The sequence below is a fragment of the Hydrogenophaga sp. NFH-34 genome (assembly GCF_021401345.1).
Classification (GTDB): Bacteria; Pseudomonadota; Gammaproteobacteria; order Burkholderiales; family Burkholderiaceae_C; genus Hydrogenophaga; species Hydrogenophaga electricum.
Genome location: NZ_JACBGE010000006.1, coordinates 57,672 through 114,491, shown reverse-complemented (window position 1 = coordinate 114,491; position 56,820 = coordinate 57,672). Strand labels below are relative to the sequence as shown.

49 protein-coding genes and 1 pseudogene (3 of these 50 only partly in view) are annotated in these 56,820 nt (G+C 64.6%); 10 read left to right on the top strand and 40 right to left on the bottom strand.

Annotation, left to right across the window (positions count from 1 at the left end):
* Positions 1-38, top strand: the 3' end of a protein-coding gene (locus L0977_RS07415) for a class I SAM-dependent methyltransferase (protein ID WP_234264220.1). 760 nt of this gene lie to the left of the window's left edge; the window shows 38 of its 798 coding nt (coding positions 761-798); the start codon falls outside the window, past its left edge; it ends in the stop codon at positions 36-38.
* Here the strand turns inward: L0977_RS07415 and L0977_RS07410 are convergent.
* The 13 genes from L0977_RS07410 to moaC all read right to left on the bottom strand — a co-directional run.
* Positions 1-1,090, bottom strand: the 5' portion of a protein-coding gene (locus L0977_RS07410; RefSeq protein ID WP_234264219.1) for a glycosyltransferase family 4 protein. 20 nt of this gene lie to the left of the window's left edge; the window shows 1,090 of its 1,110 coding nt (coding positions 1-1,090); its start codon is at positions 1,088-1,090; its stop codon lies off the left edge, out of view. The genes L0977_RS07415 and L0977_RS07410 overlap by 58 nt on opposite strands.
* 8 nt (positions 1,091-1,098) lie before the next feature.
* Entirely contained in the window at positions 1,099-2,469 is a 1,371-nt protein-coding gene (locus L0977_RS07405) for a Fic family protein (RefSeq protein WP_234264218.1), read from the bottom strand.
* Between the two features lie 148 nt (positions 2,470-2,617).
* Positions 2,618-3,712 (bottom strand): UDP-galactopyranose mutase, encoded by a 1,095-nt coding sequence (gene glf / locus L0977_RS07400; RefSeq protein WP_234264217.1) that lies wholly within the window; start codon positions 3,710-3,712, stop codon positions 2,618-2,620.
* Between the two features lie 48 nt (positions 3,713-3,760).
* Positions 3,761-4,795 (bottom strand): glycosyltransferase family 2 protein, encoded by a 1,035-nt coding sequence (locus L0977_RS07395; RefSeq protein ID WP_234264216.1) that lies wholly within the window; start codon positions 4,793-4,795, stop codon positions 3,761-3,763.
* 8 nt (positions 4,796-4,803) lie between these two features.
* Positions 4,804-5,586: a glycosyltransferase family 2 protein gene (locus L0977_RS07390; RefSeq protein WP_234264215.1), complete on the bottom strand. Its 783-nt coding sequence runs from the start codon at positions 5,584-5,586 to the stop codon at positions 4,804-4,806.
* Between the two features lie 87 nt (positions 5,587-5,673).
* Positions 5,674-6,810, bottom strand: coding sequence for a glycosyltransferase family 4 protein (locus tag L0977_RS07385; protein ID WP_234264214.1), 1,137 nt, complete (start codon positions 6,808-6,810; stop codon positions 5,674-5,676).
* A 46-nt stretch (positions 6,811-6,856) separates the two neighbouring features.
* Positions 6,857-7,447, bottom strand: a complete 591-nt coding sequence (locus tag L0977_RS07380; RefSeq protein WP_234264213.1) for a class I SAM-dependent methyltransferase — start codon at positions 7,445-7,447, stop codon at positions 6,857-6,859.
* 54 nt (positions 7,448-7,501) lie between these two features.
* Positions 7,502-9,226 carry an ABC transporter ATP-binding protein gene (locus tag L0977_RS07375; RefSeq protein ID WP_234264212.1) on the bottom strand — a complete coding sequence of 575 codons (1,725 nt, stop codon included), beginning with the start codon at positions 9,224-9,226 and terminating at the stop codon, positions 7,502-7,504.
* Positions 9,226-10,704 (bottom strand): AlbA family DNA-binding domain-containing protein, encoded by a 1,479-nt coding sequence (locus L0977_RS07370; protein ID WP_234264211.1) that lies wholly within the window; start codon positions 10,702-10,704, stop codon positions 9,226-9,228. Before L0977_RS07370 ends, L0977_RS07375 begins: the two co-directional genes overlap by 1 nt.
* Positions 10,701-11,006: an AlbA family DNA-binding domain-containing protein gene (locus L0977_RS07365; RefSeq protein WP_234264210.1), complete on the bottom strand. Its 306-nt coding sequence runs from the start codon at positions 11,004-11,006 to the stop codon at positions 10,701-10,703. The genes L0977_RS07370 and L0977_RS07365 overlap by 4 nt, the downstream gene beginning before the upstream one ends.
* Positions 11,007-11,028: 22 nt before the next feature.
* Positions 11,029-12,339 carry a nucleotide sugar dehydrogenase gene (locus L0977_RS07360; protein WP_234264209.1) on the bottom strand — a complete coding sequence of 437 codons (1,311 nt, stop codon included), beginning with the start codon at positions 12,337-12,339 and terminating at the stop codon, positions 11,029-11,031.
* Between the two features lie 218 nt (positions 12,340-12,557).
* Positions 12,558-13,643 (bottom strand): zinc-binding metallopeptidase family protein, encoded by a 1,086-nt coding sequence (locus L0977_RS07355; RefSeq protein WP_234264208.1) that lies wholly within the window; start codon positions 13,641-13,643, stop codon positions 12,558-12,560.
* Positions 13,644-13,670: 27 nt separating this feature from the next.
* Positions 13,671-14,204: a cyclic pyranopterin monophosphate synthase MoaC gene (moaC, locus tag L0977_RS07350; RefSeq protein ID WP_370465284.1), complete on the bottom strand. Its 534-nt coding sequence runs from the start codon at positions 14,202-14,204 to the stop codon at positions 13,671-13,673.
* Positions 14,205-14,247: 43 nt separating this feature from the next.
* On the opposite strand from moaC, the gene L0977_RS07345 reads away from it, so the two are divergent.
* Positions 14,248-15,843, top strand: a complete 1,596-nt coding sequence (locus tag L0977_RS07345) for a M48 family metalloprotease (protein WP_234264207.1) — start codon at positions 14,248-14,250, stop codon at positions 15,841-15,843.
* Here L0977_RS07345 and L0977_RS07340 read toward each other — a convergent pair.
* Positions 15,826-16,176, bottom strand: a complete 351-nt coding sequence (locus tag L0977_RS07340; protein WP_234264206.1) for a phage holin family protein — start codon at positions 16,174-16,176, stop codon at positions 15,826-15,828. The genes L0977_RS07345 and L0977_RS07340 overlap by 18 nt on opposite strands.
* Positions 16,177-16,258: 82 nt before the next feature.
* A complete protein-coding gene (locus tag L0977_RS07335; RefSeq protein WP_234264205.1) occupies positions 16,259-16,657 on the bottom strand; it encodes a DUF3717 domain-containing protein in 399 nt (132 codons plus the stop codon).
* 416 nt (positions 16,658-17,073) lie between these two features.
* On the opposite strand from L0977_RS07335, the gene L0977_RS07330 reads away from it, so the two are divergent.
* The gene (locus L0977_RS07330; RefSeq protein ID WP_234264204.1) at positions 17,074-17,838 is read left to right on the top strand and encodes a TerC family protein; all 765 of its coding nucleotides are present in this window, start codon (positions 17,074-17,076) and stop codon (positions 17,836-17,838) included.
* 105 nt (positions 17,839-17,943) lie between these two features.
* On the opposite strand, the gene L0977_RS07325 is transcribed toward L0977_RS07330, so the two are convergent.
* Positions 17,944-18,711, bottom strand: a complete 768-nt coding sequence (locus L0977_RS07325; RefSeq protein ID WP_234264203.1) for an MBL fold metallo-hydrolase — start codon at positions 18,709-18,711, stop codon at positions 17,944-17,946.
* A 39-nt stretch (positions 18,712-18,750) separates the two neighbouring features.
* Positions 18,751-20,163: an adenylosuccinate lyase gene (gene purB / locus L0977_RS07320; protein WP_234264202.1), complete on the bottom strand. Its 1,413-nt coding sequence runs from the start codon at positions 20,161-20,163 to the stop codon at positions 18,751-18,753.
* 122 nt (positions 20,164-20,285) lie between these two features.
* Between purB and L0977_RS07315 the strand changes: the two genes are divergently transcribed.
* Both L0977_RS07315 and L0977_RS07310 read left to right on the top strand, forming a co-directional pair.
* Entirely contained in the window at positions 20,286-20,903 is a 618-nt protein-coding gene (locus L0977_RS07315; protein ID WP_234264201.1) for a glutathione S-transferase N-terminal domain-containing protein, read from the top strand.
* 81 nt (positions 20,904-20,984) lie between these two features.
* Positions 20,985-21,725: a response regulator transcription factor gene (locus L0977_RS07310; RefSeq protein ID WP_234264200.1), complete on the top strand. Its 741-nt coding sequence runs from the start codon at positions 20,985-20,987 to the stop codon at positions 21,723-21,725.
* Between the two features lie 262 nt (positions 21,726-21,987).
* Here L0977_RS07310 and L0977_RS07305 read toward each other — a convergent pair whose 3' ends face one another.
* The 3 genes from L0977_RS07305 to glnE all read right to left on the bottom strand — a co-directional run bounded on the left by L0977_RS07305 (position 21,988) and on the right by glnE (position 26,184).
* Positions 21,988-22,635, bottom strand: coding sequence for a glutathione peroxidase (locus L0977_RS07305; protein WP_442786617.1), 648 nt, complete (start codon positions 22,633-22,635; stop codon positions 21,988-21,990).
* Positions 22,636-22,744: 109 nt separating this feature from the next.
* The gene (locus L0977_RS07300; protein WP_234264199.1) at positions 22,745-23,350 is read right to left on the bottom strand and encodes a rhomboid family intramembrane serine protease; all 606 of its coding nucleotides are present in this window, start codon (positions 23,348-23,350) and stop codon (positions 22,745-22,747) included.
* Positions 23,347-26,184 carry a bifunctional [glutamate--ammonia ligase]-adenylyl-L-tyrosine phosphorylase/[glutamate--ammonia-ligase] adenylyltransferase gene (glnE, locus tag L0977_RS07295; protein WP_234264198.1) on the bottom strand — a complete coding sequence of 946 codons (2,838 nt, stop codon included), beginning with the start codon at positions 26,182-26,184 and terminating at the stop codon, positions 23,347-23,349. Before glnE ends, L0977_RS07300 begins: the two co-directional genes overlap by 4 nt.
* Positions 26,185-26,198: 14 nt before the next feature.
* On the opposite strand from glnE, the gene L0977_RS07290 reads away from it, so the two are divergent.
* Genes L0977_RS07290 through L0977_RS07280 form a run of 3 tightly spaced genes read left to right on the top strand, consistent with a single transcriptional unit; the run spans position 26,199 to position 33,319 of the window.
* Positions 26,199-30,425, top strand: coding sequence for a YhdP family protein (locus tag L0977_RS07290; RefSeq protein WP_234264197.1), 4,227 nt, complete (start codon positions 26,199-26,201; stop codon positions 30,423-30,425).
* A 34-nt stretch (positions 30,426-30,459) separates the two neighbouring features.
* The gene (locus L0977_RS07285; RefSeq protein WP_234264196.1) at positions 30,460-31,266 is read left to right on the top strand and encodes a carbon-nitrogen hydrolase family protein; all 807 of its coding nucleotides are present in this window, start codon (positions 30,460-30,462) and stop codon (positions 31,264-31,266) included.
* 31 nt (positions 31,267-31,297) lie between these two features.
* Positions 31,298-33,319: a two-component system sensor histidine kinase NtrB gene (locus L0977_RS07280; protein WP_234264195.1), complete on the top strand. Its 2,022-nt coding sequence runs from the start codon at positions 31,298-31,300 to the stop codon at positions 33,317-33,319.
* Here the strand turns inward: L0977_RS07280 and L0977_RS07275 are convergent.
* On the bottom strand, positions 33,316-34,356 hold the full coding sequence (locus L0977_RS07275; RefSeq protein ID WP_234264194.1) for a hypothetical protein: 1,041 nt from the start codon (positions 34,354-34,356) through the stop codon (positions 33,316-33,318). The two genes, L0977_RS07280 and L0977_RS07275, sit on opposite strands and share 4 nt — an antisense overlap.
* A 59-nt stretch (positions 34,357-34,415) precedes the next feature.
* On the opposite strand from L0977_RS07275, the gene L0977_RS07270 reads away from it, so the two are divergent.
* Complete coding sequence (locus L0977_RS07270) at positions 34,416-35,045, top strand: response regulator transcription factor (protein ID WP_234264193.1); 630 nt, start codon at positions 34,416-34,418, stop codon at positions 35,043-35,045.
* A 16-nt stretch (positions 35,046-35,061) separates the two neighbouring features.
* Here L0977_RS07270 and L0977_RS07265 read toward each other — a convergent pair whose 3' ends face one another.
* Positions 35,062-35,235, bottom strand: coding sequence for a hypothetical protein (locus tag L0977_RS07265; protein ID WP_234264192.1), 174 nt, complete (start codon positions 35,233-35,235; stop codon positions 35,062-35,064).
* Here L0977_RS07265 and mltA point away from each other — a divergent pair.
* On the top strand, positions 35,168-36,448 hold the full coding sequence (gene mltA / locus L0977_RS07260) for a murein transglycosylase A (protein ID WP_234264191.1): 1,281 nt from the start codon (positions 35,168-35,170) through the stop codon (positions 36,446-36,448). The two genes, L0977_RS07265 and mltA, sit on opposite strands and share 68 nt — an antisense overlap.
* Before the next feature lie 100 nt (positions 36,449-36,548).
* Here mltA and L0977_RS07255 read toward each other — a convergent pair whose 3' ends face one another.
* The 18 genes and pseudogenes from L0977_RS07255 to L0977_RS07180 all read right to left on the bottom strand — a co-directional run.
* Complete coding sequence (locus tag L0977_RS07255; RefSeq protein ID WP_234264190.1) at positions 36,549-36,998, bottom strand: hypothetical protein; 450 nt, start codon at positions 36,996-36,998, stop codon at positions 36,549-36,551.
* A 97-nt stretch (positions 36,999-37,095) separates the two neighbouring features.
* Positions 37,096-37,896, bottom strand: a complete 801-nt coding sequence (locus L0977_RS07250; protein ID WP_234264189.1) for a tyrosine-protein phosphatase — start codon at positions 37,894-37,896, stop codon at positions 37,096-37,098.
* Complete coding sequence (locus L0977_RS07245; protein WP_234264188.1) at positions 37,893-39,128, bottom strand: hypothetical protein; 1,236 nt, start codon at positions 39,126-39,128, stop codon at positions 37,893-37,895. Before L0977_RS07245 ends, L0977_RS07250 begins: the two co-directional genes overlap by 4 nt.
* Positions 39,125-40,699: a J domain-containing protein gene (locus L0977_RS07240; protein WP_234264187.1), complete on the bottom strand. Its 1,575-nt coding sequence runs from the start codon at positions 40,697-40,699 to the stop codon at positions 39,125-39,127. Before L0977_RS07240 ends, L0977_RS07245 begins: the two co-directional genes overlap by 4 nt.
* A gap of 18 nt (positions 40,700-40,717) precedes the next feature.
* Positions 40,718-43,129 (bottom strand): GumC family protein, encoded by a 2,412-nt coding sequence (locus L0977_RS07235; protein WP_234264186.1) that lies wholly within the window; start codon positions 43,127-43,129, stop codon positions 40,718-40,720.
* A gap of 113 nt (positions 43,130-43,242) precedes the next feature.
* Positions 43,243-44,070 (bottom strand): polysaccharide biosynthesis/export family protein, encoded by an 828-nt coding sequence (locus tag L0977_RS07230; RefSeq protein ID WP_234264185.1) that lies wholly within the window; start codon positions 44,068-44,070, stop codon positions 43,243-43,245.
* Between the two features lie 150 nt (positions 44,071-44,220).
* Positions 44,221-45,546, bottom strand: a complete 1,326-nt coding sequence (locus tag L0977_RS07225) for an O-antigen ligase family protein (protein WP_234264184.1) — start codon at positions 45,544-45,546, stop codon at positions 44,221-44,223.
* Between the two features lie 339 nt (positions 45,547-45,885).
* Positions 45,886-46,050: pseudogene (locus tag L0977_RS25680) on the bottom strand (VanZ family protein); the annotation flags it as partial.
* A 122-nt stretch (positions 46,051-46,172) separates the two neighbouring features.
* Positions 46,173-47,420 (bottom strand): glycosyltransferase WbuB, encoded by a 1,248-nt coding sequence (locus L0977_RS07220; RefSeq protein WP_234264183.1) that lies wholly within the window; start codon positions 47,418-47,420, stop codon positions 46,173-46,175.
* 393 nt (positions 47,421-47,813) lie between these two features.
* Complete coding sequence (locus L0977_RS07215) at positions 47,814-48,317, bottom strand: glycosyltransferase (RefSeq protein WP_234264182.1); 504 nt, start codon at positions 48,315-48,317, stop codon at positions 47,814-47,816.
* Positions 48,301-49,500 (bottom strand): hypothetical protein, encoded by a 1,200-nt coding sequence (locus L0977_RS07210; RefSeq protein WP_234264181.1) that lies wholly within the window; start codon positions 49,498-49,500, stop codon positions 48,301-48,303. Before L0977_RS07210 ends, L0977_RS07215 begins: the two co-directional genes overlap by 17 nt.
* The gene (locus tag L0977_RS25675; protein ID WP_442786616.1) at positions 49,497-50,168 is read right to left on the bottom strand and encodes a CDP-alcohol phosphatidyltransferase family protein; all 672 of its coding nucleotides are present in this window, start codon (positions 50,166-50,168) and stop codon (positions 49,497-49,499) included. The genes L0977_RS07210 and L0977_RS25675 overlap by 4 nt, the downstream gene beginning before the upstream one ends.
* Positions 50,153-51,382 (bottom strand): oligosaccharide flippase family protein, encoded by a 1,230-nt coding sequence (locus L0977_RS07205; RefSeq protein WP_234264180.1) that lies wholly within the window; start codon positions 51,380-51,382, stop codon positions 50,153-50,155. The genes L0977_RS25675 and L0977_RS07205 overlap by 16 nt, the downstream gene beginning before the upstream one ends.
* 3 nt (positions 51,383-51,385) lie before the next feature.
* Positions 51,386-51,883, bottom strand: a complete 498-nt coding sequence (locus L0977_RS07200) for an adenylyltransferase/cytidyltransferase family protein (RefSeq protein ID WP_234264179.1) — start codon at positions 51,881-51,883, stop codon at positions 51,386-51,388.
* Between the two features lie 32 nt (positions 51,884-51,915).
* Complete coding sequence (gmd, locus tag L0977_RS07195) at positions 51,916-53,076, bottom strand: GDP-mannose 4,6-dehydratase (RefSeq protein ID WP_234264178.1); 1,161 nt, start codon at positions 53,074-53,076, stop codon at positions 51,916-51,918.
* 134 nt (positions 53,077-53,210) lie between these two features.
* Complete coding sequence (gene fcl / locus L0977_RS07190) at positions 53,211-54,197, bottom strand: GDP-L-fucose synthase (RefSeq protein ID WP_234264177.1); 987 nt, start codon at positions 54,195-54,197, stop codon at positions 53,211-53,213.
* Between the two features lie 175 nt (positions 54,198-54,372).
* Positions 54,373-55,971, bottom strand: coding sequence for an undecaprenyl-phosphate galactose phosphotransferase WbaP (gene wbaP, locus L0977_RS07185; RefSeq protein ID WP_234264176.1), 1,599 nt, complete (start codon positions 55,969-55,971; stop codon positions 54,373-54,375).
* A 554-nt stretch (positions 55,972-56,525) separates the two neighbouring features.
* Positions 56,526-56,820, bottom strand: the 3' portion of a protein-coding gene (locus L0977_RS07180) for an Lrp/AsnC family transcriptional regulator (protein WP_234264175.1). It continues 194 nt past the right edge of the window; only the last 295 of its 489 coding nucleotides appear in the window; its start codon lies off the right edge, out of view — the gene reads right to left on this strand; the stop codon is at positions 56,526-56,528.

The following is a 56,820-nucleotide window of genomic DNA, read 5'->3' as shown; positions in this document are numbered from 1 at the left end:
CCGGTTCGATTTCCGCGATCAGCCCGGACCAGTCTTGAACCGGCACGTCCGGCATGGTCGGGCGGGTTATCTGCGCCAGTGCCGTTCGGGCAAGCGCGTCAGCGTCGCCAGATGGGAACAGCACAGACGGCGTCTTCGAGAACAGGTCGGCCATCTGCCCGATGCTGGCGGCCACCACCGGCAACCCGCACGCCAGCATCTCATAGGCCTTCTGTGGAAAGCAGTAGCGGCCGAAGGGGGTGTCCAGGATCGAGATGACGCCCACGTCCAGTGCGCGGAACAGATCGGCCACCTGGGCGTGGTTCAGGTGGCCCAGGTAGTGGACCCGTTCACCTTGTGGCGGTGGCAGTTCTTCCCGGTAGGGGCCGGCCAACACGAGGTGCAGGCCGGGGTGGCGGGCCACCAACCGGTGCCAGGCCTCGTACAGGGGCTCGATGCCCTTGTCCCGGTACAGGCCGCCCGCCGTGCCGATGAGGGGCACGCCCAGCGGCAGGCCCAGCCGTTGACGTGCCGCCGCCTTGTCACCAGGGGCGAACACCTGCAGATCGACGCTGCTGGGCATGGAGATGACCGTTCCCCGGGCCTGGTAGTCGTTCAGCACCAGTTGGCGCAGCGGTTCGCTGGTGGTCGTGACCAATACGGCATCGCGGGTGGCGCGGCGCAGGGCTGGCACGAAACCGGGAATGCGCGCCTGGCCGAAGCCTTCGAAGTTGTCGTACAGGTCGACGGCGTAGGGGGTGCCGAGGCGCCGTGCCAGCCAGGCGGTGAGGGCGACATGCGGGATGTCCGACGCGCCGATCAGCACTTGCGGCCGGAATGCGCGCAGGCGGCGCAGCATGTGCCCCGGATAGGCCGCCAGGCGAGGCAATTTCAGCGTGCCGATGGATCGGGATTCCCAGGCCAGCGAGCCCGGTTCGGCCTCGTGCGTCCACTGGTCGGCGGGGTCGGCCGAGTGGTAGTCCAGGCAGTAGCCGTGCACCTCGTGCCCCAATCGGGCCAACTGGCGCGGAATTTCGTAGAGCCTGGCATAGCGGTCAAGGACCACGTCCTTGCCCATGTAACGGCGTTTGCAGAGGAAGGCGATGCGCATAAGGAGTTTCAACCGGAGTGTGTGGCTTGCCAATGCATGAATTCGTCGGGGCGCAGCCGGTGGCGGGCGATATTGCCTTCATGCAATTGCGCCAGTTCATTGATGACCATCGCCACGAAATCGGACATGTCGGTGGCAGGCACTTCCGGTTGAGCGAGTTCCCGGATCAGCGTGGTCGTGGGTTCCCGGCTTGCACGCACGATGCTGGCTATCACATGGGTGAGCGCTTCACGGTGCCGCAGCCGGAATGCATCCGGCTGCGGCAAGGCTTCTCGCAACAGCGTATAGCGTTGGCAAGAGCGTTCGTAGGCCCAGGCGAACACGTCTCGCAGCAGCTCGATGCGGTTCAGCTCGTACACGGCCAGCGTGCCCTCGATGTAGGGTTTCTCGGGCACATCGACGAAGGACAGCGGCGCCAGGTTGTGGCGAATCAGGGGGATGTTGGCGGCCAGTCGCGATACGCGCTTGTTCACGTCTTCGAAGGGTTGCAGGTAGGGCAGATGCACCATCGCGAAAAACGCCTGCTCGAAGGGGTCGGCGATGGCGCCGGCCTTGGCCAGCAAGGTATCGAAGCATTCCCCGATGAGCTGTGGCAGCGCCGTAGGCTGGTAGACGCTGCCGGAAATAGCCACGTCGATGGTGCGAAGGCGGCCGCCCGCACCGGCATCCGGCAACAGGTTGTCCGCCAGCAAGGCGTGCAGGTTCTGCAGCGTGTAGCGGTTGAAGCCGATGTCGCCCGCGCCGTCCACCATCATTTCGATGGCGGCCTTGTGGTTGAGGATCATCTGCGCTTCCAGCCGGTTCTTGCCTTCGGCATAACGCCCGAATTCGATCAGGTTCTGGGTATCCAGGCGCGAATAGGTGTTGCCCTCCAGCCGGCTCGAAGACCAGGACAGATCCACCAGCAAGCGGCTCATGATCTGCCGCGCATACGTGCCGGCAGGGCGCGGCTCCGCCGGGGAGCGCCCCAGGCCGTACAGGTGTTTGCGCAGGGCAGCGTCCAGATAGAACGTCTGGTTGGGCAGGTAGTCGGCCAGGAACTCGCGCCGGTAACCGACCGGGGTGCGCCGGGCAAGCGGGCGGTGGACCTGAGCCTGCAACTCGGCAGCGGCTTGCGACAGGGGCACGCCCTCGGCATCGGTATGCGTGACTGGCGCGGGTCCGCTTGCCAGAGGCAGGTGGTAGCGCCGCGATGGCCCCCGCCCGGTGGCGGCCAGCCGCTTTTCCGACACCAATTGCGCCAGCCGGCGCTGCAGCGTGCGCCGCGGCAGCGCGGGAAAAGCGGACGCCAGCGCTTCCACGGACATCAAGCCGTGCGGCGCGGCGGCGGTGGCTGCCACCAAGGCATCGAGTTCTTGCGGCGGTACGACCTTGGGCATTGGACGATGTGGCGCGATTAGGGCCGGCTGATGGTCATATTGCGCCACATAAAATGGCGCAAATCAAGCGGATAGGGTGTATTGCGCCCATTTATGTGGCGCAGTTGGCTTGAGTCGCGCCGATGGAGCAAATCGCCTTTCACTCACCCTATGACCTGTGCAACAGCCGCTCTGCCGCCACCAGCGCGGCACCCACCACCTGGTCCATGTTGTAGTAGCGGTACTGCGCCAGCCTGCCGACGAAGGTGACGTTTTCCTCGTTGCTGGCCAAGGCTTCGTATTGCTTGAACAAGGCTTCGTTGTCGTCGCTCGGGATGGGGTAATACGGGTCGCCCTCGGCCTGGGGATATTCGCGCACGATGGATGTGCCCGTATGTTGTTGCCCGGTCAGGTGCCTGAACTCGGTGATGCGGGTGTAGGCGTGGTCGTTGGGGTAGTTCACCGTGCCCACAGGCTGGTGCTGCACCACATCCGGCAAGTGCTCGTGCGCGAAACGCAGGCTGCGGTAGAGCAGGGCGCCGAAACGGTGGCCGAAGTAGGCGTCGATCGGCCCGGTATAGACCACATGGCCGAAGGCAGTGCGGTCCACGTCGGCGAAGTCCACGCCGGTCTGCACGGTGATGTTCGGGTGGTCGAGCATGTTCTCGAACATCCGCGTGTAGCCGTGCAGCGGCATGGCCTGAAAAGTGTCGGTGAAGTAGCGGTCGTCGGTGTTGGTGCGGGTGGGGATGCGCGCCGCCACGCCGGCCTTGAGCTGCGACGGCTCCATGCCCCACTGCTTGCGCGTGTAGTTGAGGAAGAACTTTTCGTACAGGTCGCGCCCCACCGAGTTGAGCACCACATCTTCGCTGCTGCGCACCGGCTCGCGCGGCTCGCGCACGCGCTCGAAAAAAGCCGCTGCACCGGCTTCGTCCAGATCGAGCCCATACAACTGGTTGAGTGTGTCGCGGTTGATGGGGAAGGGGTAGGCCTTGCCATCGACCACCCCCAGCACGCGGTGCTCGTAGGGGCGCCATTCGGTGAAGCGCGAGAGGAAGGCCCACACTTTTTCGCTGTTGGTGTGGAAGATGTGCGGCCCATAGCGGTGCACCAGCACACCATGCGCGTCGGTTTCGTCAAAGGCGTTGCCGGCGATGTGGGGGCGCTTGTCGATCACGCGCACGTGATGGCCGGCATCGGCCAGTTCGCGGGCGACAGTGCTGCCGGCGAAGCCGGCGCCGACGATGAGGGTGGGGGCGGTCATGGAAACCTTTTTATCTTGCTCATGTGGCGCTTGCTCTTGCTTGCTGCGTCATGCGCTCAAACCGAAGCGGCGCAGTGCTTCGAAGGCCGGTGAACGATAGTCGAGTCGGATGGCAGCCAGCACGGCCAGATCGATGTCGCTGGTCGGGCGTTTGTTCAGCAGATGGTGGAGAGGTGAGCTGCGGTATTTGCGCCACATGGCCCAGCCCAGCGGCGCGGCACGGATGGCGGCTCGGGTCCACTGCGTGGCGACGGTGCGCTTTGCATCAGGGTGATCAAGAAAACCGATCAGTTTCAGTAGCCAGAATTCGATTTGCTCGAAATCGTCCAGAGAGCGGACAGATTGTGGAGCGCGGATCAGGTTGTGGATACGCTGCTCGTCTGGCGATGCTTCAATGCCTTGCGCTTGCAGTGCCTCTAGTCGAATACGGCGGGTGACCTCTTCCATATCCATGCGTTGAGACATTGTCGCCTGATTGGCGTGCCGGCGATAACGTGTCAGAACCTCGGGCACATTGGCAATGCGGAATTCGGCCATGGCGCGAGCGACCAGATCGTAGTCCTCCGCAAGCCTGAGCTCCGGCTTGTACACGTAACGGTCAAAAACTTTGCGGCGGACCATCATCGTTGGATGGCAGATCGTGTTCTGGAACAGCATGGCCGCACGCAAGGCGTCTTCCGCATGAGGCCACCGGACTGCGCGAGGGGTTCCATGTCCGAATTCCTCGAACCAGCTTCCGCACAAGTCAGTACCCGTGCTCTGCATGTATCTGGATTGGTGCTCGAGGCGCATTGGCAGGCAGATGTCGTCCGAATCCAGAATGGCGATGAATTCCCCCTGTGCCTGCTGAAGTGCGGTATTGCGGGCGGCCGAAGGCCCGGCATTGACGGGCAGACGGATCAGGCGCACCCGGGAATCGCTGTCCATCAGCCGCTGTACAACGTCAGCGGTGTTGTCAGTCGAGGCATCATCGGCGATGAGAACCTCAACCGGCGCCAGCGTTTGCTCCAGCACTGAACGGACCGATTCAGTCAGGTAACGGGCCCGGTTGTACGTGGCAATAACAACGGAGACAGTAGTCATGGCAGCACTCACGTCTGGCCCGGAAGCAGGCGCCGCACGACATCCTTCAATGCGTAGACCCCCAACTTGAAAAAAAGGTAGAAGGGCCGGCGATGCAATATGCCGACACGGGCATTCACGCGCAGTACTTCGCGAATGACCTGGAGCCGATTGTTCTTCGTGTCGCTGATGCCGCCTCGCAGGAAGCGCGAAACAATGAGGGCCATGCCGCGCCCATGACCCTCAATCAGTTCACGCAACAGCAACTCGCTGTCTGCGGCAATCCTGAAGCGGGTGTCGAACCTGAAGTCGTCCTGGAAAAGGATGGCCCTGTGCAGGACCCCTTGGTGGCAAGGCAAGGCCGGCCTGCCGATGACCCAGCGACCATCGAGGCCTTCCCAGGTTTCGTCGCGCACCCCGAGCAGGTTGCCCGATGCATCCACGTCCATGACCTTGCCGTAAGCGAGGGTGATGCTGTCGGGCAGCATGGGCAGAAGGCTGGCAAGTTGCTGGAGCGTGTCGCTTTCATGCAACTCGTCGCCTGCGCCGAGAAATAGCACCCAATCTCCCGTGATGTGAGGCAAGGCTTTGTTCCATGCGTCATAGATGCCGTTGTCCGGTTCGGATATCAGAACGGAAATGAGGCCATCGAAACCGTGTGCCACTTCGACGGTGTTGTCACGGGAGGCGCCATCGACAATGATCCATTCGAAATTGCGGTAAACCTGCTGCCGCAACGATAAGCCCGTGCGTGCGAGCATCTCGCTGGCATTAAAAGTTGACGTGATGACGGTGAATTTTGGTGATGACATTGCAGTGATTCAAAATTATACTGCTTCACATAATCCAATCTAAGTAACTCGAAGGCAGCTTCGATCACACGATTCAATTTGCGCCTTTCAAATCCTGCCCAGAATTTCTTTATACATGTGGAAAATCATGTCAGTGGTATGTCGAGAATCAAAATTTGCTCTGACAAATGCCTGCGCTTCCCGCCCCATTTCAATGGTACGCTCTGGATGAGTGCAAAACTCCTTCATTGCCAAAGCCAAGGCTTGCGGTTGCCTTGGTGGAATCAAATACCCATTCAATCCATTCTTGACCAGTTCCATGCCCGCTCCGGATTCCGCGGCAATCACCGGTAGCCCGGCCAGTTGATATTCAACAGTCGTCCGCCCGAAGGCCTCCGCATGGCTCGTCATCAATCCGACATGCATTCCACGCAAAAGCACCGGGACATCATTCCGTCTCCCATGGAGTGTTATCTTTTCTGATAGCCCTTTCTCCGCGATATCCTTCTCCAAAGCAACTATCCGCCCGTCACCTACGACATGCACGTGGAAGTTTTGGATGCCCTCTCTGATTAGATGGTCTGTCGCCTTGACCATATCCCAATGCCCCTTCTTTTCCTGTACCAGCCCAACAAGAACAAATTGCACTTCCCCGGGGATTTTCTTCATTCCTTCGTGCGAAAAAGATGAGGTATCAATGCCATTGTAGATGATTGAAAATTTTCCATTTGGGGCGATACTGGAAAAATGCGCGGCTATCGATTTTGAGATCGAAACCAGACGAGATGCTGCTTCAAACTCTCTTCTAACTAGTAATTTTGGAAGAATAAAATGAAGACTGTAGTCCAAGTCTCCGAATTCACGCAAATGCCAGACATGAGGCAATTGCAGCCTCTTGGCAAGTAGGGAGCCAAAATCTATCACGCTCGAATTCGAGTGAACCAGATCAATTCCTTCTTTGCTTAACCTCTTTGAAACATCCCTTGCTGCTAGTTGATTTAGTAGTAGCTTGGTCAATCCCTTAGGTAGTCCCCTGAGCTTTCCTCCAGGTTGACTCCAGTAGTAAAAATTTCTCGCCATGCATGGAATATTACGTCTCGCTAGCTCTTTAGATAATTCGCCTTCCCGTGGAAACAAAACCAAAGGCTCGATGGCATGACGCTCGCGCAGTTCCTCGATCAGTGTCACCATGGAAAGATTGGCTCCGTACATTTCGGAGTAATGGCTGACAAAAAGCACTTTCATGGTTTGGTTTGTCGATATGTATCGAGCATGCATGCAAGAAAAGGGGCTATCTATTTCCAAGGCGCAACACGAAAAATCGATGGTAAGGGTTTTCATGAACCCTGTAAGTTGTTATTTTTGAGTAACTTGGCGCGTGTAGTTGAATGGCATCTAAGATTCGCGAGAGCTCATACCCTTGCTTTCCGATCTCCCAGTGGTGTTCTCCATCAAATACATGTTTCTTGGACTTTCTAAAAGGGTTTTTTATTAAAAAGCGAATTTCTCTTATATAAGGTATGGCGATTGTGTTGGGCCAACATTGCCCTGCCTGAGGTAGGCTGATGATTACGGAATTTCTTGCTACGCGGATCATTTCCTGGAACGCCTTCATACTGATGTCGAATGGCAGGTGTTCAAGGACTTGGAAGGCGCAAACAGCATCAAACGAGTTGTCAGGTAGTGGGATTTCGTCAGCGCTGCCGATATAGTCTGGCTTCAGTGCTGGGTCAATATCCAGTGTTTTGACGTTGAGGCCAAAAGTGGCTGCTGTTATTTTGAATATACCCGGACCTGGGCCAATTTCAAGAACGGATTCTGGATGTTGTTTTGATACTTCATCAAGTTGATGCCAGACACTAGCCCAGCGGCCTTTGGTCATGTACCGGCTAAACTCATAATGAGATTTGTCTACTTGTTTTCTCATCTTGCACCATTAAAGCGGGTTTTTTGTGATCGTGATAATTTGATTGCAGGCGCATAGGCTGGCCTCCCGGTGCGCAATCACCACGATAGTCTTACTGCCCGACAACGCTCGGATGGCTTCATTGACCGTCGCCTCCGTCGCGCCATCCAGCGCACTCGTCGCTTCATCCATAAACAACACAGGTGGGTCGCGGTACAGCGCTCGGGCGATGCCAATGCGCTGGCGCTGACCGCCGGAAAGGCGGATGCCGCGGTCGCCCACCGGGGTGTCGTAGCGCTGGGGCAGTTCGTTCACCACGAAGTCGTGGATCTGGGCGGCGCGGGCGGCGCGCTGCACTGCCTGCATGTCGATCTGTTCCGGGGGAATGCCGAAGGCGATGTTGGCGGCGACACTGGCATCGGCAATGTAGATGTGCTGTGGCACGTAGCCAATGGCGGCCTGCCAGGCGGGCAGGTTTTGCGCGGTAATGGACTGGCCGTCCACGCTCAGGGTGCCGGCCTGCGGGGTGAGCAGGCCGAGCAGGACGTCCATGATGGTGCTCTTGCCAGTGCCGCTGGGGCCTTTGATGCCGACACTGGTGTTGACGGGGATGACGAGGTCGAAGCCGTCGAGCACGGGCTTGCCGGGTGTCGAGGGGTAGGCGTAGCGGATGCCGCTCAGGCGGATTTCCTGCCGGAGCACGATGGCCTGCTGGCCGGCGGCGGGTACGGCGGTGGGCAGGGGCAGCGACATGTCGCGGTGGAGGCTGTCCAACGTGGCGCTGGCGAACTTGAGGCGGGCGAAGCCACGGTACATGATCTGCGCGGCGGGCAGCAGGCGGTAGGCGGCAAAGCCGTAGAGGCCGAGCGCCGGCAACACGTGGGCGACGTCCCCGCTTTTAAGCAGCAAGGCCAGGGCGATCAAGATGAGGCCGGTGTAGCCGGTGGCCTCCACCAGGTAGAGCGGGGTCTGGCTCAGGGTTTCGCTGGCCGCCATGTGGCGTGCCTGGGTGCGCGAGGCCTGCTGGTAGCGCTGCTGGTAGGCGGCTTCGGCGTGGGTGATCTTGATGTCGCGGATGCCTTGCAGGGCTTCATTGCAGGACTGGTAGCGCTGCCGGTTGGCTTCCACCATTTCGCTGCCGATGCGCTTGAGGCGCCGGCGCACCAGTAGGTAGATGAGGCCGTACAGGCTACCCACCACGGCGACGATGGCCAGTGCGGTGAGCGGGTTGTAGGCGAACACCAGTGCCAGCATGGCCAGCACCACGATGCCTTGCACGATGACCTGCGACATGGGCTGGATCAGGTTGCCCATGACCATGTCCACCTCGGCCAGGATGGTCTTGGACAGCTCTGCCGTGTTGCGGTGGATGAAGAATTCGTAGGGCTGGGCCAGGTAGCGCGCCATCAGCCGGCTGCTGATGGAGTGGCGCAGCAGGTGCACGAAGCGGTTGAGCAGGTGCTGGGTGACGGTCTTGAAAACTGACGCCGTGACAACGAGCACGATGGAGGCCAACCCCAGCGCGGTGATGAAACTGCGCGAATCGGAAAAGCCCAGCCGCTGGTAGATGGTGCTTAGCCAGGGGTTCTCGGTGATGATGCCTGGCCGCGCCAGCACGGACAGAAACGGCATGATGGACACCACGCCCGCTGTTTCTGCCAGAGCCATCAGCAGCGCCAGCCCCAGCATCACCCAGGCCCGGCGCTGCTCGGCCGGGGTGAACAGGGTCCAGACTTTTTTCAGGGTATCGCGCATCAGTTTTCGGGGCTTTCCAACATACGCTTGCCTTGAGGGGTCAGCCGGTACTTCTGCAGCCGGCTCTGCGGTTTGTCCGGAAGTGTCATTTCGGCGATGCCCAGTTTCACTAGGCGGCGGATTTGTTTGTGCAGTTCGCCCGAGACCGTGGCGTGGCCCAGGGCCTTGGCGAGGTCGGCTTTGCCGGCGGCTTGTTCGCGCAGCGCCACCACCACCTTGGCCGCCAGCCGTGACTCTAGCCGTGACTCTAGCCGTGACTCTAGCCGTGATAGGCCGCCCTGCTCACCGCCGGTGCCTGGGGAGTGATCGGACTGTGAAGGCTCTGGCGCTTGCCGTTGTGCCAACCAGATTCGCAGCCGCACGCCAGTTGCGATTTCCTCGATGACAGGTTCGGGCAGACCTTGCCGGGCGGCTTCGGCGAAGATGCGCCGTATGCCGCTGCCCCATTGCTCGACCAGGCCCAGTTCGCGGAATATGCGGGCGATGACCGGGTTGCGGATGCGCGAGATGCCGCTTTTCATGTCGTCGATGGTCATGCCCGGCAGCAGCAGGCCGGGGCTCTCGATGTCGATGCGATCATCGAAGAAGGCCACGCGAACAGGGGTGCCGCGTTGTGCGTAGTCGCTGTGCACCAGGGCGTTGACAATGGCCTCGCGCAGCATGGTCAGGGGAATGCTCCACACGTCTTCGCGCCGCATGGCGCCAAAGCGGGCGGTTTTGAAAGCATGTTTTTTCAGGAACAGCTCGATCTGTTCCACGGCATCAGGCAGATGGCCATGCACCTCGTGCTGATCGAAGATGTCCACCTTGTCGAGCCCGTGAAAGCGTCCGCACTGCACCCAGGCGTCGGGGAAATGCCGTTCGCGTTCCTGGCTGAAAAGTAGGATGGCGCCCCGTGTGGGGACCAGGCGGCCTTGTTCGAGGCGCAATAGCTTCAGGCTTTGCAGGGTGTGTTCATCAAGCTTGCGTGCCGGTCTGAACAGGCGCGCCATGGCGGCCAGATCCAGGTTGTCCAGGCCGAGTTCGGGCATGGGTTGTTCGTCGAATACCTGGCCGGAGGCGGCGCGGCGTGCCTCGGCGATCCAGTCCGTCCCCGCCTGGCGGTTGCTGGAGCCCAGTCGCACGTACACGCCCTGTTCTGGCCCCAGGCTGTGCAGGTGGTGCGGGCGGGCGTTGCTGGGAAACACTTCAACGACCAGCAGCGTGTGCTGGCCTGCGCTTATCAGTTCGACATTGGGCACTAGGCGGGGCGATATGCCGTCGGCGATCAGGTTGCAGATGCGCTCTTCTTCGTCCAGCGGGTCGACCACGCCTACCACCTGGCGTGCATCGTCCACGCCGATGACCAGCCTGCCCCCGGCCGCATTGGCAAAAGCCACCAGCGTCTTGAGCATGTTGCGCGGCGATGACAGGTCGCGCTTGAACTCCAGCGTCTTGCCCTCTGGCTCCTTGAGCAACTGACCAAGTGGCAGTTTCATGCGGATCGTCCAATTGCCGATTTCTTTGGCGTCTGGTTGCCTGGTGTGATGAGTAACCAGACTTTTATCAGGGTGTCGCGCATAGGGGCGTGCTCACGAAACCGCTGGGCTACCTTACCCGATAAGGGGTCCGGGGTGGCGAGCAGCGCGGTCGAGCCGTAGCCGCCGCCCAGGCCGGGTTCGTTGGCGAAAGCGCATATCGTTTCCAGCACGGATTTGCCTGCATCCAGCGCCCGCTTGGCCTCGATCCTTTCGCTTTCGTCCAGAAGGTTGAGGTTGTCCAGCAGTTCTCGGGCGTTCATGGCAGGTCTTGCGAGAATGGCCTCAGGCTGCGACGGTGTTATCGGAAACGGGCAGCCTTCCCCGCGTATCCACGATCACCCGCGCATGCCGTTGCAGCAGCGCGTAGTCGAACGCATCGTGGTCGGTGGCCAGCACCAGGCAGTCGAAGCCGGCGATGTTGTCGGCCGTGAGCGGCACGGAGTTCAGGTCGAACTGGTAGTTGCGCTTGCGCGGGAAGGTGGGCACGTGCGGGTCGCTGTATGCCACTTCCGCCCCCTTGCCTTGCAGCAGATCCATGATCTCGACGGCGGGCGATTCGCGGGTGTCGTCGATGTTCTTCTTGTAGGCCAGACCGAGCACCAGAATGCGGCTACCCTTGACGGCCTTGCCTCGGTCGTTCAATGCGTCGGCCACCTTGCCCACCACCCAGTGCGGCATGTGGTGGTTGATCTCGCCCGCCAGTTCGATGAAGCGGGTGTTGACACCGTATTCGCGTGCTTTCCAGGTCAGGTAAAACGGGTCGATGGGGATGCAGTGCCCGCCCAGGCCGGGGCCGGGCTTGTAGGGCACGAAGCCAAAGGGCTTGGTGGCGGCAGCGTCGATGACTTCGTGAATGTCGATGCCCATCTTGTCGGCCACGATCTTCATTTCGTTGACCAAACCGATGTTGACGCTGCGGTGGATGTTTTCCAGCAGCTTGGTCATTTCGGCGGCCTTGGGACTGCTCACAGGCACCAAGGTCTGGATGGCGTGGATATAGACAGCCTGACCCAGTGCCAAGCACTCGGGAGTCATGCCACCGATGACCTTGGGAATGTCCTTGGTGCCATAGTGCGGGTTGCCGGGGTCTTCGCGCTCAGGGCTGAATACCAGGGCGCAATTGCGGCCGGGTTCGAGCCCGCGGCTGCGCAGGCGCGGGGCCAGCACTTCTTCGGTGGTGCCGGGCCAGGTGGTGCTTTCCAGACTCACGAGTTGCCCTTCGTGCATGTGGGGCAGCATGGCTTCCACCGTGTTGACGATGAAGCTCAGGTCGGGCTCGCGGTGGTGGTTGAGCGGGGTTGGCACGCAGATGATGAGGGCGTCAGCCTCGGTGGTGCGGGCGAAGTCGGTGGTGGCTTCGAAGCCTCGTTCGCGGGCTTGCCGGATCAGGTCTGGCGTGAGTCGCTCGATGTAACTCTGGCCGGCATTGAGCTTGTCAACCTTGGCTGTGTCGATGTCGAAGCCCAGAACCTTGACCCCGACCTCGCTAAAACGCAGCGCCAGGGGGAGGCCCACATAGCCCAGCCCGAATATGCCGACGGCAAATGTCTTATCTTGAAGTCGGTCATGAAGTGTCTGGAGGGGGGCTTGCATGTTGGCCGAGGCGCGGTCCGAGAAAACAATTTTCTGCATTTTGCGATATGTCTGTGGAATCGCATCAGGGCACTCTGGGGCGAGAGGCACATTTCACGGGAGTCGCACGGCGTGTTGTTCCATGGCTGCTGATTGCCGACGGGTGGCGCAGCACCCAAACGAATGGGTGGGACGACCAAGGCAAGCCTCAGCCAACTGCCAGGGCGATACCAAGGGTCTCAGGCAGCCGAAACCGGAGGCTTTGCACCTTGCCGGCTTGCCACCTCATGCACAAACCCCAATTTCTCCAGCACCGGTGTCGACAGCGCAAATGGATAGGCGTCGTCCTGTCCCAGGCTGCGGTTGAGGCTGTTGAGCACGAGTGAAGTGGCCATGCCTTGGCTGAGCAACTCGGCGAAGGTTGGCTGCGCGGTCTGGGCGTCGGTGGTGGGGCCGTAGGGATCCTGGCACCGGGTGGTGACCGCTTCGCCCGGGCCTTGCAGGCTGAACTGCATCTGGAAGTGGGCGGCGGTTTCCAGCAGGTCCATCAGGTGCAGGTAGTGGGCCCAGGTTTCGGCCCAGTCTTCCCAGGGGTGCATGGTGGCGTAGCTGCTGACGTGGTGCGCGGGCCAGTCGGCGGGTGGGCCGGAGGCGTAGTGGCGTTGCAGGGCCTGGCCGTAGTCGGTGCGTTCGTCGCCGAACAGTTGGCGAAACCGTTCCAGGGCGGGGGAGTCGTTCGGGAAGAACAGGTCCCAGTAAAAGTGGCCCACTTCGTGCCGCAGGTGGCCGAGCAGGGTGCGGTAGGGCTCGTGCAGGTGGGTGCGCCGGCGGGTGCGCTCGGTGTCGTCGGCTTCGGCGATGTTGAGGGTGATGAGGCCGTTGGCGTGGCCGGTCATCACGGGCTCTTCGCCGGGCACGTCTTCACGGAATTCGTAGACCGGGGTCGGTAGCGGAGCGTCGCTGGAGCGGGCGTTTTCCAGGCCGAGTTTGGCGAGGGTGTAGTACAGCCGCCGTTTGGCGTGTTCGATGATGGCCCAGCGCAGGCGGTTGCCGGGGACTTCGAGGTTGGGGATGACGCGGGTCTGCCGGCACGAGACGCAGTAGTCGTCGGGATCGTCGGCCACGACGAGGAAGTTGCAGGCCTGGTGGTCGGCGTGGTTGCGGCAGAAGCGCCAGGGGCCGTCGATGTCACCCCCTTCTTCGGGACCCACAGTCTGCAGGCTGAGCGCCTCAGGGTCGAAGCCCAGCGCGTGGCGGCAGGTCACGCAGACCAGATCGTTGAAGAACACCAGGCTGCCGCATTGGGTGCACTGGAAGGTTTTCATGGCAACGCTCTCCCGGGTGGCATGCGCTCATTCGGCCACAAAATGCCCGCTCTTGCCACCGTGTTTCTCCAGCAGCCGCACGTGTTGCAGCGTCATGCCCCGGTCGGCGGCCTTGCACATGTCGTAGATCGTCAGCAGGGCCACGCTGCAGGCGGTCAGGGCTTCCATTTCAACGCCGGTCGGGCCGGTGCACTCGGCCCGGGCCAGGCAGCGCACGGCCGGGGTGTCGGGTTCGAGCTCAAAGTCCACGGTCACGCGGGTGAGCGCGATCGGATGGCACAGCGGAATCAGGTCGCTGGTGCGCTTGGCACCCTGGATGCCGGCGATCCGGGCGATGCCCAGCACGTCGCCCTTGCGGGCATGGCCCTCGCGGATGAGTGCCAGTGTGGCGGGCTGCATGGTGATGCGGCCTTCGGCAATGGCCACCCGGTGCGTGGCCGCCTTGGCGGCAATGTCTACCATGTGGGCCTGGCCCTGGGCATCGAAATGCGTCAGGGGGCTGTGGGCAGGCTGGTCGGTCGGAGGAGTCGGGGTGTCGGGCATGTCAGGCAAACTTTGCATGGGATTTACAGAAACCCTGGGCGCTTGGCGGCATCATACGAAGATGCTTGTCCCTGCAGCCTCTTCCGTGCGCGCCGTGTCGCTGGCCGCTGCCCTGTGCGCCCTGGTGCTGACCGCTTCCCTGTCGCCTTCGGCGCCCGCCCAGGCGCAAAGCACCCCACCAGGGCGGGTGGGCTCGTCGCTGCCTTCGCTGGGCGACGGCTCGGACATGGGGCTGAGCGAAGAACGCCGACTGGGCGACAGCATCGCGCGCAGCATCTACCGCGATCCGGACTATCTGGACGATGCGGTGCTGGTGGATTACCTCGATTTGCTGTGGCAGCCCCTGCTGGTGGCGGCGCGCAAGCGGGGCGAGCTGTCGCCCGAACTGGACGAGCGCCTGGCCTGGGAGCTGATGCTGTCCAACACCAAGCAGGTCAATGCCTTTGCCCTGCCAGGGGGGTATCTGGGGGTGGAGCTGGGCCTGGTGGCCGTGACCGAAACCCCTGAAGAGCTGGCCAGTGTGCTGGCGCACGAGTTTTCGCACGTGGCGCAGCGGCACATTGCGCGCATGCTCAGCCGCCAGTCGCAGCAGGCGCCCTGGATCCTGGGCGCCATGATCCTGGGCGCGCTGGCGGCCAGCGCCAGCTCCAACGTGGACGTGGCCAACGCGGCGATCATGGGTGGGCAGGCGATGGCGGTGCAGAACCAGCTCAACTTCTCGCGCGACATGGAGCGCGAGGCCGACCGGGTGGGCTTTAGCGTGCTCACCGACGCGGGTTTCGACGGGCATGGTTTCGTTTCGATGTTCGACAAGCTGCAGCAGGTGTCGCGGCTGAATGACGACGGCTCCTATCCCTACCTGCGCAGCCACCCGCTGAGCACCGAGCGCATGGCCGACATGCGCGCGCGGTTGCCGGCCGGCGCTGCCAGCGCGCCGGTCGGGCCGCGCAAATCGGCAGTGGCCGCCTCCGAGGCGGCGGCGGTGCACGCCTACGCCTCGGCGCGCGCGCGGGTACTGTCGGAAAAGGCGCCGGAGCGCTGGCGCGTCTGGTGGCAGGCTGGCCAGGCGCCGCAGGCCACACCCGCCGAGCGCTATGCGGGCGCACTGTCGGCCCTGCGCCTGGGCGAGCGGCAGTCCGCGCTCGCGTTGGCGCGCTCGCTGCGGGCCCAGGGCGACCCGCAAGCCCAGTGGGTGCTGGACGCCCTGTGGCTGGAAGTGGTGGCGCGAGCGAAGGCCGCGGGGACCCCGGTGGCCGATGCCGACTGGCTGCCGGTGCGTGACGCGGCGTTGTCCAGCGACCGGCGGGCGCTGGTGCTGAGCGCGGCCGAAGCCGCCTTGACCGGCGGCGCGCCGGCGCTGGTGAGTGCGCGCCTGAGCGGTTGGGTGGTGCAGCACCCGCGCGATGCGGGGGCCTGGCAACTGCTGGCCCGCGCGCAGCAAGCCCAGGGGCGGCGTCTGCACGCCATCCGCGCCGAAGCCGAGGCGCGGGCGGCCCAGTTGGATTACCCGGGCGCGATCGAGCGGCTCAAGACCGCGCAGGCCCTGCCGGCGAACGAGCGTACCGATGGCATGGAGCTGGCCATCGTGGACGCCCGGTTGCGGGCGCTGGACACGCTTCAGCGCGAAGAGATGAAGGAATCAGCGCGCAAGCAGTGAGCGCACGGCGGCATTGACCAGCAGCATCAGGGCCGAATAGATCAGCGAGCCCAGCAGGGCCGCCCAGAAGCCGTTGACGTGAAAGCCGGCGAGGATGGAGCCGGCCGCCCAGAACAGCAGGGCGTTGATCACGAACAGAAACAGCCCGAGCGTGACGATGGTGACCGGCAGTGTCAGCACAACGAGTATCGGCCGCAGCACCATGTTGAACAGCCCGATGACCAGGGCCGCCACCAGGGCCGATGTGAAATTCTGCACCTGCACGCCGGGGTAGAGATACGCCACCATCAACAGTGCACAGGCTGCCAGCAGCCAAGTCAGGATGAGTTTCATGCGGTCAGCATAGCACCGCACCCTGGCGCCTGCAGGGGCGCCGCGACTGGCCCCCGCAGGCGCACGGCCCGGCCGTGCGCCGCTAACCGCGCTCGGCGTAGCGGTTGAAGCGCCAGGCCGTGCCTTCCTGCGTGATGCGCCGCCAGACCACCCGCTTCTGGGCCGGGCTCATGCCCGTCCAGAGCTGCACTTCCTCGAAACTGCGGCCACAGCCCTTGCAGTGCGCGTCGCCCTGGCTGGTGGAGCAGATGGCGATGCACGGGGTGTCGGGCTGCGTGTCCACCCAGGCCAGCCAGGCCGAGCGGGCGGCGTCGGGGATGTCGTGCTCATCCACCTCATGGTGGTGCAGGAAAACCAGGCGGGCATAGACTTCGGCCAGGGCGTGCACCGGTGGCGCCAGCGACACGCCGTCGGGCGAGGGCGTGCGCTCGCGCCAGTGGTTGATCGCGGCTTCGATGTCGGAAATGTGGATGCCGGCCATGGGGTGCGGATCATAAGACCCCGGGCCAGGGTGGTGGTTTCCCCAGCGCCGACACCCCGTGCCGCTTGTGGGAACTGCGTACGCCACCGATGTGCCACCGCGCGGGCGCGCACCTACAATCGGCGCTTCGAAGGGGAGTAGCTCTGCGGTCTTCCCCGACCGTCCGGTTCGTCGTCACCACGGTGCCTTTCAGGCGCCCGGCGCTCCGGGCCCGCTGCCGGCGGGTCGAGCAAGACCTTTGACAGGCCCGCCAGGGTCGGTGTCAGGCTCCGCGCACGCCCCTTCGCTCCACGTGTCCATCGTCACACAGGCAAGGTCGGGCGCCTGCTGGCACCGTCCTGCCGTGCCGAAGGCGGGAACGCACAGCCGGGCTGGCCGGGGTTCGGGACCCATAACGACACCTATCGAGGACTCTCATGGATTTGGACTTTCTCACCCACGCGCCGTTCTGGATCGCGCTGGGGCAGATCATCATCATCGACATCCTGCTCGGCGGCGACAACGCGGTCGTGATTGCGCTGGCCTGCCGCAAGCTGCCGCCGGCCCAGCGCACCAAGGGCATCATCTGGGGCACCGCCGGGGCCATCGTGTTGCGCGTCATCCTGATTGCCTTCGCGATGACGTTGCTGAACATTCCATTCCTGAAGCTCGTCGGCGCCATCCTGCTGGTGTGGATCGGCATCAAGTTGCTGGCCCCCGATGAAGAGGGGCACGACAACATCCAGGGCAGCGACAAGCTGCTGGCCGCCATCAAGACCATCATCGTGGCCGATCTGGTCATGAGCGTGGACAACGTCATCGCCATCGCGGGCGCGGCGCAGAACGCCGGTCAGGACCACTCGATGCTGCTGGTCGTGCTGGGCCTGCTGATCTCGATCCCCATCATCGTCTGGGGCTCGCAGCTCGTCATCAAGCTGATGGCGCGCTTCCCGGTCATCATCACCCTGGGGGGCATGCTGCTGGGCTGGATCGCGGGCGGCATGGTGGTCACCGACCCGGCTTTCGTCAATCCCGACAAGTGGACCTGGGTGCCCAAGCTGGGCACCATCGACCCGGCCACGAACGAAGCGGTCATCTCCAGCGTCCTCTACTGGGTGGCCCACGTTGCCGGCGCGCTGCTGGTGCTGGCACTGGGCAAGTGGATCGCCTCGCGGCGTCCCGCGGTGGCGCACGAAGCCTGAACGAGTGGGCCTGGCCGCGGGCGTTGCCGCGGCAGGGTCTGCCTCCCGCGAAAGCGGGAACGCAGACCCCACATCCGGAAAAGGGGCCGCGGCCGTCAGCGCCGCTTACTGCGGCACCACGTAGTTGGCCTGCGTGAAGTTGTCGATGCCGCAGGACAGGTCGCCGATCCAGTCGATGAATTCCTTGACCGCCGCGCCCGCCAGCGGGGCGCCGTGTTGCGGCACGATCAGCTCGATGGGCAGGGTGCGTGCCATGTTGGCCCACAACCGCAGCACCTTCTGCGACACCATGTAGCGGCGGTGGAACGGCTCCATGCGGGGCAGGTGGGGCGCCAGCGACGTGATGGGCTTGGCCGCGTCGGCCGAGGTGCCCAGCGACACGGCCAGGTCGCCCGAGAACAGGATGCGGCTGACCGGATCCCAGAACTGGAAGTTGCCTTCGGCGTGCATGAAGTGCGCGGGCAGCGCCACGAGTTCGCTGCGGCCGAGCCGGATGCGCATGCCGGGGTCGGGAATGCCCACGATGCGCCCGGCTGTCTTGCCCGGTTTGCAGAAGTGCGGCGCAAAACGCTCCCACAGGCGCGAGATGTACAGCGTGGCCTGGGTGCTGGTCATCCAGCGGTCCAGCGACGCGATGATGTCGGGATCGGCGTGCGAGGCCAGGATCTCGGTGAGCTTGTTGGGCGGAAAAAAGCGGCCGATGGTCAGCAGCAGTTCGTTGAACGCCATGTTGCCGCCCGGATCGATGATCGCGCCCTGGTCGTTGTCGATCACCAGGAACTGGTTGGCCTGCACCGCCTCACCGCCTTCGTCGCTGAGGTTGGCGAACATCAGGCACACATGGCCATTCTTGTTGTACAGCTCGATGGCCATCGCGACGTGCTCCTTCAGGACAGACGGTGAAGCGGGGGATCAGGCGCGGCGCGCCAGTTCGGCGGCCTTGCCCACGTAGCTGCCGGGCGTCATGGCCAGCAGGCGGTCCTTCTCGGCCTGGGGAATTTCCAGGCTGCGGATCAGCGTGTGCAGCGCTTCGGCCGTGACGGTCTTGCCGCGCGTGACTTCCTTGAGCTTTTCGTAGGCGCCGGGCACGCCGAAGCGGCGCATCACGGTCTGGATCGGCTCGGCCAGCACTTCCCACGAGGCGTCCAGGTCGGTGGCCAGAGCCTCTTCATTCAGTTCGAGCTTGTTCAGACCGGTCATCAGCGAGGCGTAGGCCAGCACCGCATAGCCCATGGCCACACCCATGTTGCGCAGCACGGTCGAGTCGGTCAGGTCGCGCTGCCAGCGGCTGATCGGCAGCTTCTCGCTCAGGTGCTTGAGCACGGCGTTGGCCAGGCCCAGATTGCCTTCGGCGTTCTCGAAGTCGATCGGGTTGACCTTGTGCGGCATGGTGCTGGAGCCGATCTCGCCGGCCTTGAGCTTCTGCTTGAAGTAGCCCAGGCTGACATAACCCCAGATGTCGCGCGACAGGTCGATCAGGATGGTGTTGGTGCGCGCGATGGCGTCGAACAGCTCGGCCATGTAGTCGTGCGGCTCGATCTGGATCGAATACGGCTGGAAGGTCAGCCCCAGGCCCAGCGGCTCGGGCGTCTCCACCACCTTCTGGCTGAAGTTCTCCCAGTCGAAGTCGGGCCAGGCCGAGAGGTGGGCGTTGTAGTTGCCCACGGCCCCGTTCATCTTGCCCATCAGCTTGACGCTGGCGATCCGCTCGCGCGCCGTGGTCAGCCGCACCACCACGTTGGCGATTTCCTTGCCCACGGTGGTGGGGCTGGCGGTCTGGCCGTGGGTGCGGCTGAGCATGGGCACCGCGGCGTGGGCCTGCGCCATGGCGCGCAGCTTGTCGATGATCTGGTCCAGCGCCGGCAGCAGCACCTGGTCGCGCCCGCCTTTGAGCTGCAGGGCGTGGCTGGTGTTGTTGATGTCTTCGCTGGTGCAGGCGAAGTGCACGAACTCGGCGGCCTTCTCCAGTTCGGGCCGGGCCTCGAACTTGGACTTGATCCAGTATTCGACCGCCTTCACGTCGTGGTTGGTGGTTTTCTCGATCGCCTTGATCGCGGCCGCATCGTCTTCGCTGAAGTTCTTGACCAGGCCCAGCAGATAGGTGCGGGCGCCCGGCGACAGCGGGGCGAATTCGGTGAAGCCGGCGTCCGACAGCGCGATGAACCAGGCGATTTCCACCTGCACGCGCCGGTGCATGTAGCCCTGTTCGCTCATGAACGGGCGCAGCGCCGCCAGCTTGCCGGCGTAGCGGCCGTCCAGGGGCGAGAGGGCAGAAATCGGGGACAGGGTGGCCGCCGGGGCCGCGGGGGAAGAAGAAGCTCGCATCCCGCCATTGTAGGTTCGGCCCCTGGGCGCCAGCCGGTCGCCAGCAGTGCACAGGCGTCAGTGCGACCGGCGGTTTCGCTGGCTAAAATGCCACCCCCATCACCCCCCGGTCGACGTCATCCATGAAGCTCATTGGCGCCATCACCAGCCCTTACGTCCGCAAAGTCCGTGTTGTCATGGCGGAAAAGAAGCTGGATTACCAGTTCATCCAGGAAGACGTCTGGTCGGCCGACACCCACATCACCGATGCCAACCCACTCGGCAAGGTGCCCTGCCTGATCATGGAAGGCGGCGAAGCGGTGTTCGACTCGCGGGTGATCGTCGAATACCTCGACACACTCTCGCCGGTGGGCAAGCTCATTCCACCTTCGGGCCGCGAGCGCGCCGAGGTCAAGACCTGGGAAGCGCTGGCCGACGGCCTGCTTGACGCCGCCATCCTGGCGCGGCTCGAACTCACCTGGCCCGGGCGCGCCGCCGGCGAGCGCAGCCAGGCCTGGGTCGACCGCCAGATGGGCAAGATCCAGGGCGCGCTCAAGTCCATGAGCCAGGGCCTGGGCGACAAGCCCTTCTGTTCCGGCATCCACCTGAGCCTGTCCGACATCGCGGTGGGCTGCGCGCTCGGCTACCTGGATTTCCGCTTCCCCGCCATCGACTGGCGCGGCCCCTACCCGAATCTGGCCAAACTCAGCGACAAACTCGCGCTGCGCCAGAGCTTCGTCGACACCCAGCCGACGGCCTGACCGGGCACCGGGCCGATAAAGGCCCGGACAACCCGTCTATTTCCGCGAACGGCCCGTCGGCCGCTTCCTAGACTGGCTGTCATGAACACACAGCCCCATGTTCTGGTGGTGGGCGACGATCCGGCGATCACCCAGCGGGTGATCACCTGCCTGCACCGCCACGGCATGACCGTCAGCGTGGCGGGCGATGCGGCGGCCATGGACGAGCTGCTGGCGCGTGAGCCGGTGGATCTGGTGGTGCTCGACCTGGGCCTGCCGGACACCCACGGTCTGGCGCTGCTGAGGCGCCTGCGTGCCGTTTCGGCGTTGCCGGTGGTCGTGCTGATTGCGCGGGCCTCGTCCTACGACCGCATCGTCGGGTTCGAGAGCGGTGCGGACGAATGCATCACCAAACCCCTCGATCCGGTCGAATTTGCCGCCCGCGTCCAGCGCGTGCTGCGCCGAGCCCAGGCCGACCGCACCCAGCCCCGGGGGCTGAGCGGCGCGGGGGAGGTCCGCTTCGATGGCTGGCAACTGCACCGCACGCAGCGCTACCTGCAGACTCCCGAGGGCGCCATGCTGCCGCTGTCGAACGCCGAATGCCGCCTGCTCGATGCGTTGCTGGCGTGCCCGCGGGCGGTGGTGACCCGCGATCAGCTGTTCGACCAGGCGCGCGGCCGGGCCAGCGCCCCGCCCGATGGCGGCCTGGAGCGGCTGATCGCCCGCCTGCGCCACAAACTGGGCGGGGCCCAGGCGGTGGGCGCGCCGCTGATCAAGACGGTCAGGGGGATGGGTTACATGCTCGACGCCCGGCAGGTGGAGCCGGTGCCGGGCCTGCACTGAAGCCGGTCGCTGCCAGCGGCGCCGGGCTGGAAAGACAAGGTCTGCGAAGCGCCCCGAAACGAAGAAGGGAGGGAGGGAGGAGGAGGAGAAGCGCCTCGGGATTGCATCCACCACACGGTGGAAGGCTTCGCAGACAAAAAGGGGCGGCGTGTGAAACGCCTTGCTGTCATGGAGGCGGCTCGCCGGCAGAAAGTTCCCGCGCCGTTCATCCGGGGCAGGCGTCCGACCAACGGCACGCAGGGGTTCGCGTGTGCGCCGCTGCTCAGCCCTTGGCCGCCAGCACCTGTTCCACGTCGCGCAGGAAATCGCGCTGGTCGGGCGCCACGCGGCTGCCGTAGCTGCGCACCGTGCGGCCATCGCGGGCAATCAGGTACTTGTGGAAATTCCAGCGCGGAGCTTCGCCGGTGATCCGGGCAAGCTGCTGGTACAGCGGGTTGGCTCGCGCTCCCGCCACGCTGCTTTTGGCAAACATCGGGAAACGCACGCCGAAGGTGTTTTCACAGAATTCGGCGATGGTCTGGTTGCTGCCCGGTTCCTGGCTGAAGTCGTTGGAGGGAAACCCGAGCACCACCAGGCCCTGCGGGCGGAAGCGGTCGTACAAGGCCTCCAGGCCCTTGTACTGGCCGGTGAAGCCGCAGTAGCTGGCGGTGTTGACCACCAGCACCGCCTGGCCGGCGTACTGGCACAGGTCCTGCGGTTTTTCGTCCTGCAGGCGCTCGAAGGTGTGGGTCAGCAGGGCCGGGCAGGCGGCGCTGCCGGTGGCCGCGGCGGCAGATCGGGGGACCATGCCGCCAGCACCGAGGCCGACCCAGGCCACACCGGCGGCCAGGGCCGTGCGGCGCTTCAGGCCCGGTCCGGGCAGGGGCTTCGGGGACGGGGCGGCGGCGTGTGGGGGCAGGGCGTTGGGCATGGTGGACTCCAGGACGAAGACAGCAGGCTGTTGGACAGGCCCGGGCGGGCAGGGTTCCTGCCGGCGGGACCGGGTGTCTGGGGGATACGCAGGCCGGGCGCGGGTGGATTCAACCCACGTGCCAGCGGGACACCCGGTCGCTCGCGAGCATCGCGAACAAGGCCAGCACCAGGCCCCAGAGCGCGCCCGTGAGGTGCGCGGCCTGCACCACCGACATCTCGTTGCTGGTGTCCCAGATCACGGGGTAGGACCAGGCGCTTTCCAGCCACAGCTTGCCCAGCAGGCTTACGCCCAGCAGGATGCCCCAGCGCCGGGCGCGGGCCACCGGCACGCGCTGCGCCACCAGGTACACCACCATCACCGCGGTGCCCGCATGCAGCAGGCCGGCCAGGCCGACGGCATAGCCGATCTGCGGCCACAGCGGCAGCATCAGTTGCGTCAGGGGCCAGGCCAGCAGCCAGGCCAGCGCCGCGCCCAGGGGCGGCCGCATCATCCAGGCCAGGGCGGTGAGGGCGCCGAGCGCGAGCTGGTTGGCGATCAGGTTCGGGGTGTTCAGGTGCACCCAGACCGTGGTCCACAGCGTCCAGGGGCGGGTGGTCCAGTCGTCGGCCTGCCAGGTCAGCAGGTCCACGGCGCTGTCACGGGCCCACCACAGCAGCATGCTGGCCACGCCGTGCAGCATGCACAGCAGCAGCCAGCTCCGCGAGGTTTTCATGCGGAAGCCGGTTGGCCCAGCACGTGTTGCCAGAGCGCCTGGACGGCCTGGGCCAGTGCGGTCGAGGCCTGCGTATCGATCTGGGTGGGGGCTTCGTCCAGCCGGGCCTGGTGCTGGATGTGGCGCAGTTCGCGGTAGGCGTCGGCGGCGGCGCGGCCCACGCCGGCAGGCAGCAGGCCGGCGCTTTCGGCCCGCAGCAGCAGCGCGATGTTGCCCACGTTGGCGCGCAGTTCGGGGTGCGCCTGCGAATGCGCCAGCACCAGGTACTGCACCACGAATTCCGCGTCGACCATGCCGCCTGCGCTGTGCTTGACGTCGAAGCGGCCGCCGCGCACCGGGTGCGCGGCGCGCACCTTCTCGCGCATGCTGCGGATTTCCTGCGCCAGCGCCGCGTGGTCGCGTTCGGCGGTGATGACCGCCTCGCGCACCGCGTCGAAGCGGGTCGCCAGCGCCCCCTCGGCGGGGAGCACGCACCGGGCGCGCGTCATCGCCTGGTGTTCCCAGGTCCAGGCCGTGTTGCTGCCGCGGCCGCGCTGGTAGTTCTCGTACGAGGTGAAGCCCGTGACCAGCAGGCCCGAATTGCCGTTGGGCCGCAGCGCGGTGTCGATCTCGTAGAGGTCGCCTTCGCCGGTTTTCACGGTCAGCCAGTTGATCAGCTTGCGCACGAAGGCGGCGTAGATCTCGCTGGCGTTTTCGTGCGCGTCTTCGTAGACAAAGACGATGTCGAGGTCGCTGCCGTAGCCCAGTTCCTTGCCGCCGAGCTTGCCGTAGCCAATGATGGCGAAGGCCGGCTCGTCGCGGTGGCGGTTTTTCAGCCGGCTCCAGCACCAGCGGGTGGTCACGCGCAGCAGCGCGTCGGCCAGGGCCGAGAGGTCGTCGGCCACCTGTTCGACGCTGAGCACACCTTCCACGTCCCGTGCCAGGGTGCGGAACACCTCGGCGTGGTGGGCACGGCGCAGCAGGTTCAGCAGGGCTTCCTCGTCGTCTTCGCCGGTGCGAGCGAGCGAGGCGCGGCGTTCGTCCAGGTCGGCCTCGAACTGGGCCGCGTCGAACCGCTCGTCCATCAGCTGGCGGCTGGCGAGCTCGTCGATCACGCCGGGGTGGCGCTGCAGGTAGCGCGCCGGCCACTTGGCCGCGCCCAGCAGGCGCAGCAGGCGTTCGTGCACCGACGGCCGCTCCTGCAGCAAGGCCAGGTAGCTCTCGCGGCGCAACAGCGTTTCGATCCAGTCGGCCAGCCGCAGCGCGGCCAGCTCGGTCACCCGGCCGTCCTGCAGCCAGGCACCGGTGCGTTCGACCAGCCGCACCAGCCGCAGCCGCGCGTCCTCGCGCAGGGCCTGCACCCGGGGGTGTTCGCACCACGCGGCCACCTTGGCGGCAAAGGCTTCGGGCAGTTGCGGCAGCGCGTCCTGCAGGTCTTCGACCGCGCTGCGCCCGCTGGCCCGGCTGGTGCAGCCCTTGCCGTTGCAGCCGCCCTTTTGCGGGCCGCCGAGCAGGGTGTCGAATTCGCCCGCCACGGTTTCGCGGTGGCTGTCCAGCTCGCACAGGAAGGCGCACACGTCGGGGTAGCCCAGGGTGGCGGCGATCCAGGCCAGATCGTCGTCGCGCGTGGGCATCAGGTGGGTCTGCTGGTCATCCAGGTACTGGATGCGGTGCTCCACCTTGCGCAGGAATTCGTAGGCCGCGGCCAGGGCGTCGGCCGTGGTGCGCGGCATCAGGCCGGCCTTGCACAGCCGGTTCAGCGCGTCCAGCGTGGGGCGGGTGCGCAGTTCGGGGAACTGGCCGCCGCGCACCACCTGCAGCAGCTGCACGGTGAATTCGATTTCCCGGATGCCCCCGCGCGAGAGCTTGACGTCGTTGGCCCGGCCGGGGTTGCCGGCCGCGCGCTTGGCGGCGTGGTCGCGGATCTGCCGGTGCAGCGTGCGCAGCGCGTCGAAGACGTTGTAGTCGAGGTAGCGACGGAACACGAAGGGCAGCACCGGGCCGCGCATCGCGCTGGCGCTGCCGTCGCGGATGCTGGCGGCGGGCGCGATCACCCGGCTCTTGAGCCAGGCGAAACGCTCCCATTCGCGGCCCTGGACCAGGAAATACTCTTCCAGCGCGGCGAGCGAGACCACGCTCGGGCCCGAATTGCCGTTGGGCCGCAGCGCCAGGTCGACGCGGAACACGCTGCCGTGTTCGGTGGCGTCGCCGACCGTGCCGTAGATGTGCTTGACCGCCTTGGCGAAATATTCGTGGTTGCTGATGCGGTGACGGCCATCGGCATTGCCGGCGGTTTCGCCGTCGTGGTCGTAGACGTAGATCAGGTCGATGTCGCTGGAGACATTGAGCTCGCGCGCGCCGAGCTTGCCCATGCCGATCACCCAGAGCTGCGCCCGCTGGGGGGCGGCCGCGTCGCCGCTGTCTTCGACCAGTGGCGCGCCGTGCAGGGCGTCGAGATCGGCAAAGGCCAGCAGGCAGGCCTGGTCCAGCGCGATCTCGGCCAGCGTGGTGACGGCGCCCGTCACGTCGGCCAGCGGGGCGTGCTGCTCGCAGTCCAGCACCACCAGGCGTTCCATCACCAACTGGCGCAGCACGCGCAGCGCCGCCGGCATGGCCAGGCCGCGGCCGCGCAGCGTGTCCAGGCAGCCGGTCATGGTGGCGCGGGTCGGCGTGCCCGGGGGCAGCGTGCTCAGTTCGGCCTCATAGCGGCGGCGCACCCGCTGCACAAAGCGGGAGTGATCGGCGCGCCGGTGTTCGTCGGTCAGCGCGGGGCAGACGGTTCCTGGGGAAGACTTCACACTTCTTGACAATGTGGAAACGGGATGGCGGGCGTTGAGGTTCTGGCTGGCCGTCATAATTTGCGGTAGTCATGAATCCTGAGCGCCCGGCTTCAGCCGCCGACCCTACCACTCGGTCCCTTTCCCCGCGCACCCTCCGGTTTTTCTCCGTCGCCACCCGCTGTCTGCTGTGGCTGGTGGTGGCCGCATGGGTGCTGTTCCTGCTGACCTGGGGCGCCCTGCACGGCTGGATTGTGCCGCGAATCGGCGAATGGCGCCCCGATCTGGAGCGCTGGGCCAGCAGCGCGCTGGGCGTGCCCGTCAAGGTCGGCAGCATCACCACGCTGCCGCGCCGCAGCGACGGCTGGCTGCCCGAACTGGTGCCCACGCTGGAACTCGGCGATGTGCGCCTCTACGACCCCGAGGGCCGGGAAGCCCTGCAACTGCCGGCGGTGCGGGCGTCGCTCTCGGCGCGTTCGCTCTGGCACCTGGGGTTCGAGCAACTGCACATCGTGCGTCCCGTGCTCGATATCCGGCGCGAAGCCGGTGGCCGCATCCTGGTGGCCGGGCTCGACCTGTCCGGTCCCGGCGACGACGGCGCCGCCGCCCAATGGTTCTTCAGGCAGCCGGCCTTCACGATCGAGGGCGGCACGCTGCGCTGGACCGATGACCTCAAGGGCCGGGCGCCGCTGGAGCTTTCCGGTGTCGAACTCGTGGTGCGCAACGGTCTGCGCCACCACGACATGCGCCTGGACGGCACGCCGCCGCCCGAATGGGGCGACCGCCTGAGCCTGCGCGGGCGCTTTACCGAACCGCTGATCGACCTCAGCCAGCGGCGCGCCGGCGAACCGGTCTGGCGCCACTGGAGTGGCGAACTGTTTGCCGACTTTGGCCGGGTGGACGTTGCCCGGCTGCGGACCTATGCTGACCTGTCCGAATGGGGCGTCGCCGTGCGCTCCGGCCACGGAGCCGTGCGCACCTGGCTCGACGTCGAGCGCGGCCAGGTCAAGGCCGCCACGGCCGACGTCGACCTGCAGGACGTGGACGTGCAGCTCGGCCCCGATCTCGAACCGCTGGCGCTGGACACCGTGCAGGGCCGGGCGCAGGCCGACTGGGGCCCCGGCGGTTTCGGCTTTGAAACGCCCAACCTCAGCTTCCGCACCCGCGACGGCCTGGCCTGGCCGGCCAGCCAGGTGCGCGTGCGCCACCGCAACGGGCAGGACGGGGCCCTCGGCACCGAACTGGCGGCCGACCGCATCGAGCTGGCGCCGCTGGCTGCCATCGCCGAGCGCCTGCCCCTGGCGCCCGAGGTGCGGCGCTGGCTGGCCGAGCTCACGCCGGCCGGTCGGGTCGAAGGTTTTTCGGCGCGCTGGCGGCCGGCCACGCCGACCAGCGCCACGGCCGCTGCCGTGCCCCTGAGCTACCGCGCCAGCGGCCGCGTCGTCGGGCTGGCGCTGGCGGGCAAACCCAGCGGCCAGCGCTCGCAGTTCGGCGACCACCCCGTGCCCGGCCGACCCGGCGTGCAAGGCGCCACGGCCCGCTTCGAGCTGGACCAGAACGGTGGCCGGGCCGACCTGTCCATCGACCAGGGCGTGCTGCAACTGCCCGACGTGTTCGAAGACCCCAACCTGGCGCTGGACAGCCTGCGCGGCCGGCTGCGCTGGAGTGTGGCTGGCGAGCGCATCGACGTCTGGCTCGAAGACGCCAGCCTGTCCAATGCCGATGCCCAGGGCACGGCCAGCGCCCACTGGACCACCGCCGATCCCGCCACCAGTTCGGCGCGCTCGCGCTTTCCGGGCATTCTCGACCTCACCGCCCGCCTGACGCGGGCCGACGCCTCCCGCGTGTACCGCTACCTGCCCCTGGTGGTGGCGCCCGAGGTGCGCCGCTACGTGCAGGAGGCGGTGCGCGGTGGGGGCTCCGGCCAGGTGGATTTCCGCATCAAGGGCGACGTCTACGACGTGCCGTTCGACCTGCCGGGCACGCGGGGCGAATTCCGCATCAGCGCTGCGCTCAAGGGCGTCGACTTCGCCTTTGTGCCCCCATTCCTGCAGGAAGCCGGCGAAGCGCCCTGGCACGTGCTCAAGGGCCTGGATGCCCAACTCGTGCTCGACCGCCAGCGCCTGCAGCTCACGCAGGTGCAGTCGGGCGTCGAAGGCGCGCCCCAGGTGCGGCTGACCGATGGCCGCATCACCATCGCCAACCTGATCAATGCGCCCACCGTCGAGGTCAGCGCCCACGCGCGCGGGCCGGCCGGCGAGCTGCTGGACATGGTGCGCAAGACGCCGCTGAACACGCTCACCGGCGAGGCGCTCACCCAGGCGCGCATGACCGGCCCGGCCGACGTGCGCTTCGACCTGCAGCTGCCCATCGACGATCTCCGGCACAGCAAGGTCAAGGGCACGGCGCAGTTCACCGGCAACGACGTGCAGATCACGCCCGACTCGCCCCTCATGGCCAACGCCACCGGCAGCCTGGCCTTCAGCGAGCGGGGCTTCCAGGTCACCGGTGGCCGAGCGCGCCTGTACGGCGGCGAGGCCCGCTTTGAAGGGGGCATGCAGCCCGACCCGGCCGGTGGCCCGGCGCGCCTGCTGTTCAGCGGGCAGGGCACGGCCACGGCCGAAGGCCTGCGCGACGGCCAGCTCGGCTTTGTTTCGCGGCTGTTCGCCAAGGCCCAGGGCAGCGCGGCCTACACCGCGCGCCTGGCCTTCCGCGGCGGTGTGGCCGAAGTCGACGTGCAAAGCAGCCTGCAGGGCATGGGTTTTGCCCTGCCCGCGCCGCTGGACAAGGCGCCGGCCGCAGCGCTGCCCCTGCATTACCGCAACGAGGTGCTGGCCTTCCGCGGGCCGCACGACGCGCCCGAGGCCACCACCGACCGCATGTCCGTGGATCTGGGCGCCAGCGGGGCCTCGCACCTGAGCCTGCGCTACGAGCGCGACGTCACCACCCCGGTGTCGCGCGTGCTGCGCGGCAGCATCGGACTCGGGCTGGCCGCCGACGAGGCCGCGCCCGTGCCGCCGCAGGGCGTGCTGGCCAATGCCCGGCTGCGCGAGATCGACGTCGACGCCTGGCAGCGCGTGTTCAGCGAACTCGACAGCGCACCGCCGTCCGAAGCCGGCGCCGCGACCGCCGACCGGGCCGCTGCGGCCACCGACGGTCAGGCCTACCTGCCCACCGTGCTGGCCGCGTCCGCCGAACGGGTCACGGTCGACGGGCGGACCTTCCGCGACGTGGTCATCGGCGGCTCGCGCGAAGACCAGCTCTGGCGCGCCAACATCGACGCCCGCGAACTCAATGGTTACGTCGAATACCGCCAGCCCGGTGGTGGGGGCGCTGCGGGGGCGGGCAGCGTGTACGCCCGGCTGGCGCGCCTGGTGCTGGCGCCGGCCGATGCCAGCGACGTCGAGGCCATCCTGCAGCAACCCAGCAGCGTGCCCGCGCTGGACATCGCGGTCGACGATTTCGTGCTCGACGAACGGCGTCTGGGCCGGGTGGAAATCGAGGCCGTCAACCGGGGCGGCCCCCGCAACCGCGAGTGGCGCCTGAACCGCCTGCACTTTGCCGTGCCCGAGGCCAGCTTCAACGCCACGGGCAACTGGGTCGCCACCGGCGCCTCCGAACAGCGGCGCATGGCGCTGAACTTCCGGCTCGACATCGCCGACTCGGGCAAGCTGCTCACGCGCTTCGGCCGCGAGGGCACCGTGCGCGGAGGCCGGGGCAGCATCGAAGGCAACATCGGCTGGCTGGGCTCGCCGTTCAAGATCGACTATCCCAGCCTGTCCGGGCAGCTCAAGGCCGACATCGCGTCCGGGCAGTTCCTCAAGGTCGAACCCGGCGCGGCCAAGTTGCTGGGGGTGCTCAGCCTGCAGGCCCTGCCGCGCCGGCTGGTGCTGGACTTCCGCGACGTGTTCTCCGAAGGGTTTGCCTTCGACTTCGTGCGCGGCGACGCCAGCCTCACCCAGGGCGTGGTCGCCACCAACAACCTGCAGATGAAGGGCGTCAACGCCGCCGTGCTGATGGAGGGGCAGGCCGACATCGCGCGAGAAACGCAGGACCTCAAGGTCGTCGTCGTGCCCGAACTCAACGCCGGCACGGCTTCGCTGATCGCCACCGCCATCAACCCGGCCGTGGGCCTGGGCACCTTCTTTGCCCAGTTCCTGTTGCGCCAGCCGCTGCAGTCGGCGGCCACGCAGGAATTCCGCATCACCGGTCACTGGGCCGACCCCAAGGTCGACAAGGTGGAGCGCAGCGTGCCGGCGGCGGCCGCAGCCGCTGCGCCAGCGGCTGCGCCGGGCGCCCCGCCACCCGCATCGCGCTGAGGCGGCACAATGCGGCCATCATCAGGAGTCGCCCATGAAAGTTGCCGCCATCCAGATGGTGTCGGGCATCAGCCTCGACGCCAACCTCAGTGAAGCCCTGCGCCTGCTGCGCCAGGCCGCCCAGTGCGGCGCCGAGCTGGCCGTGCTGCCCGAGTATTTCTGCTTCATGGGCCACCAGGACACCGACAAGCTCCTGCTGGCCGAACAGCCCGGCCTGGGCACGGTGCAGGACTTTCTCTCCGACGCGGCGCGCGACCTCAAGCTCTGGGTCGTCGGTGGCACCTTGCCCATGGCCACCGAGGATCCGCAGCACGCGGCCAACGCTTCGCTGAGCTACGACCCCAAGGGCAAGAAGGTCAGCCGCTACGACAAGATCCACCTGTTCCGCTACGACAACGGCCGCGAAGCCTACGACGAGGCCGCGGTGCTCAAGGCCGGGGACACGCCCACCACCTTCGACATGCAGGACCGGTCCGGCCAGCTCTGGCGCGTGGGCCAGAGCGTGTGCTACGACCTGCGTTTTGCCGAGCTGTACCGCGTGCTCGCGGCCGACGTGCTGCTGGTGCCCGCCGCTTTCACCTACACCACCGGCCAGGCGCACTGGGAGGTGCTGCTGCGTGCCCGCGCCATCGAAAACCAGGCCTTCGTCATCGCCAGCGCCCAGGGCGGTACGCACGAAAACGGCCGCCGCACCTGGGGCCACAGCATGGTGATCGATCCCTGGGGCGAAGTGCTCGCCCTGCAATCGACTGGCCCGGGCGTGGTGCTGGCCGACATCGACATCGAGCGCCTGCACCAGGTGCGCCAGCAATTGCCCGCCCTGCAGCACCGCCAACTGTGAGGCGCGGCGCGCGGGCTGCCCGGGGCCGGGCATGAAGCTGTTTTTCCGCTCGCGCCGCTGGCTCCTGTGGGGCTTGCTGCTGGCCCTGGTGCTGGTGCTGCTGGCCGTGCTGGTGTTCCTGGCGACCGAGTACGAGCAGAGCCGGGACCAGACGGCGCTCGAAGCCGATGCCGCGGCGCTCTCCAGCGACATCCGCAGCGGCCTGCTGCGCAACGTGCAGACCCTGCAGTCCCTGCACCACATTGCGGGCACCCCCGAAGCCTGGGAGCATGCGGCGGCCGAGGTGCTGTTCCAGCACCGGGAAATGGTGCGCATCGAGTGGCGCGACAACGCCCTGCGCCTGCTCGCGGCGCGCGATTCCACCTTCCAGCCCGATCTGTTTCGCGCCCTGCCGCGCGACCAGGCCCTGGTCGACGTGCGCCAGGCCTGCGACAGCGCCCGCCGGGTTTCGGGCCCGGCGTTCGCTTCCAGCTATTTCTGGCCGCTCAGCGGCGGCCAGGGCATGGAACTCATGGAGATGTGCATGCCCGTGGTGCGGGCCGGGGCTGCCAGCGGTTTTGCCGTCATCACCTATTCGCTGCCCGGTCTGCTGTCCGAGCTGACCAGCCGCAACCTCATCCGCAACCGCGGCCTCGCGTTCACCGAAGCCGACGGCACCCGCCTGGCGCTCTACAGCACCGCCACCAGCACGCGCCGCACCCTGGTGGCCAACAGCCTGCTCGACCTGCAGGGCCACACGCTGATGGTGCGTCTGGAAAGCCCGCGTGTGGCCTACGCGCTGTTCCCCAACGTGCTCACCGCCGTGGTGGGGGTGCTGTCGCTGGCGCTGCTGGCGGTGCTGTTCCTGCTCGGGCGCGACATCCGCCGCCGCCAGCAGGCCGAGACCGAACTGGCCGAAGCGCTGGCGTTCCGCAAGGCCATGGAGGACTCGCTGGTCACCGGCCTGCGCGCCCGCGACATGGACAGCCGCGTCACCTACGTCAACCCCGCCTTCTGCCAGATCGTCGGCTTCAGCGCCGAAGAGCTCATTGGCAGCGGACTGCCCGCGCCCTGGTGGCCGCCCGAACTGGTGGGCGAATACCAGCAGCGCCAGGCGGTGCGCCTGGCCGGCCAGGCGCTGCCCCGCGAGGGCTGGGAATCGGTGTTCCAGCGCAGCGACGGCACCCGCGTGCCGGTGCTCATCATCGAGGCGCCGCTGATCGACGCGCGCGGCGTGCAGACCGGGTGGATGAGCGCGGTCATCGACCAGACCGAACAGCGCCGCGCCGAAGAACTCAACCGCGCCTCGCAGGAGCGGCTGCAGGCCACCGCCCGCCTGGCCACCATGGGGGAAATGGCTTCGCTGCTGAGCCACGAACTCAACCAGCCGCTGGCCGCCATGGCCAGCTATGCCACCGGCTCGCTCAACCTGCTGGCCGACGGCGATGCCGTGCCGGTGGCCGAACTGCGCGAAGGCATCCGCCGCATTGCCGAGCAGGCCGAACGCGCGGGCCGCGTCATCCGCAGCGTGGCCGACTTCGTGCGGCGCCGCGAGCGTTCGCGCGAAGCCGTGCCGCCGGCCCTGCTGATCGACGCCATCCAGCCCTTGTTGGCCCTGCAATCCAAAAAAATTGGCGTTCGCGTGCAGGTCCGCATCGAACCCGGGTGCCCCGCGGTTGCGTGCGACCGCACCATGGTCGAACAGGTGCTGCTCAACCTCGCGCGCAACGGCATGCAGGCCATGCCCGACGGCGATCCGCCGCTGCGCTCCGGCCTGCGCGTGCTGGGCATCGCGGTGCGCACCGTGCGTGCACTGGGCGGCACACCGGCCGAAGGCGAGGGCCTGCCGCCCCGCAAGCAGTGGGTGGAGTTTGCGGTGACCGACCACGGGCAGGGCCTCAGCGCCGATGTTGTCGAGCGGCTCTTCACGCCGTTCTTCACCACCAAGACCGAAGGCATGGGCCTGGGGCTGTCGCTGTGCCGCACGGTGGTCGAGCAGCACGGCGGCGCGCTCAGCCACGAGCCCGCCGAACCACGCGGCACCGTTTTCCGCTTCACGCTGCCGGCGGCCTAGCCGCTGATGTCGGTCACCGGGTAGTCCAGCATCATCTGCCGCTGCGCCGGGCTGTTCTGCCAGCGCCGGAGCACCTGTTCGCGGTAGCGGCCCGTCCGGTCCTGCAGCACCCGGACCTGGAACGCCGCGTCGGCCGGCAGACCGTCACCGTCGCGCTCGCGCAGGGCGATGTATTGCTCCGCCGGGAAAAAGCACCATTCGCTGGCGCTGAAACTGTCAAAGGCATAAACCTGCTGCAGCGCACGCGACCAGATCAGGACCGGGTAGATGAACGTGCCCCGGGCGATCACCAGGTGGCGTGCGGTCAGCAGGGTTTCGAGGTCCTCGCGCAACGTGCCTCTTTGCTGGTGGAGTGGTATGCCCATCGCCTGCAGCGTGTCGATCAGCGGGGCGGTGATCGGGTTGCGGTCGTCCTCGCGCACCAGCGTCACGCGCGACCATGGCCGCGCCGCCAGCACGCGCTGGTAAAAGGCCAGCGGCGGCTGGGCATAGAGCGGGTGCACCACGCCTTCACCGAACACGTCGCCGGCCCGCAGGTGGATGAACAGGTGAGCATCGTCGGCGGGCGGCGGCGCCCGGTCTCCGCAGGGCAGCGTCATGCAGGCCCCCAATGCGTCGACCGCCCGGCGCAGCGGCATGCACCGGGCATACAACGGCGCCAGCGGCGGGGTGTAGTAGAAGTTGTTCTGCAGCACGCGCGCACCGGCACCGCAGCGGGTCACGAAGCGCACGGGGCCGACCTGGCAGTCGTCCGGCAGGAACTCGAAGCCGGGGTGCACCACCTGCGCAATGCCGGCGCTTTTCGCCAGCGCATAGGCGTTCGCCAGCTTGATGACCGCGTTCGCGAACCGGGCCGGCTCGGTGATCTCCAGCGCCTCCAGTTGCGCCAGCACAGGCCGCCGGTCGTCGAAGCCAGCGCCCGCGATGCGCACCGGGCTGCGCCGTTCGATCACCGGATCGTCACTGAGCAGCCCACCGCCGACCCGGGTGGGATCGAGCTGGCATTCGGTGCAAAACCGGGCTTCAAGAGGTGTCATGGGCAGAGGGTGGGGTTGGGCCTCCCCGACGGGGCGGGGCGCCTCGCTAATATAGAGGCATGACGCCGCACACCGACGCCCGCATCTACCTGGTCGATGACGACGCTGGCGTGCGCGAGGCCCTTGCCTGGCTGCTGCGCACGCGGCGCCTGCTGTCCGTCGGCTTCGACAGCGCCGAAGCCTTCTGGGCCGACATCCAGGCCGGCGCGCGCGAGCCCGATGTGCCCACCTGCCTGCTGCTCGACGTGCGCATGCCCGGCATGAGCGGGCTGGCGCTGTTCGAGCAACTGCTGCAACTGCCCTGGCAGGCGGCCATGCCAGTGATCTTCCTCTCCGGCCACGCCGACGTGCCCACGGCGGTCGACGCGGTCAAGCGCGGTGCCTTCGATTTCTGCGAAAAGCCGTTTTCCGACAACGCCCTGGTCGACCGTGTCGAACAGGCGATCGACCGTTCGGCCCAGGTGCTGTCCGAGCGCCAGGCCGTGCAGAACATGCGCCAGCGGGTCGACAGCCTGACCGACCGCGAGCGCGACGTCATGCGCCTGGTGATCGAAGGCCTGCCCAACAAGCTGGTCGCCGACCGGCTCAACATCAGCGTGCGCACGGTGGAAGTGCACCGCTCGCGCGTGTTCGACAAGATGAGCGTCAAGTCCGCGGTGGAACTCGCCAATGCCCTGCGCGGTCTGTGAGGGCCGGCCTCGCGTTTCAGCCCCGTGGCGGCTCGCGGTCTGGCGGTGCCGGCGGCGCGGACCCTGACGGCGTTTCGCGCGTGTCGCCACCGGGCACCTCGCCCTGCTTGCGGCCGGAGAACATGGTCCACCACACGATGAAGATCAGCAACACCAGCGCCAGCAGCGCTTCAACCAACAACAAGAGCATGGGCGGGCAAACAGGCAAAGAGGCTGGCGGGCAACCCCGGGAAACGGAATCAGGCTGGCACCGTGTCGGGCGCACCCTGCTGGTCGCGGGCATTGTAGGCAGCCTCGCGGCTTGCGCGCTGCTGCCCGAACCCACCCCGCACCCTGAACGAGTGGGCGGCGGCACACAAGTTCCGGCCGACGACGGCCCCTTGCCGCCCGCCATCCCGCGCGGCAAGAGCCTGTGGCTGCCCGTGCGCTGGGCCGATCTGCCCGGCTGGGGCCAGGACAACCTCTACGATGCCTGGAACGCCTGGCTCAAGGGCTGCGAGCGGCCCAATGCGGCCGGCATGCCCGGCCAGCTCGGCCTGTGCACCGAAGTGCGCCAGCTCTCCATCGCCTCGCTGGCCGAACAGCAGGCCTGGGTGCAACGGCGTTTTCAGCCCTACCGCGTCGCCGAAACCGACGGCAGCCCGCCCGCCGGCCTGCTCACGGGCTATTACGAACCCGTGCTCGACGCCAGCCGCCAACCCTCGGCCACCTACCGGGTGCCGCTGTACGCGCCGCCTCCGGGTCTGAGCGGGCAGCGCTGGTACAGCCGCCAGGAAATCGACACCCTGCCAGCGGCCCAGGTCGCGTTGCGCGGCCGCGCCCTTGCCTGGCTGGCCGACCCCATCGATGCGCTGGTGCTGCAGATCCAGGGCTCCGGCCGGATCAACATCACCGAACCCGACGGCCAGCGCCGCCAGGTGCGCCTGGCCTTTGCCGGCCACAACGGCCACCCGTATCAGAGCGTGGGCCGCTGGCTGCTGGACCAGGGCGCCATCCGCGAAGGTTCGTGGGAAGCCATCCGGGCCTGGGCCCGTGCCAACCCGGCGCGCGTCAACGACCTGCTCTGGCGCAACCCCCGCACCGTGTTCTTCCGCGAAGAAGTCCTGTCCGAACTGGACGCCCGTTTTGGTCCCAAAGGGGCGCAAGGGGTGGCGCTGACGCCCGGGCGCTCCATCGCGGTCGACCCGCAGAGCATCCCTTACGGCACCCCGGTGTGGCTGGCCACGCCGGGCCCCACGCTCACCGAACAGAAGCTGGTGCTGGCCCAGGACACGGGCAGCGCCATCGTGGGCGCTGTGCGGGCCGACCTGTTCACCGGCTGGGGGGAGTGGCACGAGCCCGCTTACCTCACGGCGGCAGCGCTCAAGCAGCCGCTGCAACTGTGGGTGCTCTGGCCGCGCTGACCGTGACTTTGTGCACATTCCGCTTCGGTGCGGGATGGCAGATCTGCAACAAAAAAAGGCTCCCGAAGGAGCCTTTTTGGGGTGCCAAGCACCTGAGGGCTTATTCGCCGCTCAGCTTCTTGCTTTTGCCCTTGGTGATTTCGTGCAGGGCCACGACGGACACCGTGCCAAAGGCGATCATGCCGCCAGTGCTCATGCCGCTCAGGCCTTCACCGCCGGTGGCAGCGCTGCTGCCGCCGCCGATGACCATCGGTGCGGTGGCGCGGGCGTGGGAGGCCGAGCATTCGGCTTCCTGAACAGCCAGCATCTGGCCGGGCTTCACGGTGGCGGCGCAACCGCTGGCGAACTGCACCGTGGCGATGCCGGTGCTGCCGGTCAGCACGGAAGCGCCTTGGCTCAGGACCATGCCGGGCTTGGCGTTGAGCATCTGGCTCTTGTCAGCCACGGTCACCACGCCGGAGACCGAGGTCACCGTGGCGTAGGGCTTGGATTCGGCCATCACGGCAGCCGAAGCGGCCATGGCCATCAAAGCGATTGCGAATTTCTTCATTTCCCACCCCCAAAAAAAAGTGCAAAGTCGAAACCACTATACCTGCACGGGACATGCCGGTCAAGTGGAGATTCCGGCCATAAGTTCATTCTAAGACTCAGTTTTTGCGATGCAACAACCGGTTCCACCAGTTTTTCAAACCGTTACGGCGTGTGCTTGCTGTTTCAGGTAGAGGAATGGCGTCTGGCGGACCGTCTTCCAGGATCAGCCGGGGCCGGTTGACCACCAGATTGAGCGCCTCTTCCTTGCCCAGCGCCTGCTCCGCGATGGCCACAGCCGCCGACAGCACCGGCACGCGGCGCCCGCTCGAATGCGCGTCGGTGGCCAGGATGTGTGTGTGCCCCTCGTTCAGGAAGCGCTCGCCCCAGTAGCGCGCCCGTGGGCCGAACATGCCCGTCAGCGCCCCGGCCGTCACCTGCATCCAGGCGCCCTGTTCGATCAGGCGCAGGAACACCGGGTAGTGGTTTTCCACCCAGGTCAGGCGTTCCGGGTGGGTGATCACCGGGGTGTAGCCGGCGGCAATCAGGTCGAACACCGAATCCTCGAAGCGCGGCGGCGGCGTCGTGTGTGACGGCTCCAGCAGAAAGTAGCGAGTGCGGTGCAGGGTCGGGATGCGGCCGTCGCGCAGCCCGTCGAGCAGGCCGGGCACCAGGTGCACGTCGGCACCCACCACCAGCTTCAGCGGGATGCCCTGCATGTCCAGCACGCGCTGCAGGTTGTTGCGGTGCCGCTCGATGCCCGGGCCGTCGTTCATGTACATGCCCGGGTAGATGTGCGGCGTGCAGGCCATGGTGTGGATGCCGTCATCCACCGCCATGCGCGCCATCTCCAGCGCCATGGCCAGTGTTTTGGCCCCGTCGTCGATGCCCGGCAGGATGTGGCTGTGCAGGTCGATCATGGCGGGCTGCCTCCTTCCCGGCGTTCCAGCCGCAGGCGGTCGAACAGCGCGTCGCCGCGCATGCCGGCCGTGGCCTCGTAGGGGGCTTGCGTGCGCAGCGACAGCGTCACGCCCAGGCCGCAGTCGGGCGGCACGGTGAAGTCCAGCGTCTGGCTCTGCCAGTTGCGACCTTCGGGCAGCATGGGCGCGGTGCGGGCAATTTCCCGGTTGCCGCTGGCGCAGGCGAACACCCAGGCCAGGCCCTGCTGGCTGCGCAGGTCGCTGACGCGGTAGTCGCCCGAAAACCGGTAGCTGCCCGGCGTGAGCAGCATGTCCTGGCGCACCACGTAGGCGGCCATGGGGCGGCCGGTGAAGCTCACCTGCAGCACCTGGCCGCGGTCGCTGCGGCCAGCCCGCATCACCTGCGCGCCGGCCCGGTGGGCGTTGTTCTGGCCGGGTTCCCAGTCGAAGCCGCCCGGCAGAAAGGCCTGTTCGAAGTCGCCGTTGAACAGCAGCGCCAGCGGCCGGTTCCACAGGTGTTGCCACACGCCGTAGGCCTCCAGCCACTGGCCGTCGGCCTTGAGGCGCTGGATCAGAAAACGCCCCAGCGCCGTGTCCAGCCGCCCATGGGCCATGGCCTGCGCCACCGCCGGCATGGCGTGGGCCACAGGAATCTTGTCCTTGGGCATCTGGTAGATCACGCGGGCGAGCCAGCGCCCGTCGGTCTGGGCGGCGGCCTCCAGGGCCTGCTGCAGGCCGGGCGCCTGCGCCGCGTTGGCCATCAGTTGCCCGATCAGGCTGGCGGCGGCGTTGCTCTGGTGGAACTGGGTCAGGCGGATCAGCGGGTCCAGCGCCTGCGTCCACTGTTGCTGGCGCAGCGCGCGGCTGGCTTGCAGGCTCAGCACGGCGCCGTTCTGCGGTGCCACTTTCAGGGCCGCGTCCAGCGCGGCGTCGGCGTCCACCCCCGCAACGCGACCGTCGGGCTGCTCGCTGGCCAGCACGGCCAGCGCCACGGCGGCGCTGGAGTCGCCCGGGTTGTCCGCCAGCCGCTGCAGCAAGGCGGCGGCCTGCGCTGCCGGCGGGGCGTCATGCTGGGCGGCGCAGCGCGCCAGATACGGCCATTCGTTCAGGCGGCAGGCTTCGTCGAGATTGCGCACCCAGGCTTGCCAGCCCAGCCACAGGGCCAGCACCAGCGCCAGCCCGCCGAGCAGCTTCGGGCCCATGGCCGCCTGGGGAGAAACGGAAACACTCATCGCGACGGCACCATCAGTTGCACCAGGGTGGCCTTGCCATCGCGCTGGACGAAGTGCGCCTGCACATTCATCGGCCGCTGGCTCTGCGAACCCCCCATGTCTTCCACGCGGAACTGCAGTTGCATGTCCACCACCAGCCGGTCACCGCTTTCCCAGCTCCGCGTCGTCATCAGCGGGATGTCGGCCACGCGGTAGCCCGCCAGCCGGTCCTGAAAGGCGTAGACGAAGGCCTGCGCTTCGCGCGTGTTGCGGAAGGTGGGGTGGATCCATTGCGCCACCTGCACGCCCAGGCCGCTCTGCATCGATCGGGTCAGCCGGGCCAGCGTGGGCTGCACTTCGCTGAAACGCGGCACCACCGGCCCCGCGGGCGGCTCGGCCACAGCCCTGGGCGCCGGCCTGGCGGCCATTGCCACGGTTTCCACCAGCGCCAAAGGGGCGGGCGGCGGTTCGGCGGGTGGTGGCGAGGCGTTTGCGAGCGCTGGGGCAGATGCGGGCGCAGATATCGGCGCAGATGCTGGCGCTTTGGGCGCAGCCACGGCTTCCTGCCGGGGCGGTGTTGCGTCGGCCACCGGGGCGGGGGGGGGGCTGGGGCGGGGCGTCTGCACGCGCGCCACGGGGGCGGGCGGTGCGACCGCAGGCGATGGCGCCAGGGTCAGCGCGGGCGGCGGTGCCGGTTCGCTGGCCGGTGGGGGCGAGGGCTCAGGGGGCGCCGCCGGGGCGGGCCCTTGCGGGACGAAGGTGAGCGCCTGGGCGGCCAGCAGCGTGGCCGGCGCAGGCGCTGGGGCTTCCGTTGCGGGGGCGGGCGCGGGCGCCGCGGCCATCACCGGGGCTTCGGAGGCCGGTGCCGGCACGGGCCGCGCGGGCACTGGCGCGCGGGCCACCAGCGAGGTGTCGCGGCTGGGCGGGTTGAGCCACAGCAGGGCCAGCGCCGCTCCCGCCGCCCCGAGCGACATCGCGGCCACCTTGGCGCGGCGCAGCCAGCGGTCGTGGCGCACGGTGCGGCGGCTCTGGCGGGGCGGGCGCACCGCCGGGGTGGTCTTGCGCGCCGGCGGCACCGTGGCCGGCCCGGCGCGCCGGCTGCTGCCCGGGGCTTCGGCCGGCGCCGGCGTGGCCAGCGTGGCGTTGTAGGCCGATCGGCGCACCGGCGAACCCAGCACGTCGTTGGCGATGTTGATGCGCGACGCCGCGTCGGCCGGCCAGGGATCGTCGGGCGAGGCGAAGTCCGGGTGCGTCAGCCGGATCATCAGCCGGTAGTGCTCGCGCAGCGTATCGGCGTCGGCGTCGGGCGTCAGGCCCAGCAGGCTGTAGTGATCGGCGCCGGGCCGCAGCATCACCGTGCGCACAAAAAAGCGCGCGGCGCGCCGCAGTTCGGTGGGCACCTCGCCCAGGCTTTGCAGGGCCGGCACCGAACGGCCGGCCGCCAGTTGCAGCACCGGCAGCGGGTGTTCAAACACCACCCGCGGCTCGCGCATCACCACCGCAAAGCGCCCTGGCGTGCGCTCGAAGTCCAGCAAGGCCTTGCGCAGGCCCTGGGCGTCGATCGGTGCGGCAGAGCCGGCGGCGCGGGCCATACCGTGCGCGGTGCCGGATCAGGCGGCCGGGGTGCCGGCGCGTGCCGGGGTGGCCGGCCGCGCCAGGCCCGGTTCGAGCTTCGGGCGCTTGGCGCCAGCGGCGTGGTCGTCGCCATAGCCGTAGTAGCTCTCGTAGCCGTAGCCGTAACCCGGCGAATGTTCGTGGCGCGCGTGCGTGAGCACCACCCCCATGGGCGCCAGCCCGGCGTTGCGCAGGCGGCGCAGGCCGTCCTTGATGCTCGACTTCTTGGTTTCTGCCGCCTTCACCGCAAAGATGATGTGCTGGATCTGGTTGCCCAGCACGATGGCGTCGGCAATGCCCAGCAGCGGCGGCCCGTCAATGATCACCTGCGAGAAGCCGAACTCGGCCGCCTTGTCCAGCAGCATCATCAGCTTGGGACCCATCAGCAGTTCCACCGGATCGGGTGGCGTCGGGCCGGCCAGCATGACCGACAGGTTGGCAATCGCCGTCGGCTGGATCAGGCTTTCGGCCGCCACATCGCCCGACAGCAGGTTCGACAGCCCCTTGTCGTTGGGCATGCGCAGCGACTTGTGCAGCGAAGCCTTGCGCATGTCGGCGTCGATCAGCAGCACCTGCTGCCCCAGCTGCGCGAAGTTGATCGCCAGCGCCAGCGCCGTCGTGCTCTTGCCCTCGCTCTTGCCGCAGCTCGTCACCATCAGGCGCTTGGGCGCGCCCTCGGGCGTGGAAAACTGCAGCGCCGTGCGCATCGAGCGGTAGGCCTCGGCGAACGCGCCGCGCGGGTCGGTGTGGGTCTGCAGGGCGATTGCCTCGTTGCTGCCCTTGGCGGCCTTGGTCATCGGAATCCAGCCCAGCAGCGGCAGGTGGAAGAAGCTTTCCACCTCGTCGGCGTGCTTGATGGAATCGTCCAGCTGCTCGCGCAGCAGCGCCGCCAGCATGCCCAGGAAAGCGCCCAGCACCAGGCCCAGGCCCAGGTTGATCAGCGGCTTGGGCTTGTGCGGGAACAGCGGCACCTTGGCCTCGTCCACGATGGACAGGTTGTTGGTGGCGATGTTGGCCGTCACGCTCACTTCCTTCAGGCGTTGCAGCAGCGTGTCGTAGATCTGGCGGTTGGTGTCCAGGTCGCGCTGCAGCAGGCTCATGTCCACGCTGCGGTCCTGCACAGTCTGCACTTCCGAGCGGGTGGCCGCCACGCGCGTGCGCAGCAGGCCTTCCTGGCTCTTGGCCGCTTCGTACTGCGCCTTGATGCCGCCCAGGATGGTGGCCACCTCGGTGTTGATGCGGCTGTCCAGCTCGGCAATCTGGGCCCGCGCCTGCACCATGGCCGGGAAGTCGGGCTTGTAGATCGACAGGTTCTTGGCGTAGTCGGCCTCCAGGCGGGCCTTTTCGGTCTTGTAGGTCTTGATCGCCTCGTTGTTCAGCACCTGCGGGGCGCTTTCGGGGCGGTTGCGCAGTTCGTTGTAGACCGCCTCGGCGCGAATGCGGTCCTGCTCGGCCTTGGCCAGCGCGGCCGAGAAGTCCACAAAGGTCTGCGCCGTGGCGTTGCCCTTGTCGCCCAGATTGAGAATCTCGTTCTTCTTGGCGTAGTCGTTGATCTGGCGTTCGCTCTCTTCCAGCTTGGCCTTGGCCTGCTTGATCTGGTCTTCCAGGTACTGGCGCGCGTACACCGACGATTCCATGCGCCGCTCCAGGCTCACCGTGATCGCCGCCTTGGCCATCTGGTTGGCGATGCGCGCGGCCAGGGCCGGGTCGCTGTTGAGCACCTGCACTTCCACCAGGCGCGAATTGCGCACCGGCTCCACCGTCACCGATTCCTGGAATTCCTTGATCGTCTCTTCGCGGCCGATGGCCTGCTCGTCGCTGGTGGCGGGGGTGAAGAGCTGGCGGAAGTTGTTCGCCAGCATGGCGAAGAAGGTCGGCTCTGGCACCTCGGCGTTGGCCGCGTCCAGCGGGTTGGGCTCTTCGCCCGTGCCGGCCGGCACAGCGGCACCCAGCACCGCGGCGGCGTCGCGCTTGTACAGGCCCAGCTCGTCGATCACCCGCTCGGCCAGCGAACGGCTCTTGAGCAGCTCGGTCTGCGTGCGCAACTGCAGTTGGTCCGACGCGGCGCCCTGGTCCACCTCCATGTCGGTGTTGAAGCCCACCACCTTCTGCGCCGAGCGGTCGATCTGCAGCGTCACCGTCGACTGGTACAACGGCGTCGCACGCAGCGTGTAGATGGCCGCCGCCAGCACCACCAGCAGCGTGATGCCGGCGATCATGCCCTTGTGCTTGGCCAGCGTGCGCAGAATCTGCCGCAGGTCGATCTCGTCGTCTGCGGCCGCCTGGGCTTCGGCCTCCTCGCGCTGCAACAGCGCCGTCTGCAGGGCGTGGCCCTGGCGCATGGCCAGCGCACCGCCGGGCGGTTGCGGCGGCTGCTGCGGATGGGGGGTCAGTTCGTTCGATGCCATGGTTCAGATAACCGGAACAGGGTGTGACAGCTGCAGGCGCAGGGGGCGTGTGATCCGCAGGCCGGGCCGGTAGCGCGGCACCCGGCCCGCCACCGTGCCCACCGGGGCACCCCTCAGCGGTTGGAGAAGGGGTTGATCGTGTCGATGATGTCGCGGAACAGCGAATCGCGCAGCGCCGTGCGCTTGGGATTGCGCTTGACCACGATCACGTCGTCCGACTGCACCAGCGGGTCGGGCACTTCACCGGCGCGCACCTGCTCCAGATTGAAGCTTTGCGACACCTGCTTGCCGTCGGCCCCCATGCGGTACAGCATGATCTGTTCCAGCTCGGCGTACTGGGCATAACCACCGGCCAGCGCCAGTGCGCGCAGCAGCGTGATCTGCCCGGTCACCGGGTAGATGCCCGGCTTGAGCACCGCGCCTTCGATGGTGATGCGCTGGGTGGTGAATTCCTTGATGAAGAGCGACACCTGCGGGTCTTGCAGGTACTTTTCACCATAGCGCTGGGCTAGCAAGGCCTCGGCCTGCTGGGCCGTCAGCCCGGCCAGAGGCACCGCCCCAATCAGCGGCAGCGACACCAGGCCGGTGGAATTCACGCGGATGGTGCGCTTCATGTCGGGCACGCCGAATACGTCGAATTCGAGCAGGTCGTTGGCGCCAATGCGGTAGTCGGTGCCCACGCCGGCCAGTGAATTCAGCGGCTGCGGCTCGCCCGTGGCGGCGGCATCGGCCGCCGGGGGCAGCGTGCCATCGGCACCCGGGGTGGCCGCGGGCAGGGCGCTGGGGGCGGTGGTCGGGTCGGCCAGGGCGGGCTGGCGGCTCGCGTCCACCGACGCCTGCAGCGGCTGCTGGGCCTGCGCCGACGCCACGGCGGCCAGGGCACACAGCCCCCCGGCCACCACCGTGCCGCGCCACAACGGCCGACCCCAAAACTGCTGCAAACCTTCAATCATCCTGCGAACATCCCTGTCTCATGAAGCACGCCACATGCCCTGCGGTGTGAGGGCGTCACACCGGTGTGTGGGTGGCCCGTCGTGCGAAAAGTCATTCTAGCGGGGCACCCTGCCCGCAAAGCCCTGAAAAGACCACCGTTACTCGGTTGACGAACGGCCCGGCCGGCGCAGAAACACCCCCAGCATGAAGGCCCCCAGCATGGCGTTGGCCGGAATGCGCCACGGGTAGTCCACCCAGGCGTGCAGCGCCTGCGCCAGCAGCGCCAGCCCGGCAGCCAAGGCCAAAGCGTCGGCAGAGCGCCAACCGCCTGGGCCCGCGCCCTGGCGGCGGGTTGCCCACAGCCGGCCCAGGCGCTGCACCACCAGCACCGCCAGGGCCAGCAGCAGGGGCAGCACCAGCACGCCGCCTTCCATGAGCAACTCCAGGTAATCGTTGTGAGCAAAGTTCACAAACCACCCGCCGAGCTCCGGCGCCTGGAAGGGCGGGAACACCAGCTTGAAGGTGCCCAGGCCCGAACCCCAGGGCCAGAAAGCCTGCGCCGCCTGCCAGGTGCTGGCGCGGTTGAGCGCGCGCAAGGCGTCGTCGGCCACCAGGCGGTCGGCGTCAAACCGGGCCAGCCATTCCCAGCCACCGGCCAGCAGCGCCAGGCCCACCAGCAGTGCCGGCAAGGCCAGCAGCCAGACGCGAGGCCCCTGCCCAGCTTCGCCCACCGTGCGCCACAGCAGCAGTGCCAGCACCACCACCAGCGCCCCGGTGGCAATGCCCATGCGCGACAACGTGGCCAGCAGGCAGGCCACCACCAGCAACAAGGCCGCGCCCCAGCCCCAGCGCGCACCCCAGCGGCGCGGCTGCCCCCGCCGCCGGCGCCCGCCCGGCGCGGCACCCAGCAGGTTCAACAACAGCAAAGGCAGCAGCATCGTGAGAAAGTTGGCAAGGCCGTTGCGGTTGCCAAACGTGCCCAGCACGGGTGCTTTGTAGTCCGGATCGAACAGCAGGCCCGGGAAGCCCAGTTGCAGCAGGCCCAGCACGGCCTGGAACACACCCACACCCAGCCAGGCCCACAGCAGCGCACGCAACTGCCGGTCATTGGCGGCCAAGGGCAGGGCCAGACAGGCCACCACCGGCAAACCCGCCAACATCGACAGCCAGGTGCTCGCCGGCACCTGGCTGATGGGCCCGAACACCGGCAACAACTGCAGACCTGCCCACCAGAAAGGCGCGGTCAACAAAACCCCCAGCGCCACCCCATGCCAGCGCGCATGCCCGCCCACCAGTCCGCCATTCCCGCGTGCCGTCCCGTCATTCCCGCGAACGCGGGAATCCACCGCCCCCAACCCAGACCGCCCAGCCGCCCAGCCCACCACCAGCGCCACCAACACCCCCAGCGCCAGCCACTCCAGCACCATCAAAGGCACAAACCGGTTGCCCGCCCGAAACAGCGTTGCCACCAATACCAGTGCCAAACCGGCACCCCAAGCGAAGCCACTCAAACCGTCCGCGCGGCCACTGCCCATGCGCCCAGCCGAAATCACCGCTTCATTCATCGTTTGCACTCCATCTGCCGCCCCATCTTCACCATCCCCATCAACTTCTCCAGCATTTCCACACCCCTCACCATCATCCCCGCACGCTTCTCCGTAATTCCCGAGCGCCTTTGCGTCACCCCCGCCCCGCTGACCGTCGTTCCCGTCCCACTCTCCGTCGCTCCCGCGCCCCTCTCCGTCATTCCCGCGAATGCGGGAATCCACGCGCCCAAACCCCACCCCATACACCGCAGCCGCCACCGCAATCCCCACCAGATCCGCCGCCCAATCGGCCCAACTGGGCGAGAACCCGGGCATGAACATCTGGTGCACTTCCACCGCCGCCCCCATGGCCGCAGCCAGCACCGCCAGGCCCCAGGGCCGCCAGCGCAGCGCCCAAGCCAGGCCGCCATACACACCGGCAAACACGACGCCATGGGCCACCTTGTCCCAACTGCTGTACCAGGCGCGTACCGGCTGGTACAGGGCCACGGCATACGCTGCGGCCAATACCACCAGCACCCACGCCAGGCGCCCCGCAGGCGCCACCCAGGCCGGCCGCACCGTCACGGCTGCGGCTTGCCTTCTGCCACCAAAGCCTTCAACTGCGCTTCAAAGCGCGCCAGTATCACGTCACGGTTCAGTTCGCGTTCTGCATACCGGCGCCCGTTGGCACCCAGCGCAGCGCGGCGGGCCGGGTCGGCCACCAGTTGGCGCAAGGCGTCGGCCATGGCGGCCGGGTCTTCTGGTGGCACCACCACGCCACATTCCGCGTCGTGCGCGACCACCCGGCCCAGTTCGGTCTGCGGGTGGGCCGTGGCCAGCACCGGCCGCCCGCTGGCAAGCATGCCGGTCAGCTTGGAAGGCATCACCAGGTCAGCCGCATCGGCGCGCTGCGGCAACAAATGCACGTCGGCCAGGCCAAGCCAGTCGTTGAGCCGCTCCAGCGGCTGCAAATCCAGGAACCGCACCTGAGGCAAGCCGGCACAGCGCGCCTCCAGATCGGCCCGGCCGGAGCCGTTGCCACCAAACACGAAATGCACCTGCGGATCGTCGGCGAGGCGCCGGGCCACGTCGGCCAGAATTTCCAACCCCTGCTTGTTGCCCATGTTGCCGGAATACTGAACCACCACCGCATCGGTGGGCAGGCCCAGTTCTTCGCGGTAAGGGCTGGGGCCGGCCAGCGGTGCGATGCCGCTGATGTCCACCCAGTTGGGAAAGCTCACCAGAAGAGTAGGGTCAACACCCTTGGCCTGGGCCCGCGCCAGCATGCGGCCAGAGATGGTGGAGACGCGGCTGAAGCGGTGCATCAACCAGCGCTCTGCCGCTTCTACCCAGCGGCGCAATAGGGCCCCCTTGATGAGGCCCAAGTCAAAGGCGGCGTCGACCTCATAGTCCTGCACGTGCAGCCACGAAGCTGCGCCGCGCAGACGCGCAAACACTAGCGCGGCCGGCGCGCACATGAAAGGAGGCTCCACCACCCAGACCACATCAGGCTTCCAGCGCCATTGCGCCAGCAGTACCGGGAGGCTGCTGGCTGCAAAAGTGGCGAGATGCAGCAAGCGTTTGAGTCCGGTGGGTTTGGCTGGCACCCACAACGGGCAGCGAAACACCGTGAGCCCGAGCCGTCTTTCTTGTTGATAAGAACCTGCTTTGTATCCCTGCGCTACTTTCCAATCTGGGTAATAAGGCGATGCAGTGACGACTCGCACATCGTGCTTGCTAGCAGAAAGCCAAGCGGCCATTTCTCCAACGTATTTCCCTGTGCCACTTAATTCGGGTGCAAAGTTGATCCCGTAGACTAAAATTTTCATTTATTCCAAATCAATTTTGCTGCAAAGGTAAAGGGCAAATTAAGGAATTGAGATTATTTTTCAAAAATTAGAGTTGAATGAGTTTTTGTTCTCCTTGGATTTCGTGTGACCATCAATATCAACACCGGTATCAAGGGCGGTTCAGTATTTGGTTGATTATGTAGTTCGCAGTCATGACCGTATATCTTCTTGCATAATCTATGCCTATCGCGATCGAGCCTTTCTTAATTACATCCTTCTGAATTCTTGCCATGCTACTGCAGACTTGCTTGTAGTTTTTTGTGGAGGTGCCGCCCACCGAAAAGTAGGATATGGGTTTGTTGACCACGATGCAGTTCGATTTTTGGCTAAGAAGGGTTGCTGAAAGCCAGTAGTCCTCTGATATTCCGTACTTTAAAGGATATGGGTTTTTTTCAAAAATTTGCGGTTATAAATTATCCCCTGATGATTTGCCGGCATTCCATATCTTGCATACTCTATAGGCTTTGCTTTTCTTAGGTATTTCTTCTTTCCGTAATCATAGTAGACGTCAAAAAATATTGCATCGGGCGCGTCTTTGATTGGTTCGATGAATGTATTTGCGTCAATGTTATTTGTCGCCAAATCCCCTGCATTGAGGAACCAAATGTACTTTCCTCTTGCGGCTCTGACCCCCTTGTTCATGGCATCATAGATCCCTTGATCTTTTTCAAATATAAAATTGAAGTTCTTTAGGGTGGCGGAGGTTTCTTTTAGAAACTCAAGGGTTTGCGTGTTTGATTCTGCATCTACAACAAACCATTCGATCCTCAGGTCATCTCTGTTAAGTATTGGCGTTAAGCTGCAAAAAGTTTCCCGTAATCCCTGAAGGTTTTTATGGCTTATGCTGATGATGGAGATGTCAGGCTCTTCTATCATAAGAATGTTTCCACAGAATAATTAGCGTCAATACAATCAGGCAGAATTCAGGAGAAAATATTAATCCATTAAATAATGGCAGAATGACTGCGTATAGCGGTATCAATCCCCTGATGCTGCTAATGCGCATTGATTCCTTGATTTTATTCCCTAGTTGGAAGAGTAAGTAGGTTAGAAGAAGCACGCCTAGCCAAGAGAAATTCGCAATAACAATATAGTAGCCGTTGTCGAAAGTCTTGCCTGCTTCGTCCACCAGTCCAAACTGGAAGAGAACGCTATCGAGTGTTCCAATTGGAAGGGGTGAAATTCTTTCAAAGAGAACGTATTGAATGATTTTTAATGGGGCGATCAGCCGGAAGTAAGCCGAAGAGCCTTCATTCTGAAATTCGGTTAATCTATTCAGGTAGCCTGTTGTGTCCGCTATGAAGTAGGCTATGCCAAGAAATAATGGGATTGCGGCAATGTAGATTGGCAGGGTTTTAATTTTTATTTTCTTGCCGGCTATGGCTTTGTAAGTGAGCAAAAGAAAAGTTGCTGCGGCCAATAGGAACGAGCTTGCAATTATTGCGCTACAAACCAATAGAAAATCATAAAAGAACAATTTTTGTTTTTGTGCGACTGATATGATGGTCCAAAAGAACAAGATCATCATTGCCAGATATGATGGTTCATAATAAGGTCCAATGGATCTGAAATTGCCTGAAACAATTTGATTTCGGATATAAAAATTATCGTTTATTTGGTGTCGACTGACCAAATCGAAAATGGTAGTTCCGCCAGTCGCTAAGTGCTCTGCGTATTGAGCGAAAGCTACAAAGAAGACTAATATGAATGATGCTTTCGCTGCCGAAGAAATTGAATCAATAGTTCGGCTTGTAGGTGCTCTTATACCAAACAAAAAAACTACGGTCGCTGCAAAAACGAAGAAGGAAAATTGAAGGTAAGAGAGTGTGGATTTGGGGTCGATCGCGGCATAATAAAGTTGTATTAATAATGCAGCTACTCCAAGTGCTACAGGCAGTAGGCTTGTCTTTTTTACTGAACTTCTGGTATCAATTTTCGATAACAATAAGAGGCATCCGATGATTGCAATGCCTATGTTAGATGTTGATCCAATTGGTAGAAATATGATGGTCTGCAGCGAGAATGTGCAAAATAGCAAGGCCTTGATAAAAAAGGTCATTGCCTTGATTTCCTAAAAGTGTTGATTGATTTTATTCCGTAGGATAGGTAGTCCATGAATACCATTGAGATTGCGATGGCTGCCCATGTGTGGTTCTTTTCATCGAATATCCAAATGCTAATGAATAGATAGCTGGTAAAGCGAAATTCTTGATTTAGCCACCATTTGTTTTTTCGATCTTTGATTTGGTTTGAAATTCCCAGTTGTTGCTTGGCTTGTTGTGCGATTAGGTGTATTGTGTCGAGGAATATAAACGAAAAGCAATATGCGAACAAAAGCCCTGCGGAATTTATGTCGACTTTGACTGATAGATGGTAAAAGCCTAATTGCGCAGAGAAAAGAAAAAAAATGAAACGGTCGCTAACAATGTCTAGTATGGCCCCGACTTTCGATGTTAGTCCGCTTTTTCTTGCAAGGAAGCCATCGCAAACATCAGCCAAGGCAAATATCATTAGGCCGATTGATAAAAATCTTGGATCTTTGCTAAAGATAAATAGTGTGCTTATTAGTAGGAATTGAAGGAGTCCAAAAATAGTAACGAAATTGGGTGTGATCTTTGGAAAGATCAGGCTTAATTGGTAAACGATTCTGATGAAGGGGTAATAAATGACTATGGATAGTGCGTCTATTCGCAATAGCCTTAGGTCGGAAATTAATTGCTTAAGCATTGATTTTTTGTTTGATTGGCGAAGTATAAGCGATAGGTTAGTACGGCAAGCTCAGTAACTGTGATTGTTGCTGCTACGGTTGTTATTAGATGTTCCCCTGTTTGCCAAATTGCAAAAAGCAGGGTCAATTGAATTAGCCCGCCGATCATTACACTTTTGTTTGCGATGTCGATTCTTCCTATGGCCGCAAAGAAAGGGTATCCATAAAGAGTTGATATCGAAGTCACCAGAAAGGTGATGGAGAAAATCAGAAGAACTTTGTCGCCTTGGGAGAAGTTTGGTCCATAAAGGGCTGATAAAATTAGGCCTCCATAGACATAGGAAAGAAAAACCCCAATAACTGCAATCACTCCGGTGGCTATTGAAATTTTTTTGATAAAAAATCGAGTGCCATCCATGCCGGAGTTTACGTATATAGCCTGTGATAATGTGCCTACGAGTAGTTGTCCAATTTTATATAGTTGTTCGGCTGTGGCATATAGGGCTAATTGGGCGCCGGGGAACGTGCTTCCAATAAATAATGTTGTTCCAGATGTATACGCCGATACGGCACTTCGGGAAAAAAAGAAAGGCAGAGAGTTTTTGATTGTTGTTTTTATTGTTTCTGCGTCAAATTTTGATGGCGTCTCTCTTATAGATGCGGCAATCCACCATCCGAATATTGCTATCATGAGGTTCGCAAAAAATAATTTTATTGCGAAATTTGTCAAATTGTCAGAGATTGTATGTCCTGACAAGATTGCGAAAATCAGAGTGAATCTGAATAAGAGATTCGATGCGGCGTAGGCTGCTAATCGATTGAGTCCGTGTAGTATCCATGTAGGCTGGATGCTCACTGCGATAATGGTTGGTGTTAAAAGGGCGAGGAACTTCTGTGTTTCATGGTTGTTCTCGGTAAACACCTTGGAGTAAAGTATTACCAATAGACCACAAAATACTGCGAGCAAAAACTTGCTCAAAATCACTGCGCCATAAATCTTTCTTCTTTGCTCTAAGATTTTTGTTCTGGATATGGCTAGTGTTGCAGAAAGATTGAAGCCGAAATCAGTTATAAGGTTGGCGACAGCTAGTAGGGTTAGTCCAAGAATTATGGCCGCGAAATCTGCGCTGTCTAGTTGGCGGGAGAAATATGGGTACAGCGTTAGAGGTATGAGCGCATTAGATATCTGAATGACTAGTAGTGCAGTCGATGTTTTGGCCAGTTTTTTTAGCATTTTTCATTCAAGCTTCTCAATAATTGATTGGATTGTGTCTAGGGCTGCCTTTAGTTCAAGTATGTGAGATTTTTTTAATGGTTCAAAGGATCCTTTTATAAGGGTGCTTGAGATGTTGTCAGTCCTTTTTAGGTACTTGACTTCGCAATAGGCTTTGAGGTTGTCGAATTTCCCTTCCCAGTCGTCTCCAATGCCAAATATCTTTGCATCATATTTTTTGATGTCTTCGATTTTTTGTTCCCATGTTATTTCCGGGATGGCGAGATCGACATACTTAATGTTTTTGACGATCTCCAGTCTGTCTGCAAAGGGTATTATTGTGGATTTTCCCTTTTTTGAGTTGAATTCGTCGGTGGAAACTCCTACGATTAGTTTAGTTCCTAGGTTGCGGAGTCTTTTCAATAAATTGAGGTGTCCTATGTGGAAGAGGTCGAATGTGCCGTAGGTAATGACGATGCGCTCGGTGTTCGGGCTTCTTTCTGTCGCTTGATCTTTGGTCATCGTGAAAGGTGGATTGCTTCTGGTTGAAATTTTTAGGTTCTGATTGTGCTATTCAAGATCTTTGTGTGGTCGTGCAACTGAAGCATCTTTTGTTGTCGTGCTTCCGTTAAGTCGATCTCCATCATCTCTTTGCAGAGGCATTGGATGGAAATCTCGGGCTTCCAGTTGAGTGCTTGGTGAGCTTTGGATGCATCGCCCAGTAGTGTCTCGACCTCGGTCGGTCGGAAATATCTTTCGTCTACCTTCACAAGCACTTGGCCAATTTCTATTGCGGGAGCTTTGTTTCCGTCTTTGCTGGCTACGATTGCTCTTTCGTTTACGCCCTCGCCTTCAAAGCGCAAAGTGATTCCAAGCTCTAGAGCAGCCATTTGGATAAATTGGCGGACGCTGAATTGGGTTCCGGTTGCGATCACGTAATCTTCTGCTCTTTCTTGCTGAAGCATCATCCACTGCATGCGCACATAGTCTTTGGCGTGACCCCAGTCGCGTAAAGCGTCCAAGTTTCCCATATATAGGCAACTATCTAGACCTTCGGCGATGTTGGCCAGGCCGCGAGTGATCTTGCGCGTTACAAAAGTTTCGCCGCGGCGTGGTGATTCGTGGTTGAACAAAATTCCATTGCAAGCGTATATGCCGTATGCCTCGCGGTAATTGACGACGATCCAGTAAGCGTAGAGCTTTGCTACGGCATAAGGGCTGCGCGGGTAGAAGGGGGTGGTTTCCTTTTGGGGAATTTCCTGCACCAGGCCATACAGCTCGCTGGTGCTGGCCTGGTAGAAGCGGGTCTTTTTCTCCAGCCCCAGGATGCGGATGGCTTCCAGCAGGCGCAGCGTGCCCAGGGCGTCCACGTCGGCGGTGTATTCGGGGCTTTCAAAGCTGACAGCCACGTGGCTTTGGGCGCCCAGGTTGTAGATCTCGTCGGGCTGCGTTTCCTGCACGATGCGGATCAGGTTGCTGCTGTCGGTCAGGTCGCCGTAGTGCAGGTGAAAGCGCGCGTTGCGTTCGTGCGGGTCCTGGTAGATGTGGTCCACGCGCTGGGTGTTGAACTGGCTGCTGCGGCGCTTGATGCCGTGCACGATGTAGCCCTTTTCCAGTAGCAGTTCGGCGAGGTAGGAGCCGTCCTGCCCGGTCACGCCGGTGATGAGGGCGACTTTGGGGGCTGCGGGGCTGGGGGTGTTGGCTGGCTGGGTCATCGGGGTCGGGTGGCGGGTGGGCGCTGCGGTGGGTTCTTGGGGCCGTCGGGGGTGGATTCCCGCTTTCGCGGGAATGACGGGGATCGGGAGTAGCGGGGATAGGGAACGGCGGGGGGCGGGCGGGGGCTGTCGGGTCAGACGGAGCGCGGTGCGTTTTGCAGGAAGTCCTGGTACGCCAGGGCCAGCCCTTCTGTCAGCGATACCCGGGCTTTCCAGCCCAGGCTGTGCAGGCGGCCGCTGTCCATCAGCTTGCGCGGCGTGCCGTCGGGTTTGCTGGTGTCGAAGCGGATGCTGCCGGTGTAGCCCACGGTGGCGGCCACGGCGCGCGCCAGGTCGGCAATGCTGAGGTCGCTGCCGAAGCCCACGTTGATGTGGCTGAGCATGGGCTGGGTGTGCTGCTGGTACACGGCGGGCGCCAGGTTCATCACGTGCACGCTGGCGGTGGCCATGTCGTCCACGTACAGGAATTCGCGCAGCGGCGTGCCCGTGCCCCAGATGGCCACTTCGGGCGTGCCCTGGGCCTGCGCTTCATGAAAGCGCCGGATCAGTGCGGGCACCACGTGGCTGTTTTCGGGGTGGTAGTTGTCGCCCGGGCCATAGAGGTTGGTGGGCATGACGCTGCGGTAGTCCACGCTGTGGCTGGCGCCGTACTGCCGGTTGTAGCTTTCGCAGAGCTTGATGCCGGCAATCTTGGCAATGGCATAGGGCTCGTTGGTGGGCTCCAGCGTGCCGGTGAGCAGGGCGCTTTCGGTCATGGGCTGGGCGGCGAGCTTGGGGTAGATGCAGCTGCTGCCCAGAAAGAGCAGCTTCTTCACGCCCGCGCGGAAGGCCGCTTCGATCACGTTCGCCTCGATCATGAGGTTCTGGTAGATGAAGTCGGCCGGGTAGGTGTTGTTGGCATGGATGCCGCCCACCTTGGCGGCAGCCAGGTAGACCTGGTCGGGCTGTTCCTGCGCGAAGAAGGCGCGCACGGCGGCCTGGTCGGTCAGGTCCAGTTCGGCATGGGTGCGGGTGATGAGCTGGCTGGCGGGCAGGCCTTGTGCCTGCAGGGTGCGCACGATGGCGGCGCCAACCATGCCGCGGTGGCCGGCAACGTAGATGCGGGGAGTGGGTGGGCTCATGCGGCGGGGCTGAACGGGTAGTGGCTGGTGGGGTGGATTCCCGCCTTCGCGGGAATGACGGATGGGGGGGCTGCCTTCGCGGAAATGACGGTTGGGGGCCTGCTTTGGCGGGGATGACGGTTGGGGATTCTTGCTTCTGCGGGAATGGCGAGTGGGGTGGCGCCGTGGCGCTGGCTCAGACGGCGCCCTCCTGCCTGGCCACGACGCGCACGGTGCGAAGAAGGATCACGATGTCGTACCAGAGTGACCAGTTGCGCACGTACCAGAGGTCCATGGCAATGCGGTGCTGAAAGGTGCTGTTGCTGCGGCCGCTGATCTGCCAGAGCCCGGTGATGCCCGGGCGGGTCTGGCCGTAGGTGCTGATGGCGGGGCCGTAGTCGGGCAGTTCGCGGGCGAGCAGGGGGCGCGGGCCGACCAGGCTCATGTGGCCCCGCAGCACGTTGAAGAGCTGGGGCAGCTCGTCGATGCTGGTGCGGCGGATCCAGCGGCCCACGGGTGTGACGCGGGGGTCGTCGGCAAGTTTGAAGTTGTTGGCGCGGTAGGTTTCCCACAGGTCGCGGTGGGAGTCCTTCCATTCTTCCAGCGCGGCGTCGGCGTTCAGCACCATGCTGCGGAACTTGATGAACGGAAATTCGCGCCCGCCCAGGCCCACGCGCGGCTGGACGAAGAAGACGGGGCCGCTGTCCTGGCGCTTGATCATCCAGGCCACCACGGCCAGCAACGGTGCCAGCAGCACGATCAGCAGCGAAGCCAGCACGATGTCGACCGCGCGTTTGACGAGCTGCGGCGCCCGCCGGTGCAGGTTGTTGCGCGCCCGCAGCAGCAGCACTTCGTGGCTGAAGAAGTGCGAGACCTCCATGCCCAGCATGGGCAGGCCGCTGAGCGCGGGGATGATGATGACGTCGTCGCGCGTGAGCATCAGCTCCTGCGTGAGGTCGCGCAGCCAGGGGCCCTGGTTCTCACCCAGCACGATCACCACCTGGTAGGGGCCGGGCCGGCTGAGGAAGGCGCGCACGCCGGGGGTGAGTGGGGTGGGCGCCAGCGTGCGGCTACCGAGCTTGATCAGGTGGCCGCTGGCTTGCCCGGGGGCGGCGTCGGGGCCGACGGCGGCCACGGGGGTGTAGCCCATCAGGGGTTCGCTGGCCAGGGCGGCGGCGGCCAGGGGCAGGTCTTCGGGGCGGCCGACCAGCACATAGGGCTGCGCCAGCAGGCCGACGCGCAGCAGGCGCTGCCGCACGGCCAGGCGGGCCAGCGGCAGCAGCAGCAGGATGAGTGTCCAGCTCACGCCGGTCCACAGGCGCGAAAGTTGCCACTTGCCCAGGTAGAGCACCAGCGCGTCGGTCATGGCGGCGAGGCCGACGATGAGGAACACGTCGCGCGCCTCGTCCCACCAGGGTTTGCGCCGGGCTGCGGTGTAGTGGCCTTTGGCGGCACCGCACCAGAGCACGATGGCGAGCGAGAGCGCCAGAAAGAGGGCGATGCGCAGTTGGCCGTGGTCGGTCCACCAGACGTCCATGGCGGCCCAGAAGCTCATGTCGTCGCGGATCCACGCGGGCACGCGCCCGGCCAGGAAGCACAGCCACATGACCGCCAGGTCGGTCAGCAGCAGGATGGGTTTGACCCAGCGCTGGCGTTCGGCCACGCGCTGCCACGGCGCGAGCGCGCAGGCCAGGTCTTGTTCATTGCGCAGGGGGGTGACGCTGGCGGGGGCGCCATCGGGTGCGGCGATGGCGTCGGCAACCAGATGCGCCGGCGGGGTGTTGAGCAGACTCATGACCAACAGCGGCGCGAGCGCGTGCGGTGCGATAAACAGGCGGATGCCGTCACCGCGCGCAGGGTGAACGGAGCCAATGACATTGACAGGTGTGTGCCAGCCCGATGGGCTTGTGCGTGGTGTGGGCTCACAGGCCTCCCTCCTTCAAATCTTCCTGGCCAAGCCAGGGAGCACCGCTGCCACAGGGCTGTGGCAGCGATAGACCAGAGCACCCAACGCAATAACCGTTCCCCCCGTTCGTGACCGAACACCATTCGCACGCAAATGGTGCGCGGAATTGTAGGTTCTACCCGAGTGGCGCCCGGGTCGTTCGTCCATGAGGAGTGCATTTGTTAACGGATGTTTTCCCTCCTGGCGACACTGGCCCCTGCGTGGGGCAGCCGGAACATCAAAAGGTAATGGAATGTGTATGGCGAGGGGGCTGTCGGGAGGGCTTCAGGGGATTCTGCGTGACAAAGTTCACGACGAACCGTGCCGGTGCGGCGCCATGCACGTAACGTTACAAATGAATCACCTGGGGGGTAGCAAAAACGGTTTCATTTCCCGCACTGGCGTCACGGCGAGCCGGCCGAAGCCAGGTGCCCGAGCGGCAGCGCGCCGCCGGCCTTGACCTCGCCGAGCGAGAAGCTGGTGTGCAGGTCTTTGACGTTGGGCAGGTTGATGAGCACCTCGCGCGCGAAGCGGCTGAATTCGGTGAGGTCGGCGCAGACCACTTGCAGCTCGAAGGTGCCGGAGCCGCTGATGTAGTGGCAGGCGATCACTTCGGGAATGTGCTGGATGGCCTTTTCCATGGCGGCCAGCGCGTCGCCGGTGTTGCGCTCGGCGTCAAGCCGCACGAAGGCCAGCGCC

Bases quoted from the DNA above. Each gene is read 5' to 3' on its own strand.
- moaC (WP_370465284.1), bottom strand. From the start codon at position 14,204: ATGCAAAGTTTGCCTGACATGCCCGACACCCCGACTCCTCCGACCGAC.
- L0977_RS25675 (WP_442786616.1), bottom strand. From the start codon at position 50,168: ATGCTTAAGCAATTAATTTCCGACCTAAGGCTATTGCGAATAGACGCA.
- L0977_RS07395 (WP_234264216.1), bottom strand. From the start codon at position 4,795: ATGACTACTGTCTCCGTTGTTATTGCCACGTACAACCGGGCCCGTTAC.
- L0977_RS07240 (WP_234264187.1), bottom strand. From the start codon at position 40,699: ATGGCCCGCGCCGCCGGCTCTGCCGCACCGATCGACGCCCAGGGCCTG.
- L0977_RS07290 (WP_234264197.1), top strand. From the start codon at position 26,199: ATGAATCCTGAGCGCCCGGCTTCAGCCGCCGACCCTACCACTCGGTCC.
- gmd (WP_234264178.1), bottom strand. From the start codon at position 53,076: ATGACCCAGCCAGCCAACACCCCCAGCCCCGCAGCCCCCAAAGTCGCC.
- L0977_RS07305 (WP_442786617.1), bottom strand. From the start codon at position 22,635: ATGCCCAACGCCCTGCCCCCACACGCCGCCGCCCCGTCCCCGAAGCCC.
- L0977_RS07275 (WP_234264194.1), bottom strand. From the start codon at position 34,356: ATGACACCTCTTGAAGCCCGGTTTTGCACCGAATGCCAGCTCGATCCC.
- L0977_RS07285 (WP_234264196.1), top strand. From the start codon at position 30,460: ATGAAAGTTGCCGCCATCCAGATGGTGTCGGGCATCAGCCTCGACGCC.
- wbaP (WP_234264176.1), bottom strand. From the start codon at position 55,971: ATGAGTCTGCTCAACACCCCGCCGGCGCATCTGGTTGCCGACGCCATC.
- L0977_RS07355 (WP_234264208.1), bottom strand. From the start codon at position 13,643: ATGAAAACCTTCCAGTGCACCCAATGCGGCAGCCTGGTGTTCTTCAAC.
- L0977_RS07380 (WP_234264213.1), bottom strand. From the start codon at position 7,447: ATGACCAAAGGCCGCTGGGCTAGTGTCTGGCATCAACTTGATGAAGTA.
- L0977_RS07250 (WP_234264189.1), bottom strand. From the start codon at position 37,896: ATGATCGACCTGCACAGCCACATCCTGCCGGGCATCGACGACGGGGCC.
- L0977_RS07220 (WP_234264183.1), bottom strand. From the start codon at position 47,420: ATGAAAATTTTAGTCTACGGGATCAACTTTGCACCCGAATTAAGTGGC.
- L0977_RS07370 (WP_234264211.1), bottom strand. From the start codon at position 10,704: ATGAAACTGCCACTTGGTCAGTTGCTCAAGGAGCCAGAGGGCAAGACG.
- glf (WP_234264217.1), bottom strand. From the start codon at position 3,712: ATGACCGCCCCCACCCTCATCGTCGGCGCCGGCTTCGCCGGCAGCACT.
- L0977_RS07310 (WP_234264200.1), top strand. From the start codon at position 20,985: ATGAACACACAGCCCCATGTTCTGGTGGTGGGCGACGATCCGGCGATC.
- L0977_RS07300 (WP_234264199.1), bottom strand. From the start codon at position 23,350: ATGAAAACCTCGCGGAGCTGGCTGCTGCTGTGCATGCTGCACGGCGTG.
- L0977_RS07405 (WP_234264218.1), bottom strand. From the start codon at position 2,469: ATGCCCAAGGTCGTACCGCCGCAAGAACTCGATGCCTTGGTGGCAGCC.
- L0977_RS07325 (WP_234264203.1), bottom strand. From the start codon at position 18,711: ATGGCCATCGAGCTGTACAACAAGAATGGCCATGTGTGCCTGATGTTC.
- L0977_RS07205 (WP_234264180.1), bottom strand. From the start codon at position 51,382: ATGCTAAAAAAACTGGCCAAAACATCGACTGCACTACTAGTCATTCAG.
- purB (WP_234264202.1), bottom strand. From the start codon at position 20,163: ATGCGAGCTTCTTCTTCCCCCGCGGCCCCGGCGGCCACCCTGTCCCCG.
- L0977_RS07280 (WP_234264195.1), top strand. From the start codon at position 31,298: ATGAAGCTGTTTTTCCGCTCGCGCCGCTGGCTCCTGTGGGGCTTGCTG.
- L0977_RS07375 (WP_234264212.1), bottom strand. From the start codon at position 9,226: ATGCGCGATACCCTGAAAAAAGTCTGGACCCTGTTCACCCCGGCCGAG.
- L0977_RS07235 (WP_234264186.1), bottom strand. From the start codon at position 43,129: ATGGCATCGAACGAACTGACCCCCCATCCGCAGCAGCCGCCGCAACCG.
- L0977_RS07345 (WP_234264207.1), top strand. From the start codon at position 14,248: ATGCTTGTCCCTGCAGCCTCTTCCGTGCGCGCCGTGTCGCTGGCCGCT.
- L0977_RS07255 (WP_234264190.1), bottom strand. From the start codon at position 36,998: ATGAAGAAATTCGCAATCGCTTTGATGGCCATGGCCGCTTCGGCTGCC.
- L0977_RS07210 (WP_234264181.1), bottom strand. From the start codon at position 49,500: ATGACCTTTTTTATCAAGGCCTTGCTATTTTGCACATTCTCGCTGCAG.
- L0977_RS07385 (WP_234264214.1), bottom strand. From the start codon at position 6,810: ATGAAAGTGCTTTTTGTCAGCCATTACTCCGAAATGTACGGAGCCAAT.
- L0977_RS07215 (WP_234264182.1), bottom strand. From the start codon at position 48,317: ATGATAGAAGAGCCTGACATCTCCATCATCAGCATAAGCCATAAAAAC.
- L0977_RS07390 (WP_234264215.1), bottom strand. From the start codon at position 5,586: ATGTCATCACCAAAATTCACCGTCATCACGTCAACTTTTAATGCCAGC.
- L0977_RS07270 (WP_234264193.1), top strand. From the start codon at position 34,416: ATGACGCCGCACACCGACGCCCGCATCTACCTGGTCGATGACGACGCT.
- L0977_RS07315 (WP_234264201.1), top strand. From the start codon at position 20,286: ATGAAGCTCATTGGCGCCATCACCAGCCCTTACGTCCGCAAAGTCCGT.
- mltA (WP_234264191.1), top strand. From the start codon at position 35,168: ATGGTCCACCACACGATGAAGATCAGCAACACCAGCGCCAGCAGCGCT.
- L0977_RS07360 (WP_234264209.1), bottom strand. From the start codon at position 12,339: ATGCAAGCCCCCCTCCAGACACTTCATGACCGACTTCAAGATAAGACA.
- glnE (WP_234264198.1), bottom strand. From the start codon at position 26,184: ATGACGGCCAGCCAGAACCTCAACGCCCGCCATCCCGTTTCCACATTG.
- L0977_RS07200 (WP_234264179.1), bottom strand. From the start codon at position 51,883: ATGACCAAAGATCAAGCGACAGAAAGAAGCCCGAACACCGAGCGCATC.
- L0977_RS07265 (WP_234264192.1), bottom strand. From the start codon at position 35,235: ATGCTCTTGTTGTTGGTTGAAGCGCTGCTGGCGCTGGTGTTGCTGATC.
- L0977_RS07335 (WP_234264205.1), bottom strand. From the start codon at position 16,657: ATGGCCGGCATCCACATTTCCGACATCGAAGCCGCGATCAACCACTGG.
- L0977_RS07245 (WP_234264188.1), bottom strand. From the start codon at position 39,128: ATGAGTGTTTCCGTTTCTCCCCAGGCGGCCATGGGCCCGAAGCTGCTC.
- L0977_RS07340 (WP_234264206.1), bottom strand. From the start codon at position 16,176: ATGAAACTCATCCTGACTTGGCTGCTGGCAGCCTGTGCACTGTTGATG.
- fcl (WP_234264177.1), bottom strand. From the start codon at position 54,197: ATGAGCCCACCCACTCCCCGCATCTACGTTGCCGGCCACCGCGGCATG.
- L0977_RS07365 (WP_234264210.1), bottom strand. From the start codon at position 11,006: ATGAACGCCCGAGAACTGCTGGACAACCTCAACCTTCTGGACGAAAGC.
- L0977_RS07330 (WP_234264204.1), top strand. From the start codon at position 17,074: ATGGATTTGGACTTTCTCACCCACGCGCCGTTCTGGATCGCGCTGGGG.